Source organism: Cyanobium sp. BA5m-21 (assembly GCF_024346235.1).
GTDB classification, from domain to species: Bacteria; Cyanobacteriota; Cyanobacteriia; order PCC-6307; family Cyanobiaceae; genus Cyanobium_A; species Cyanobium_A usitatum.
The window spans coordinates 1-41,404 of sequence record NZ_JAGQCO010000022.1; the positions used below are offsets into that span (position 1 = coordinate 1).

The 41,404-nt window shown below is 64.2% G+C and carries 44 protein-coding genes and 1 other RNA gene; 23 read left to right on the forward strand and 22 right to left on the reverse strand.

Annotated elements, in window-relative coordinates; translation table 11 throughout:
* A partial coding sequence (gene dxs / locus KBY72_RS08185; RefSeq protein ID WP_254993361.1) for a 1-deoxy-D-xylulose-5-phosphate synthase occupies positions 1 to 1,633 on the reverse strand: 1,633 nt, incomplete at its 3' end.
* Between the two features lie 73 nt (positions 1,634 to 1,706).
* On the opposite strand from dxs, the gene ilvA reads away from it, so the two are divergent.
* The 3 genes from ilvA to KBY72_RS08200 are packed head-to-tail and all read left to right on the forward strand — an operon-like array spanning position 1,707 to position 4,127.
* Positions 1,707 to 3,278, forward strand: a complete 1,572-nt coding sequence (gene ilvA, locus KBY72_RS08190; protein ID WP_254961308.1) for a threonine ammonia-lyase, biosynthetic — start codon at positions 1,707 to 1,709, stop codon at positions 3,276 to 3,278.
* A 28-nt stretch (positions 3,279 to 3,306) separates the two neighbouring features.
* On the forward strand, positions 3,307 to 3,816 hold the full coding sequence (gene scpB / locus KBY72_RS08195) for an SMC-Scp complex subunit ScpB (protein ID WP_254961306.1): 510 nt from the start codon (positions 3,307 to 3,309) through the stop codon (positions 3,814 to 3,816).
* Positions 3,817 to 3,839: 23 nt separating this feature from the next.
* Positions 3,840 to 4,127 carry a YggT family protein gene (locus KBY72_RS08200; RefSeq protein ID WP_106501631.1) on the forward strand — a complete coding sequence of 96 codons (288 nt, stop codon included), beginning with the start codon at positions 3,840 to 3,842 and terminating at the stop codon, positions 4,125 to 4,127.
* Here KBY72_RS08200 and KBY72_RS08205 read toward each other — a convergent pair.
* Together KBY72_RS08205 and KBY72_RS08210 are read right to left on the reverse strand one after the other, a co-directional pair.
* Positions 4,121 to 4,573 carry a hypothetical protein gene (locus KBY72_RS08205; protein WP_254961304.1) on the reverse strand — a complete coding sequence of 151 codons (453 nt, stop codon included), beginning with the start codon at positions 4,571 to 4,573 and terminating at the stop codon, positions 4,121 to 4,123. The two genes, KBY72_RS08200 and KBY72_RS08205, sit on opposite strands and share 7 nt — an antisense overlap.
* Before the next feature lie 56 nt (positions 4,574 to 4,629).
* A complete protein-coding gene (locus KBY72_RS08210) occupies positions 4,630 to 4,959 on the reverse strand; it encodes a nucleoside triphosphate pyrophosphohydrolase family protein (RefSeq protein WP_254961303.1) in 330 nt (109 codons plus the stop codon).
* A gap of 56 nt (positions 4,960 to 5,015) precedes the next feature.
* On the opposite strand from KBY72_RS08210, the gene pyk reads away from it, so the two are divergent.
* From pyk to ftsH, 4 genes are all read left to right on the forward strand, one after another.
* A complete protein-coding gene (gene pyk, locus KBY72_RS08215; protein WP_254961302.1) occupies positions 5,016 to 6,800 on the forward strand; it encodes a pyruvate kinase in 1,785 nt (594 codons plus the stop codon).
* 23 nt (positions 6,801 to 6,823) lie between these two features.
* Positions 6,824 to 8,053, forward strand: a complete 1,230-nt coding sequence (locus tag KBY72_RS08220; RefSeq protein WP_254961301.1) for an ABC transporter permease — start codon at positions 6,824 to 6,826, stop codon at positions 8,051 to 8,053.
* Positions 8,054 to 8,183: 130 nt separating this feature from the next.
* Positions 8,184 to 8,462 (forward strand): DUF1830 domain-containing protein, encoded by a 279-nt coding sequence (locus KBY72_RS08225; RefSeq protein ID WP_254961300.1) that lies wholly within the window; start codon positions 8,184 to 8,186, stop codon positions 8,460 to 8,462.
* 58 nt (positions 8,463 to 8,520) lie between these two features.
* On the forward strand, positions 8,521 to 10,437 hold the full coding sequence (gene ftsH, locus KBY72_RS08230) for an ATP-dependent zinc metalloprotease FtsH (RefSeq protein ID WP_254961299.1): 1,917 nt from the start codon (positions 8,521 to 8,523) through the stop codon (positions 10,435 to 10,437).
* On the opposite strand, the gene KBY72_RS08235 is transcribed toward ftsH, so the two are convergent.
* Positions 10,438 to 10,743, reverse strand: coding sequence for a hypothetical protein (locus KBY72_RS08235; protein ID WP_254993363.1), 306 nt, complete (start codon positions 10,741 to 10,743; stop codon positions 10,438 to 10,440).
* A 162-nt stretch (positions 10,744 to 10,905) separates the two neighbouring features.
* On the opposite strand from KBY72_RS08235, the gene KBY72_RS08240 reads away from it, so the two are divergent.
* Positions 10,906 to 11,985 carry an ecdysteroid 22-kinase family protein gene (locus KBY72_RS08240; protein WP_254993364.1) on the forward strand — a complete coding sequence of 360 codons (1,080 nt, stop codon included), beginning with the start codon at positions 10,906 to 10,908 and terminating at the stop codon, positions 11,983 to 11,985.
* Positions 11,978 to 12,724, forward strand: a complete 747-nt coding sequence (locus KBY72_RS08245; protein WP_254961296.1) for an outer membrane protein — start codon at positions 11,978 to 11,980, stop codon at positions 12,722 to 12,724. The genes KBY72_RS08240 and KBY72_RS08245 overlap by 8 nt, the downstream gene beginning before the upstream one ends.
* A gap of 45 nt (positions 12,725 to 12,769) precedes the next feature.
* Here the strand turns inward: KBY72_RS08245 and clpP are convergent, their stop codons facing one another.
* Complete coding sequence (gene clpP / locus KBY72_RS08250) at positions 12,770 to 13,360, reverse strand: ATP-dependent Clp endopeptidase proteolytic subunit ClpP (RefSeq protein WP_254961295.1); 591 nt, start codon at positions 13,358 to 13,360, stop codon at positions 12,770 to 12,772.
* Between the two features lie 76 nt (positions 13,361 to 13,436).
* Here clpP and psb29 point away from each other — a divergent pair, with 76 nt between their 5' ends.
* Positions 13,437 to 14,153, forward strand: coding sequence for a photosystem II biogenesis protein Psp29 (gene psb29 / locus KBY72_RS08255; protein ID WP_254961294.1), 717 nt, complete (start codon positions 13,437 to 13,439; stop codon positions 14,151 to 14,153).
* Here psb29 and KBY72_RS08260 read toward each other — a convergent pair.
* The 4 genes from KBY72_RS08260 to petN are packed head-to-tail and all read right to left on the reverse strand — an operon-like array spanning position 14,113 to position 16,983.
* Entirely contained in the window at positions 14,113 to 15,408 is a 1,296-nt protein-coding gene (locus KBY72_RS08260) for a hypothetical protein (RefSeq protein WP_254961293.1), read from the reverse strand. The two genes, psb29 and KBY72_RS08260, sit on opposite strands and share 41 nt — an antisense overlap.
* Positions 15,405 to 16,712, reverse strand: a complete 1,308-nt coding sequence (locus KBY72_RS08265) for a CofH family radical SAM protein (protein WP_254993365.1) — start codon at positions 16,710 to 16,712, stop codon at positions 15,405 to 15,407. Before KBY72_RS08265 ends, KBY72_RS08260 begins: the two co-directional genes overlap by 4 nt.
* Positions 16,709 to 16,861 (reverse strand): hypothetical protein, encoded by a 153-nt coding sequence (locus KBY72_RS08270; protein WP_254961291.1) that lies wholly within the window; start codon positions 16,859 to 16,861, stop codon positions 16,709 to 16,711. The genes KBY72_RS08265 and KBY72_RS08270 overlap by 4 nt, the downstream gene beginning before the upstream one ends.
* Before the next feature lie 20 nt (positions 16,862 to 16,881).
* The gene (gene petN / locus KBY72_RS08275) at positions 16,882 to 16,983 is read right to left on the reverse strand and encodes a cytochrome b6-f complex subunit PetN (RefSeq protein WP_254961290.1); all 102 of its coding nucleotides are present in this window, start codon (positions 16,981 to 16,983) and stop codon (positions 16,882 to 16,884) included.
* Positions 16,984 to 17,053: 70 nt separating this feature from the next.
* Here petN and clpS point away from each other — a divergent pair, with 70 nt between their 5' ends.
* Together clpS and KBY72_RS08285 are read left to right on the forward strand one after the other, a co-directional pair.
* Complete coding sequence (gene clpS, locus KBY72_RS08280) at positions 17,054 to 17,350, forward strand: ATP-dependent Clp protease adapter ClpS (RefSeq protein WP_254993370.1); 297 nt, start codon at positions 17,054 to 17,056, stop codon at positions 17,348 to 17,350.
* Positions 17,350 to 17,667 carry a DUF2103 domain-containing protein gene (locus tag KBY72_RS08285; protein ID WP_106501619.1) on the forward strand — a complete coding sequence of 106 codons (318 nt, stop codon included), beginning with the start codon at positions 17,350 to 17,352 and terminating at the stop codon, positions 17,665 to 17,667. Before clpS ends, KBY72_RS08285 begins: the two co-directional genes overlap by 1 nt.
* Here KBY72_RS08285 and KBY72_RS08290 read toward each other — a convergent pair.
* Entirely contained in the window at positions 17,622 to 18,020 is a 399-nt protein-coding gene (locus KBY72_RS08290; protein WP_254961288.1) for a hypothetical protein, read from the reverse strand. The two genes, KBY72_RS08285 and KBY72_RS08290, sit on opposite strands and share 46 nt — an antisense overlap.
* 81 nt (positions 18,021 to 18,101) lie before the next feature.
* Here KBY72_RS08290 and KBY72_RS08295 point away from each other — a divergent pair, with 81 nt between their 5' ends.
* Positions 18,102 to 18,749 carry an NAD(P)H-dependent oxidoreductase gene (locus KBY72_RS08295; RefSeq protein WP_254961287.1) on the forward strand — a complete coding sequence of 216 codons (648 nt, stop codon included), beginning with the start codon at positions 18,102 to 18,104 and terminating at the stop codon, positions 18,747 to 18,749.
* 8 nt (positions 18,750 to 18,757) lie between these two features.
* Here the strand turns inward: KBY72_RS08295 and ssrS are convergent.
* The 4 genes from ssrS to KBY72_RS08315 form a co-directional block, all read right to left on the reverse strand.
* A non-coding RNA gene (ssrS, locus tag KBY72_RS08300) (6S RNA) lies at positions 18,758 to 18,939 on the reverse strand.
* A gap of 15 nt (positions 18,940 to 18,954) precedes the next feature.
* Complete coding sequence (locus KBY72_RS08305) at positions 18,955 to 20,127, reverse strand: 5-(carboxyamino)imidazole ribonucleotide synthase (protein ID WP_254961286.1); 1,173 nt, start codon at positions 20,125 to 20,127, stop codon at positions 18,955 to 18,957.
* A 51-nt stretch (positions 20,128 to 20,178) separates the two neighbouring features.
* Entirely contained in the window at positions 20,179 to 21,174 is a 996-nt protein-coding gene (locus tag KBY72_RS08310) for a hypothetical protein (RefSeq protein ID WP_254961285.1), read from the reverse strand.
* A 63-nt stretch (positions 21,175 to 21,237) separates the two neighbouring features.
* Entirely contained in the window at positions 21,238 to 22,128 is an 891-nt protein-coding gene (locus KBY72_RS08315; RefSeq protein ID WP_254961284.1) for a carbohydrate ABC transporter permease, read from the reverse strand.
* A 37-nt stretch (positions 22,129 to 22,165) separates the two neighbouring features.
* Between KBY72_RS08315 and aroB the strand changes: the two genes are divergently transcribed.
* Positions 22,166 to 23,269 carry a 3-dehydroquinate synthase gene (gene aroB, locus KBY72_RS08320; RefSeq protein WP_254961283.1) on the forward strand — a complete coding sequence of 368 codons (1,104 nt, stop codon included), beginning with the start codon at positions 22,166 to 22,168 and terminating at the stop codon, positions 23,267 to 23,269.
* Here aroB and KBY72_RS08325 read toward each other — a convergent pair.
* The 4 genes from KBY72_RS08325 to KBY72_RS08340 all read right to left on the reverse strand — a co-directional run bounded on the left by KBY72_RS08325 (position 23,266) and on the right by KBY72_RS08340 (position 27,227).
* Complete coding sequence (locus KBY72_RS08325) at positions 23,266 to 24,576, reverse strand: Rieske 2Fe-2S domain-containing protein (RefSeq protein ID WP_254993366.1); 1,311 nt, start codon at positions 24,574 to 24,576, stop codon at positions 23,266 to 23,268. The genes aroB and KBY72_RS08325 overlap by 4 nt on opposite strands.
* A 64-nt stretch (positions 24,577 to 24,640) precedes the next feature.
* A complete protein-coding gene (locus tag KBY72_RS08330) occupies positions 24,641 to 25,453 on the reverse strand; it encodes an ABC transporter permease (RefSeq protein ID WP_254930771.1) in 813 nt (270 codons plus the stop codon).
* The gene (locus KBY72_RS08335) at positions 25,450 to 26,184 is read right to left on the reverse strand and encodes an ABC transporter permease (RefSeq protein WP_254930774.1); all 735 of its coding nucleotides are present in this window, start codon (positions 26,182 to 26,184) and stop codon (positions 25,450 to 25,452) included. The genes KBY72_RS08330 and KBY72_RS08335 overlap by 4 nt, the downstream gene beginning before the upstream one ends.
* 50 nt (positions 26,185 to 26,234) lie before the next feature.
* The gene (locus KBY72_RS08340; RefSeq protein ID WP_254993371.1) at positions 26,235 to 27,227 is read right to left on the reverse strand and encodes an ATP-binding cassette domain-containing protein; all 993 of its coding nucleotides are present in this window, start codon (positions 27,225 to 27,227) and stop codon (positions 26,235 to 26,237) included.
* Positions 27,228 to 27,322: 95 nt separating this feature from the next.
* Between KBY72_RS08340 and KBY72_RS08345 the strand changes: the two genes are divergently transcribed.
* From KBY72_RS08345 to KBY72_RS08355, 3 genes are read left to right on the forward strand one after another with little or no spacing between them, the layout of a single operon-like run.
* Entirely contained in the window at positions 27,323 to 28,018 is a 696-nt protein-coding gene (locus tag KBY72_RS08345) for a DUF4079 domain-containing protein (protein WP_254930770.1), read from the forward strand.
* Positions 28,018 to 29,973, forward strand: a complete 1,956-nt coding sequence (locus tag KBY72_RS08350; protein WP_254961279.1) for a glycosyltransferase — start codon at positions 28,018 to 28,020, stop codon at positions 29,971 to 29,973. The genes KBY72_RS08345 and KBY72_RS08350 overlap by 1 nt, the downstream gene beginning before the upstream one ends.
* Positions 29,970 to 30,668 (forward strand): SDR family oxidoreductase, encoded by a 699-nt coding sequence (locus KBY72_RS08355; protein WP_254930768.1) that lies wholly within the window; start codon positions 29,970 to 29,972, stop codon positions 30,666 to 30,668. Before KBY72_RS08350 ends, KBY72_RS08355 begins: the two co-directional genes overlap by 4 nt.
* On the opposite strand, the gene KBY72_RS08360 is transcribed toward KBY72_RS08355, so the two are convergent.
* Complete coding sequence (locus KBY72_RS08360) at positions 30,628 to 31,806, reverse strand: class I SAM-dependent methyltransferase (RefSeq protein ID WP_254993367.1); 1,179 nt, start codon at positions 31,804 to 31,806, stop codon at positions 30,628 to 30,630. The genes KBY72_RS08355 and KBY72_RS08360 overlap by 41 nt on opposite strands.
* A 47-nt stretch (positions 31,807 to 31,853) precedes the next feature.
* Here KBY72_RS08360 and KBY72_RS08365 point away from each other — a divergent pair, with 47 nt between their 5' ends.
* A complete protein-coding gene (locus tag KBY72_RS08365) occupies positions 31,854 to 32,675 on the forward strand; it encodes a TPM domain-containing protein (RefSeq protein WP_254930766.1) in 822 nt (273 codons plus the stop codon).
* Between the two features lie 5 nt (positions 32,676 to 32,680).
* Here KBY72_RS08365 and KBY72_RS08370 read toward each other — a convergent pair whose 3' ends face one another.
* From KBY72_RS08370 to KBY72_RS08380, 3 genes are all read right to left on the reverse strand, one after another.
* Positions 32,681 to 33,466: a glycoside hydrolase family 104 protein gene (locus tag KBY72_RS08370; protein ID WP_254961276.1), complete on the reverse strand. Its 786-nt coding sequence runs from the start codon at positions 33,464 to 33,466 to the stop codon at positions 32,681 to 32,683.
* Between the two features lie 202 nt (positions 33,467 to 33,668).
* A complete protein-coding gene (locus KBY72_RS08375) occupies positions 33,669 to 34,742 on the reverse strand; it encodes a hypothetical protein (RefSeq protein ID WP_254930764.1) in 1,074 nt (357 codons plus the stop codon).
* Entirely contained in the window at positions 34,736 to 35,650 is a 915-nt protein-coding gene (locus KBY72_RS08380; protein ID WP_254930763.1) for a TIGR04168 family protein, read from the reverse strand. Before KBY72_RS08380 ends, KBY72_RS08375 begins: the two co-directional genes overlap by 7 nt.
* A gap of 47 nt (positions 35,651 to 35,697) precedes the next feature.
* Here KBY72_RS08380 and nadA point away from each other — a divergent pair, with 47 nt between their 5' ends.
* The 5 genes from nadA to KBY72_RS08405 form a co-directional block, all read left to right on the forward strand.
* Positions 35,698 to 36,651 (forward strand): quinolinate synthase NadA, encoded by a 954-nt coding sequence (gene nadA / locus KBY72_RS08385; RefSeq protein WP_254961274.1) that lies wholly within the window; start codon positions 35,698 to 35,700, stop codon positions 36,649 to 36,651.
* Positions 36,652 to 36,716: 65 nt separating this feature from the next.
* A complete protein-coding gene (locus KBY72_RS08390) occupies positions 36,717 to 37,673 on the forward strand; it encodes an aldo/keto reductase (protein ID WP_254930761.1) in 957 nt (318 codons plus the stop codon).
* 12 nt (positions 37,674 to 37,685) lie between these two features.
* Complete coding sequence (locus KBY72_RS08395; protein WP_254993368.1) at positions 37,686 to 38,672, forward strand: ligase-associated DNA damage response exonuclease; 987 nt, start codon at positions 37,686 to 37,688, stop codon at positions 38,670 to 38,672.
* A 7-nt stretch (positions 38,673 to 38,679) separates the two neighbouring features.
* The gene (locus KBY72_RS08400) at positions 38,680 to 40,305 is read left to right on the forward strand and encodes an ATP-dependent DNA ligase (RefSeq protein WP_254962209.1); all 1,626 of its coding nucleotides are present in this window, start codon (positions 38,680 to 38,682) and stop codon (positions 40,303 to 40,305) included.
* A gap of 250 nt (positions 40,306 to 40,555) precedes the next feature.
* Positions 40,556 to 41,404 (forward strand): hypothetical protein (locus KBY72_RS08405; RefSeq protein WP_254993369.1); only part of this gene is annotated, 849 nt, incomplete at its 3' end.

The following is a 41,404-nucleotide window of genomic DNA, read 5'->3' on the forward strand; positions in this document are numbered from 1 at the left end:
CTAGGGGCCGCAGGTAGCGGGCATTGATCACGGCCGCCCGCAGACCCTTTTCCTGCAGCAGTCCGGCCGTAGCCATCGCCGGGGCCACCATGGCGCCGTAGGCCACGATCAGCAGGTCGTCGCCGTCGGTGAGCAGCTCGCCCCTGCCGATCTCTAAGGGCTCAAAACCTTCTTCGGCCAAAGGAACCCCCTCGCCTTCGCCGCGGGGAATGCGCAGGGCGCAGGGGCCGCTGTGATGAATTGAGGTCACCAGCATGCGCTGCAGCTCAGCCTCATCCTTCGGGGCCATCACCGTGAAATTGGGGACAGAGCGGAAGTAGCTGATGTCGTATTGACCCTGGTGGGTAGGGCCGTCGGCGCCAACGATGCCGGCCCGATCCAGCACAAAAGTGACCGGCAGGTTCTGGATGCCGACGTCGTGAATCAACTGGTCGTAGGCGCGCTGCAGGAAGGTGCTGTAAATCGCCAGCACTGGCTTGAGCCCTTCGCAGGCCATGCCAGCCGCCATGGTCACAGCGTGCTGCTCGGCGATGCCCACATCAAAATATTGATTGGGTAGGGCCTTCTCCAGCAGATCAAGGCCGGTGCCGGTGGCCATGGCAGCGGTAATACCCACCACGGTGGGGTCCTGTTCGCAGAGCTTCACCAGTGTCTGGCCAAACACCTTGCTGTAGCTGGGCGGCTTCGGCTTGCTGGAGGGATAGGCCTTGCCAGTGGCCAGATCAAAGGCGCTCTGGGCGTGATAGCCCACCTGATCGGCCTCGGCGTAGGCGTAGCCCTTGCCCTTGGTGGTGGCCACATGCACCAGCACAGGCCCCTCGGTGCGGTGGGCCTGTTCAAAGGTGCGCACCATGCCGGCGATGTCGTGGCCATCGATGGGGCCGATGTAGGTGAAGCCCAGCTCCTCAAACACCGCACCCACCTTGGGCACCGCCAAACGCTTCATGCTCTCTTTGAGCGTCTTGAGCTCGTTGGGCAGCTCACCGTGCAGGAAGGGCAGTTGCTTGATCGCCTCCTCGGCATTGCCCTGTAGAAATTGCAGGGGTGGGCTCAGCCGCATGCGGTTGAGGTAGGTGGAAAGGGCCCCCACCGGAGGGCTGATAGACATGTCGTTGTCGTTCAGCACTACCAGCAGCTTGGTTTTCGGCAGGTGGCCGGCGTGGTTAATCGCCTCTAGAGCCATGCCACCAGTGAGGGCGCCATCGCCGATCACCGCCACACATTTGAAGTCTTCCACGCGGCGATCGCGGGCCAAGGCCATGCCTAGGGCCGCCGAAATCGAGGTGCTGGCGTGTCCGGCACCGAAATGGTCAAAACGGCTCTCGCTGCGCTTGAGATAGCCGGCCACCCCGTTCTTCTGGCGCAGGCTGTCGAAATCCTTGTAACGGCCAGTTATCAACTTGTGGGGATATGCCTGGTGACCCACGTCCCACACCACTTTGTCGTGGTCGAGATCGAGGGTTTGATAGAGGGCGAGGGTCAGCTCCACCACTCCCAGCCCAGGGCCTAGGTGCCCGCCGCTGGTGCTCACCACCTCCAGATGGCGCTCACGAATCTGGCGGGCAATGGCTTCAAGCTCTGCCGTGCTCAGGCCGTGCAGCTGATTCGGGTGACTCAGCTCGCTGAGATGCATGCACAACCCTGGAGGTGGGGTGCAATCTAGGCCTTGGCTTCCGCCCAGGGGTGCGGATTGCGACACTGGTGGGATGAGCGAGGCCCCTGAGAGCTATCTGCAACGGATCCTGCGGGCGCGGGTCTACGACGTGGCCATTGAGTCGCCACTCGATCCTGCGCCAAATCTCTCGGCGCGCCTGCACAACCGGGTGCTGCTGAAGCGTGAGGATCTGCAGCCCGTGTTCAGCTTCAAGCTGCGCGGCGCCTACAACAAAATGGCCGGCCTCTCGCCTGCCGAGCTGGAGAGGGGCGTGATCGCCGCCAGCGCCGGCAACCATGCCCAGGGAGTGGCGCTAGCCGCCCAGAAGTTGGGCTGCAGGGCCGTGATTGTGATGCCTGTCACCACACCGGAGATGAAGGTGAAAGCGGTGGCGGCCCGGGGCGCCGAGGTGGTGCTGCATGGCGACAACTACGACGCCGCTTGCACGGAAGCCACGCGCCTGGGCCTTGAGCGGGGGCTCAGCTTCATCCATCCCTTTGACGATCCCGATGTGATCGCCGGTCAAGGCACGATCGGGTTGGAGATCCTGCGCCAGTGCTCCTCGCCGCCTGACGTTATTTATGTGGCCGTAGGCGGTGGCGGCTTAATCGCCGGCATTGGGGCCTACGTCAAAACCCTCTGGCCCCAAGTTCAGATCGTTGGCGTTGAGCCGGTGGACGCCGATGCCATGACCCGCTCCCTAGCCGCCGGGGAGCGGGTGCAGCTTGAGCAGGTGGGCCTTTTCGCCGATGGCGTGGCGGTGCGCCGCGTCGGTGAGCTCACTTTTGAATTGGCGAAGCAAACGGTGGATCGCATGGTGACAGTCGACACCGACGCCATCTGCGCGGCCATCAAGGACGTGTTCGAAGACACGAGATCGATCCTGGAGCCAGCCGGCGCCCTCGCCGTAGCAGGCATGAAGCGCGATGTGGTGCAACAGGGCTTGCACGGCCAAACCTTGGTGGCGGTTGCCTGCGGCGCCAACATGAACTTCGACCGGCTGCGCTTCGTGGCCGAGCGCACTGAGATCGGCGAAGACCGCGAAGCGATGCTGGCGGTGGAAATCCCCGAGCAGACCGGCAGCCTGCGGCGCTTCTGTGGCGTGCTGGGCCAGCGCAGCCTCAGCGAGTTCAGCTACCGGCTTGCCGATCCCAGGGTTGCTCACATTTTTGTAGGGGTGCAAACCAGTGGCACAGCCGACGAGCAGCAACTGATCAACGACGTGCAGAACGCCGGCTTCCCCTGCCTCGACCTCTCCAACAACGAGCTGGCCAAGCTGCACCTGCGTCACATGGTGGGCGGCCGCCTGCCCGCCAGCGCCGGCCCGGCTCTCGCTCATGGCGAAGAGCTGCTCTATCGCTTCGAGTTCCCCGAAAAACCAGGCGCCCTGATGGCGTTCGTAAACGCCTTACACGCAAACTGGAACATCAGCATCTTTCACTACCGCAACCACGGCGCCGACGTGGGGCGGATCGTGGTGGGGGTGCAGGTGCCTCGCGCTGACAGACCCGCCTGGCAGGAGTTCCTCGATGGCCTGGGCTATCAGCACTGGGACGAATCGGCCAACCCTGCCTACAAACTGTTTTTAGGCCCCAGCTCAGCGCCCCTGCCAGCCCTGGCATGAGCCAAAAAAGCTGCGGTAACCTGCGGCCATGCAAAGCACGGGGCTGATTCAGGGCCTATCCCTGCCCGCCCGGATGGAGGCGATCCTCTACTTGAAAGGCCGGCCCCTCAGCCTGGCAGAGCTGGCTGAGATCGCTGCGGTTAGCCGAGAGGAAGCGGAGCTTGGCTTGATCACCTTGATCACCGACTACGCCCACCGGGATACGGCCTTGGAAGTGCGCCAGGAGGGCAACCGCTACAGCCTGCAGCTGCGCGATGGGCTGGCCGACCTGGTTCAAAACCTCCTGCCCGTGGACCTATCCACGGCCGCCCTACGCACCCTGGCCACGATTGCCTTAAAAAAGCGGATCTTGCAATCGGATCTAGTCGAGTTGCGCGGCTCCGGCGCCTACGACCACGTCAAGGAGCTACTGGCCCAAAATTTCATCGAGCGCAAGCGCCAAAGCGAGGGCCGCTCCTACTGGCTCACCCTCAGCGAGAAGTTCCACCGCACCTTCGCCATCAAAGCTGAGGCTGACCTCTGGAAGCAAGCTGCCTAGAGTTGGCCCACTAACAAAATTCCATGGACGCCCTGAGTTTCCTGCTGCAGGTTCTGGCCCAGACCCTCAGCATCTACACCCTGGTGTTGCTAGTGCGGGTGTTGCTGAGCTGGTTTCCCAATCTCGACTGGAGCAACCCCGTGCTTTCGACGGTGAGCTCGATCACCGATCCCTACCTGAATGCCTTCCGCGGCCTGATTCCGCCCCTAGGCGGCCTGGACCTTTCGGCGATCGTGGCCTTCATTGCCCTGCAACTGGTGCAGAGCCTGCTCGAAGGCGCCAGCGTTTCGGTGCTCGGAGCTGGTTACTGATCAGCTAATGCCTGTTCAAGGGGCAGCAGCTCGTCATCCACACCAGCACGGCTGCGCACAGGAGCGCTGAAACCCCTTGCCTTGACATTGCGGAAGCTGAGTGGTCCAGGGGTGCCAGCCGGCACCGATAGGCGCAGGGCAAAGGCAGAGGTGCCAGGTGGCACATCACCGATCGAACCCACCCGGGTGCGGTTTTGCAGCACCGGCTCGCCACTTGAATCAACGATCAGGGCAAATACGTCGGTGTCAACAACGGGCTTGCGGGTGGGATTCACCACGCTGCCGCGCAGGGCGTAGCAGCTGGCACCAGCCGGGCGCCGCAATTCTGGCTGGGCACCGATGTCCTCGGCGGGGCAGGGTTCGATGCTCAGCTCAGATACCTGGAGATCTGCTGCCCAGGCAGGAGCTGGCAGCACCAGCGCACCAATGACTAGGAGAGCGAGCAACCGCGCCAGCCACTTTGCGAGCTCATGCCGTGGCCCAAGCTCAAAACCTTGCTTACTCAACGCCTGTCACCACTGCCTCCAATCACGTTACGGGCGGCGCGGCTGGCCAGTTTGTCGAGGTTGGCCTGGGCAATTTGCTCTAGCTCCAGGCCAAGTTCTGTAGCGAGCTGGGCCACGTACCAGAGCACATCACCAAGCTCGAGCTGCAGGTCTGCAATCACCTCAGGCGAAAAATTGCCCTGACGGTCGCGCAGCACTTTTTTGACCTTGTCGGCCACCTCGCCAGCCTCACCGCACAGCCCCAGGGTGGGATAGATGGGGTTGGCGCCGGCATCTGGGTAGCGGGCCGTGGCGCGGCAACCCTCTTGGTAATGCTGAAAATCCACTAACGACAGCCCATTGCAGGCCTGGATGGTAGTTTCCAGTCGTCTGTTGGCGTTTCATGCCCCAGCCCGATCTCATGCGTCGCACCAAGATCGTGGCCACGATCGGGCCTGCCACGGAATCCGCCGAACGTCTGCGCGAGTTGGTTGCCGCCGGCGCCACTACTTTCCGACTCAATTTTTCTCACGGCGACCACAGCGAGCATGCGGCTCGCATCGCCACGATTCGCCAGGTGTCAAAGGAGCTGGGCATTGAGCTCGGCATCCTTCAAGACCTACAGGGTCCCAAAATTCGTTTGGGCCGCTTTGCCGATGGGCCGATCACCCTGGCCAAGGGCGATCACTTCACCCTCACATCCAGGAATGTGGCCTGCAATCAGAAGATTGCCACCGTCACCTACGCATCTCTGGCAGATGAGGTGGTGCCAGGCAGTCGCATCCTGCTGGATGACGGTCGGGTGGAGATGGTGGTCGACAGCGTCGACAAGCCCGAGCAGACCCTGTTCTGCAGCGTCACCGTTGGTGGAGTGCTCTCAAACAACAAGGGGGTGAATTTTCCCGATGTGCAGCTCTCTATCCGTGCCCTCACCGAGAAAGACCGCATTGATCTGGCCTTTGGGCTGAAGCAGGGGGTTGATTGGGTGGCCCTCAGCTTTGTGCGCAACCCCTCAGACATGCGCGAGATCCGCGAACTGATCCGCAGCCATGGCCACGAAACCCCCGTGGTGGCCAAGATCGAAAAGTTTGAGGCCATCGATCAGATCGACGACATCCTGCCCCTCTGCGACGGGGTGATGGTGGCTCGGGGCGACCTTGGCGTTGAGATGCCCGCCGAAGAAGTTCCCCTGTTGCAGAAGGAGCTGATTCGCAAGGCCAACAGTCTCGGCATCCCGGTGATCACTGCCACCCAGATGCTCGATTCAATGGTGAGCTGCCCCAGGCCAACCCGGGCCGAGGTGAGCGACGTAGCCAACGCCATCCTTGATGGCACCGATGCCGTGATGCTCTCCAATGAGAGCGCTGTGGGCGATTTCCCCGTGGAAGCGGTGGCCACCATGGCCATAATCGCCCGGCGCATCGAGCGGGATTACCCCCGCCGGGTGCTCGATAGCCACATGGCAACCACCATCCCCAATGCCATCTGCCAGGCGGTGAGCAGCATTGCTCGCCAGCTGAATGCGGCCGCAATTTTGCCGCTCACCAAGGGGGGCTCTACGGCTCGCAATGTCAGCAAGTTCCGCCCCAGTACCCCAATTTTGGCGATCACCAGCGAGGTGAATGTGGCCCGGCAGCTGCAGCTTTGCTGGGGCGTCAACCCCTTGGTAGTGGAGGAGCAGAGCTCCTCCACCAGCACCTTCAGCCTGGCCATGGGCATGGCACGCGAGCTGGGCTTTCTTCGCGATGGTGACCTAGTCGTTCAAACAGCCGGCACCCTCTCGGGAATCAGCGGCTCCACCGACTTCATCAAGGTGGGCATCGTCTCCGCGGTGCTCTCTAAGGGAACCGGCGTCGGCACTGGATCCGTGAGCGGTCGAGTTCGCCTGGTTGATAGTCCAGAGGCAGCGGCGGCAATCCAATCTGGCGAAATACTGGTGGTGCATGAAACCTGCGCCGATTACGTCGAGGCGATTCGCAAAGCCAAAGGGGTAGTTACGGAAGCCGGTGGCCTCGAGAGCCATGCCGCCTTGATCGCCGAGCGCACTGGCGTACCAACGATTGTGGGTGTCTGTAACGCGATCGCAAACCTGCGTCAGGGGGAAATTGTGACCCTGGATCTGCAGCGCGGCGAGGTGCATCGGGGCGCCCGCAGCCACGACGCTGACGACAGACCAGCCATCGTTTAAGGCCAGCCGCCCCCACCGCAGCCATGCCAACCAAGCTCCCCATGCGGGAAACCGTCGGCATGGCCCTGAGCACCCTGCGCTCCAATCGGCTGCGCAGTTTGCTGACCATGCTCGGCATCGTCATCGGCAATGCCTCCGTGATCACCTTGGTGGGGGTGGGGCGAGGCGCCCAGAACCTGGCCGAAGGGCAGCTAAGCAATCTCGGCGCCAACGTGCTGTTTGTAGTGCCTGGCAGCAACGACACCCGGCGCCAGGGCATCGACTTCCCTAAAAACCTCGTGCTTGAAGACGCAGTCGCTATCGGCGAGCAGGTACCAAGCGTCAAGCGAATAGCCCCCCAGATCACCTTGAGCGGGGTGGTTCAGGCGGGGGGCCTGAGCAGCAGCACGTCAATTTTCGGTGTTACACCGGAGTTTCTGCCGGTTCGTCAATTTGAGATTGCCCAGGGGCGCTTCTTCACCGCCAGCGATCTCAACGGCGCTCGCAATGTCACCGTGGTGGGGCCCGACTTGGGCACAAAGATGTTTCCAGGCAAGGCGCCAGTGGGGCGCCAGCTGCGTATTCGCAACCAGCTGTTCGAAGTGATAGGCGTTCTTGAACCCAAGGGCGCCGTATTTGGTCAAAACCAAGACGAGAACGCCTATGTGCCACTCAGCACCATGGTGAGCAAGCTTTCAGGACGCGACCCCACCTACGGGGTCAGTCTTAATTTCATCAGCGTCGAAGCCCGCGACGAGCAGAGCACGGGGGCCGCGAGCTTTCAGATAACCAACCTGCTGCGCCAGCGGCACCGGATCCTGCGGGAAGACGATTTTGCCGTGCGCTCCCAGAAAGATGCCCTCACGATTGTGAGCACGATCACTGGTGGCCTCACCTTGATGCTGGCTGCCATCGGCGCCGTGTCGCTGCTGGTTGGCGGCATCGGCATCATGAACATCATGTTGGTGTCGGTGAGTGAGCGCACCGAGGAGATCGGCCTGCGCAAAGCCCTCGGCGCCCGCAGCGGCGATGTGCTGCTGCAGTTTCTGGTGGAGTCGCTGGTGCTGGCCAGCCTGGGGGGCGTGATCGGCAGCGCCGTGGGCATTGGCACGGTGGCTGTGGTCGGCGTTCTGACACCCCTACCGGCATCGATTGGGGCGGCCACGGTGCTGGTCACGGTGGGGCTATCCGGTTCGATTGGCCTTTTCTTCGGCGTAGTGCCCGCCCGCCGGGCTGCGCGCCTCGACCCAATCGTTGCCTTGCGCAGCCTTTGAACCGGTCTGGTGAGCCGGCAGCGACAGGACGAAACCAGGAAAAACCATTAAAAACCGAAAACAGTGGCGTCCGTCACTAAACCCGCACTCAAGCCAGTGGCTTTATGGGTGGAGAAATCGGGATTCAGTCGTGGCCCAATTGGCATGCAGTTACCGCAATACCAGCGATCGGATGGTGATCCTGCGCTGCATCGGTCCCGAGCAGTTCTTCCTCGAACGAGTGGTGTTTCCCTTCGAGCTGCTCAGCTTCCAGTGCCCACCAAGCAGCGTGGTGAAGATCTGGACCCACGGCCGCGGTGGGCCCGAATTGGTGGAGACCGTTAACTCCGGCGATCTGATCAACGATCCACCGTCCCTACCAGCTCAAGCGGCCCAATTCGAAGTGCTGCCCTGGGCAACGGCTAGCTGAAGCTCGGCTCGGGGAGGGGGCCTGGCGCCGTTACACTTGTCAACAAAGTGTCTCAGCTATGAACCAGCGCTGGCGTCTGATTGCCCTCTGGCTGCTGCCCCTTGCAGTGGTCGCATTCCTCGGCTGGCAGCTGCTTGGTAACGGCGGCACGGCCCGTTTCAAACCCGAAGGCGCCACGGTTGCTCCCCGCAATGCGGCCGTAGCCCGCATGAGCTACGGCCGCTTCCTCGATTACGTCGACGCGGGCCGGGTAACGGCGGTCGATATCTTCGACGGCGGTCGCAGTGCAGTTATCGAGGCTGTGGATCCTGACCTCGACAATCGGGTGCAGCGTCTGCGCGTAGACCTGCCCGGTGTTGCTCCAGAGCTGGTCAACAAGCTCAAAGAGCAGGGCATCAGCTTCGATATCCATCCACCCAAAACCGCTCCACCAGCTCTTGGATTGCTCGGCAATCTGCTCTTCCCATTGCTGCTGATCGGTTCGCTGATCTTCCTTTCACGCCGCGGCAATGGCATGCCCGGGGGCCCCGGTCAGGCGATGCAATTCGGCAAAACCAAAGCCCGTTTCGCAATGGAAGCTGAAACAGGCGTCAAATTTGACGACGTGGCTGGTGTTGAAGAGGCCAAGCAGGACCTCCAAGAGGTTGTCACCTTCCTAAAAACCCCCGAGCGCTTCACTTCAGTTGGCGCCAAGATTCCCAAAGGTGTGCTGCTGGTAGGACCTCCCGGTACCGGCAAAACCCTGCTTGCTAAGGCAATTGCTGGTGAAGCAGGAGTTCCCTTCTTCTCGCTTTCAGGATCTGAATTCGTTGAAATGTTTGTTGGCGTGGGCGCCAGCCGGGTTCGCGACCTGTTCAAGCGGGCTAAGGAAAACAGCCCTTGTTTGATCTTCATCGACGAAATCGATGCGGTGGGACGCCAGCGTGGTGCTGGTGTCGGCGGCGGTAACGACGAGAGGGAGCAAACCCTCAACCAGCTGCTCACCGAGATGGACGGCTTTGAAGGCAATAGCGGCATCATCATCATTGCCGCAACAAACCGAGCCGATGTGCTCGATTCAGCCCTGCTGCGCCCAGGTCGTTTCGATCGCCAGGTTCAAGTTGATGTGCCAGACATCAAAGGGAGGCTGTCTGTGCTCAAGGTGCACAGCCGCGATAAAAAGCTGGCCGATGATGTGAGCCTGGAAATGATTGCTCGCCGTACCCCAGGATTCTCCGGCGCCGATCTCGCCAATCTGCTCAATGAAGCGGCAATCCTCACGGCCCGGCGCCGCAAGGAGGCAACTTCACTTGCCGAAATTGATGATGCCGTCGATCGGATCATTGCCGGCATGGAGGGCAAGCCGCTCACCGATGGGCGCAGCAAGCGCCTGATCGCATATCACGAGGTTGGCCATGCCCTTGTGGGCACACTGGTCCAGGCCCATGACCCCGTTCAGAAGGTCACCCTGATCCCACGGGGGCAGGCCCAAGGACTTACCTGGTTCTCCCCCGACGAGGAGCAGATGTTGGTGAGCCGGGCCCAGCTCCGAGCTCGCATCATGGGTGCCCTCGGCGGGCGGGCTGCCGAGGATGTGGTCTTCGGCCACGCAGAGGTCACAACTGGTGCAGGTGGTGACATCCAGCAGGTCGCCTCGATTGCCCGCCAAATGGTCACCCGGTTTGGCATGAGCGATCTAGGCCAGGTCTCCTTTGAAGCAGGCAACCAGGAGGTTTTCCTGGGCCGCGACCTGATGACCCGCAGCGATGGCTCCGATCGCCTTGCCAGCAAGATCGATGATGCCGTGCGCCAGATGGTGCACAGCTGCTATGCAGACACGGTCAAGTTGGTGGCAGAGCACCGCGCCTGCATGGATCGGGTAGTGGAGCTACTGATCGAGAAAGAGAGCCTCGATGGCGAAGAATTCCGCGCCATCGTGGCCGAATTCACGGCAATTCCAGAGAAGGAGCGCTTCTCGCCCCTGCTGGCCGGCTGATCAAGCAGTAGCACTAGCCATCACAGGACCGGCATCTACGCGACTCGCCGTGGGTGCACTTTGTGGGTGCTCCGCTAGCCAGCGAGCCACCCAGCCCGCCGCCACGCGATTCGACTCCTCAGCTGCCTCACTGCTCTCAAACACGCTGAGGGAGATCATCCGGTCACCGGCCTCACCCACGTCCACGAAGTAGTAAGCAATAAAACCTGGCAGTGCTTGCATTTCAGCTAGCAGCCCATCAAGCAAGGGCTGGGTGGCCTGAGCTGGATCCTTAATTCCCTCGTATTCGCGCAGGGTGGCGTACATACGGCAGTTCTGAAGTGCGCCCCAACTTGGCCGCGCTTGTCCGATCCGTCAACCAACCCGTGTTCGAAGCTGCCTGCTCCTCTGCTGCCTGGCCGGCACTTAAGGAAAACGGCGCCAACCCAACTAAAGTTCAAAACCACGCACTCAATTGGACTTCTTGGTATGGCAGCCATCGATCCCCCTGAAATGCTGGTAAAGCAGCCCGAACCGCAGTGGATCGGCGAAGCTCTCGGCACCAATGTCAAAAGCCTGGAAGCGAAGCTGCTGGGGGAGGGCAGGGGGTTTCAATCGACCACTTGGCGCCTGGAGCTGAGCTGTGATCCACCTGAAGAAGGGCCAGCAAGCGTAATTCTCAAAAGTGAAACCTCCAATAAGGACTTCAATGAGTTCAGCCGACTGAATAATGCCTTTGGTCGTGAGGTGGGTGTTTACACTCACTGCACGCCAAGATTAGAAAATCACAAACCCTCAGTCTTTGCAAGCAATTCCTCTGAGCCATATTGGTTGCTGATCGAAGATCTAACCCACCTACGTTCAGGTGATCAAGTCATCGGCCTCAGCTACCAGGAAACTTTGGCCACGATTCAACGCATGGCAGCTATCCACGCTGAATTCTGGCTTGATCCTTCCTTGAACCAACACAGCTGGTTACCAAACCATGGCTTCTGGTTTGCAGACCCCAAAGCCGAAATCGTTGATGATTTCTTTGCCACCTACGGCGTACGCTTCGGCACGGATGTTTGCCGGTTATATCGCGCGGTACTGGAGCAAAGCTCTGACATTGACAAGGCTCTCAATGACAGACCTTGGACCCTCGTCCATGGTGATCTGCGCGCCGACAATTTGCTATTCGGCAATACTGTAGAAGATCCAGAGTCAGTGATAATTGATTGGTCCTGGGCGAGCCGTAGTTTAGCCGCTATTGATATCGCCTTTTTGATTGGCGGCAGCACGCCCCAGGCTCAGCGGCTTGGACGTCATGAAGACCTGCTGCTTGCTTGGCACCAAGAACTACTCAAGCTTGGAGTTTGCGATTACTCGCTTGAAGAGGCCAGGTACGACCTGCAATTGGCAGCTCTACGGACCATCACTGCCGGCATAGCCATGCATTCATTCACGGGCCCAGACATTCCGATCCGGGCAGCCTTGTTCATGGATGACGCGATCCAGCGTCATGCGGCCTACGCCTTGGAAATTGACGCCTGGCAAGCTCTGCCCGATTCGAGTGACTGGAATGCCTGATATTGATGTAAATCTCGCCAACCCACCGCTGGCTTCCGGCCCCTATGTGCGCCTGGGGGCAGGCAGCGATTGGCCAAAGGCAAACGGTTTCAGTGACGACAACTGTTCCAGCCAGCAGCCACCTGCCCTGTTTGGGTGCGGCACTGGCAATAACGGGCAAGCCCTTGGAGCTTCAGGCAGCTTCGAGCCAGCAGCAGTGATCGATGCAGCGGCGGGATATCGCTTCAACAGCTGGTTGCGGGCCGAAGCCCTGCTCAGCTGGCGGCCAGAGCTTGAGTTCAGCGGCCAAAGCAACTTCTTGGGCCGTGCTGGGGCCAACCAGCCGGTGACTGGCTCAGCCTCCTCAGTGGCCGGTTTTGGGGTTGCCTATGTGGATCTACCCAAAGTGGGCCGGGTTCGCCCTTTCCTTGGCGCCGGCCTGGGTGTCGCCCGCAACAGACTTAGCTCCGTTAGCTATAGCTTCCCTGGCATCGCTGCCAATGCTGCAACGGTCACACCCGATGGCAGCTCCAGCGATCTGGCCTACCTACTCACCGCCGGCATCAGCATTCCCCTTAATACTCGGCTAGATCTCGACTTGGCCTATCGCTTTAGCGACCTTGGGGATGTGCGCACCAGCAGTGGTCAGGCTGGCTTGTCGCGACCGACTCTGCCAGCAGGCACCACGATCCCTATCGGAGGAACCCAGGCGGCCTTGCAAGCCCATGGGGTGCAGCTGAGTTTGCGCTACTCGTTTTAATAAAACCTATTAATCAGATATAGCCCAGGAACGCCAGCCAGTCCCTCAAACGGGACGCACTGGTCGCTTTTCAATGACCTTGTCAATTAAGCCGTACTCAACAGCCTCCGCGGGTGACATGAAAAAGTCGCGGTCGGTGTCTTCCTCGATGCGGGGCAGGGCTTGGCCCGTGCGATCGCTGAGCTCCTGGTTGAGCTTCTGCTTCAAGTAGAGGATTTCGTTTGCCTGAATGCGGATGTCGCTGGCCTGGCCGCGGGCGCCGCCCAAGGGCTGGTGGATCATGATCCGCGAGTGGGTGAGGCTGCTGCGCTTGCCCTTGGTGCCAGCGCAAAGCAGGAAGGCACCCATCGAAGCGGCCAGACCCACGCAGACGGTTTGCACATCTGGCTTGATGTGCTGCATGGTGTCAAATATTCCCAGACCGTCGTATACCGATCCGCCCGGAGAATTGATGTACATGAAAACATCCTTCTCGGGATCTTCTGCCTCTAGGAAAAGCAACTGGGCCACAACCCGGTTGGCCGACTCAGCAGTGACCGGTTCACCCAAGAAGATGATGCGCTCCCGCAGTAGCCGGGAATAGATGTCAAATGCGCGCTCACCCCGGCCCGACTCTTCAATCACGATCGGGATCATGGAGCTGCATTCGCAAGTGGTCCCGATCCTACTGAGCCTGGGCGGCTAAGGTCGACCAACCTTGGCCTAATCCAGCGTGAGTGCAGCCCTCACCGTTGCCGACAGCAAGCGGGAGTTTCATCGCGCCTTCCCCTACGTGATCGCGCCCCTCTATCGCCGCATGGTGGATGAGCTGCTTGTGGAGCTGCACCTGCTCAGCCGTCAAACCGGCTTTCGCAGTGATGCCCTGTTTGCCTGCGGCCTGATCCAGGTGTTCGACAGTTTTGCCCGGGGCTATCGCCCTGACGCCCAGCGTCTCCCCCTGCTCCAGGCCCTTTGTTCCGCTTCCGGCTTCGATGCCGACCAGTTGCGCCAGCAGCGTGACAGCGCCATGGCAGCCATGGGCAGCCACAGCGTCGAGCAGGTGAAGCAGTGGATCGAACAGGAGGGTTCGGGCGCACCCGAACCCCTTGCGGCAGCTCTTGCTGGCATCCGCCGCCCCGATTTCCACTATTCACGGTTGATGGCCGTAGGCCTGCTGAGCTTGTTGGAGCAGGCGCAGGGCGCAGACGCCTTGGATGCCTCCGTCATGCGCAGCTATGCCCACGATCTGGGCGGCGCCATGGGCTTGCTGCGCGAGCGACTCGACAAGGACCTAAGTCTCTATGCCACCAACCTCGAGAAAATGGCCCAGGCCGTTGAGCTAATGGCGGAAACCGTTGCTGCTGAACGCCGTAAACGGGAACGGCAGCAACAGGAAGCCACCGAGGCACCTACCGAGATTGCAGCTGAAGCCGCCCAGTCAGCTGGCTGAGGGCTGAGCCATGAGCAGCTGGCACTGCCGTCAGGCTGAGCTGGCTTGCTAGTTGGACGGGCTTGGGCAATTCGGGCGGCAGCAAGCCACGCTCTGCAAGCGCTGCAGGCCGCAGCCGCAACTGCATCGAAGCGCCGAGGCCGGGCTGGCTCAGCACAGGCGTGGCTGCTGCAGGAGATCCGGCAGGTGGTTCGGGGCCAAGGAACAGCAGCAGCTGGGGGCTGCCTGAACCAGCCAGCACCCAGCGCCAACCTCCCACGACTCGCCCATCCTGCTGGCGCCAAAGCGTCGCGGCTAAGGCCTTGGAGCCAGATTGAGTCGCCTCGAGTCCCTGGGTCTCCAGCGGTTCAACCAGCCCGGCAAGCATCTGGTTCCAGGGACGCCGATCCCCTGAGACCGCCAACTGCAGCTCCAGACCTGTCTGGAAGGGCCCCTGGGCCAGCGGGCGCAGTCGCAAGACAAAGGGCACACGACGCAGCATGGTTATTTGGGCATCACCGATGCCGTAGCGAGCCGACAGCGGTTCCCGGATCAGCTGGCGGCTCAACAGCCCCTGCAATAAGCCCTCAAGGCCAGGACCGCGCCACTCCAGCAGCAACTCTGAAGGCAGGGGGGGAGGGACAACAGCTCGCGCCGCACGACCTGGGGCGGCCAGCAGGCCGCTGGCGGCAGCTGCTTCTCCAGCGAGCCCCAGGTTGGCCCCCTCGAGCTCGAGACTCAAACATCCCTCCTGGAAGCGTTGCAGCAAAGGGGCTGCAGGGCCCGCCATCACGCCGAGGCCAAGGGGGGCCCAGAAAACCGCTTGCTCCTGCTGCAACCGCTGCAGACAGCGCTGCTCCAGACCGCGGCGCTGACGTTGGGCCAACTTGAGCTGGTCTTGCAGTAGCCGCTTGGCAAGGGGATCGGCTGCCACGACCACGAGGTCATCAACCCGAATTCCATGGGGAGGCAGGGGGCTTCCTGCTTGAAACTGATAGGCCAAAAAGGCGCCACCATCGCCATCGCGCCCCCAGAACTGCCACCAGAAGCGGCGCTGCTGACGCCAAATCTGACGCGCCTGAGCAGCGCCGAGGCGCTGGCTCCACAGGGCTGGCACCGGTCGCTCCGGGGCGGCGGGAAAGCTCTGCAGCAGGGCAGCCTGGCCAATCAACCGCTCCAGGCCCTCGGCCCGGGGCCGGGGGGATCGCAGCAGCAAGCCAGCGGGAAGCAGCAGCAGCAGAACAGTCAGGGTGAGGGTCCAGCGCAAGCGGGTCACGCCACAGCTCCGTAGAGGGTGGTGCGGCGCCGCACCGGACGGCCAAGCCGCTGGGCAGCCGCCTCAAGCGCCTGGGGGGACTGGCGGGTGCCGCCGCTGGCACCCGCCATCGTGGTGATGTGTTCCTCCATCAAGGTGCCGCCCAGGTCATTGCATCCCCAGCGCAGGGCCTCGGTGGCTCCAGGGAGGGTGAGCTTCACCCAGCTGGGCTGGTGGAAGCGAAACCAGGGCCCCAGTAACAGCCGGGCCTGGGCCGTGAGCCGCAACATCGCTGCAGGGTCGGGCTGGTCCCGTTGCACCCGGGAGCGCAGGGCAGCTGGCGCCGAGGCGCCCACAAAAGGCAGCAGCACAAACTCAGTGAAACCCTGGCGCTGATGCTGCAAGGCGTAGCGCTGCACCGCCACCAGGGTGAGCAGGTGAGCCACCAGGTCTGCCGGGGACTCGATGTGGCCTGCCATAAGGGTGCTGGTGGCAGGCAAGCCGTGCTGGTGCACCTGAAGCATCACCGCCACCCACTCCCTGGCCGTGAGTTTCTCCGGACAGAGCACCTGCCGCACCTGCTCACTAAGCACCTCGGCCGCCGTACCCGGCACCGATCCCAGACCAGCCGCTTGCAGCCGCGCCAGCACCTGATCGAGGGGCAGCCTGTCGTGCTGGGCGAAATAAAGCAGCTCCTGGGGCGAAAAGGCATGAAGGTGCAACCCCGGTGCTGCCTGCTGCAACAGGCCAAGCAACCGTTCGGCATAGGCCAGCTGACTGCCTGCCACCGTGGCGGCTGGGTTGAGTCCACCCTGGATGCAGAGCTCTGTGGCTCCAGCCTCAAGCGCCTCGGCGGCTTTTTGCTGCAGGTCGGCTTCGCTAAGCCAGTAGGCGCCGGGGTCGCCAGCATCGCGGCGGAAGGCGCAGAAGCTGCAGTGCTTGACGCAGTGGTTTGAAACGTTGAGGTTGCGGTTCACCACGTAGGTGACGATGTTGCCCGCTAGTTGTTGGCGCAGGCCGTCTGCAGCGCGGCGCAGCAATTCATCCTGCTCGGCATCAGCGGTGCGGCTGAGCAGGGTCAGACCGAGGGAGGCAAGCAAAGCCGGATCCCAGCTGCCCGGTTCGTGCTTATCGCTATCACCACTGAGCGGCAGCTTCGGCTGGGCCGAGTCAATGGCCTCAACAAGTGCCTCTAGGTCGGGGGCTGCCGAAGGGCTAGAGGGTCCAGCTGGGGGTGGCACCAGCAGCTCTGCGGCGCTCTGCCAGGCCCAATCCGCTAACCCAGAGGGAGTGGGGGATGGTGGCGAAGAGCCGGCTTGGCTCACTTGCGACGCTTGGTTTGAAGGGCGTTGCGACGGCGACGATCGCTCCACTCGATGATGGAGAGATAGATCACGCCTCCGCTGACAAACATCAGAAGCAACACCGCGATTGCGGAAAGCACCTGGGAGGCGGAGAGGTTCAGCTCAGGCACAGAGGATCGTCAAAGCCAGGTCAGAACTTGATGCTGTTGTCGCCGTGACGACCCCAAATCACCATGGCGATGGAAAAGCTGAAAAGAGCAGCCAATGAGGCCCAACCCGCAGAGATCAACATGGTGCAGCTTGCAGTCGTTGAAGGCACTTTACCTAGGCTGGAGCCCTAAAGGTGTTCGTCGTTGCAGTCCGTGGTTGTGGTCCTTTCCTCCGCCAGCCCCGTTCAGGAGCGACTGCGCCTGCGCCAGCCATACCCCGATTTCAAGGTGGTGGTGCTTGACGACGACTTCAACACCTTTCAGCACGTGGTGGAATCACTGGTGCGCATCATCCCGGGCATGCTCGCTGATAAGGCCTGGGAGCTGGCCCACCGCATAGACGGGGAGGGTTCGGCGGTGGTGTGGTGCGGCCCCCAGGAGCAGGCTGAGCTCTACCACCAGCAGCTGGGAGCAGCCGGCCTGACCATGGCTCCTTTGGAGCGGGCCTGATGGGCCGGGTGGTCATCACCCACAGCACCTACGTGGAGGGGCTGATTCCGCTGCTCAAGCAACTTGCGCTCTGCCCTGGCATCGACACCGTCACCCCGGCGGTTATCAGCCGCGTGCGTGGCCGCAGCAGTCAGATGCGGCTGCGGGTTTCAGCGCCCATCACCGGGGGCCACAAGCTGGTCGCCCGCCGCGGCAGCAGCGTGCAGGAGGTGTTTGTAGTCACCGGCTGGAGCCGCGAGCAACTGCAGCAGTGCCTAGATCGCTTGCTGGGTCAGACACCACCCAACAGCAACTCACCGGAAGGGGAACGCTCGTAGGACGCCGTTGCCTGAAACAGGGCAAAGGCGCCTCCCTCCCGAAACCAGGGCTCAAGCTCAAGGCTGAGCCCTTCGGGCTGCAGCTGCCAGCGCTGCTGAAGGTAGGCGGCATATTCCTGAGGGGTGCTCTGGGCTGCCTGCCAATGCACCACCGCGAAGCTCAGGGCGCTTACCCGCACGGTGCCCCCTTCTGATTCCTGAATCTCCTCTTCAAACAGGAAGGTGCGGAAGCGATCCTGGGCGTCGCGTCCCTCGAGGCAGTATTTGCGCAAGTAGAGCTCCCGAGCGCGAGGAAAAACCGGGCCAGGGGCGAGGGCCAGAAGGGCTTCAAAGGCCTGCTGAAAGGACTCCATCGAGGCTGGCGGCCGAACCCGACCACGGCAGTAACAAGGTCCAGAATGGCCCCTGATCTCCACCGTTGTCGCCACCCCACCATGCCGATCTCCCCCCAGCAGCTCAATGGGGCCATGGCCTGGCGCTACGCCACCAAGGTGTTTGACCCCAGTCGCCGCATTGACGACACCACCTGGGCCGCCCTGGAGGACGCCCTCGTGCAGAGCCCATCGAGCTATGGCCTGCAGCCCTGGAAATTTCTGGAGATAAACGACCCCGCCCTGCGCGAGCAGCTGCGCCCCGAGTCGTGGAACCAGAGCCAGATCACCGACTGCTCTCACCTGGTGGTGTTCCTGGTGCAACGCCAGATCGGCGCCGCCGAAGCCGATCGCCTAATCGAAACGATGGCAGCCGTTCGCGGCCTCGATTCAGCCGCCCTGGCCACCTACCGCCAGATGATCGATGTCGACCTGATCAATGGGCCTCGCAGCCAGCAGATCGACCGCTGGGCCAGCAACCAGGTGTACATCGCCCTGGGCACCTTCATGACAGCTGCAGCCCTGCTCGAAGTGGACACCTGTGCCATCGAAGGCTTCGATCCCCTTGCTTACGACCGCATTCTCAACTTGGCGGACTCGCCCTACCGCAGCTGTGTGGTGTGTGCGGCTGGCTATCGCGACAGCAGCGATAAGTACGCCTCACTGGCGAAGGTTCGCTACGCCCCCGCCGAACTCATCGAGAGGCGTTGATTTGAAAGGGGTGGACCGCCGTGCCGTTTTGCCCCAGTGTTCGACCTGGTGGAACCAGAAGAGGGTCAAGGACGGGGCGCCGTTTCCGGCTACGAGGCCGGTTTACGTTGCTTCCGCTGCAGACCCCCATGTCGAAAAGGGAGTCAGATCAGAAAACTGTAAAAGGCAGTCACCAACAAGGCAGTCCTCTGGAAGTGTAGGCCGATTACGGGTTTTGCGGGGGCAGGGGCCAGATGGATCTGACCCGCTCTAAAAGCTGCTCCGCCTGGCCAGCCCGTTCCCCAGCTGTGACCCCGTGCAGCAGCAGGGTGACATGACCAAGCTTGCGTCCTGGGCTGGAGCCCTCCTTGCCGTACCAGTGCACCGTGGCCTCCGGTATGCCAGCTAGATCATCCCGCTGAGCCTGGTAGTCGGCTTCCGAACTTTCAAAGCCCAACAGATTCACCATCAGTGCCCCCGGCACCTGGAACTCGACAGACCCCATCGGCAGGCCAGCAACGATCCTCACCTGCTGCTCGAACTGGCTGGTATGGGCTGCCTCGATCGTGAAATGGCCGGAATTGTGGGTGCGGGGGGCGATTTCATTAACCTGCAGACCGCTCGGCCCATAAAAAAGCTCAATGGAGATCACGCCCACGTAATTGATTGCCGTGAGCAGGGAAGCGGCGATATTGCGGGCATAGGCCTGCACCGCATGGGGCACTGAGGCCGGCGCCAGCACCCAGTCGCATACCTGCTGGTGCTGGTGGGTCTGCACCAAGGGATAACAGCGCACGTTGCCAGCCCGGTCGCGGCAGGCGAGCTGGGAGAGCTCCTGCTCAAAGTTGACAAACTCCTCAAGAATCCAGTCGCCTAGGGGCACCCTTGCCAGCAGGGCCGTGAGATCTTCAGGGCTGCGCAACACGGCTGTCCCCTTGCCGTCGTAGCCGCCGGTGGAGGCCTTGGCCATCACTGGGTAGTTGAAGCCTTCAGGCAACAGGCCACTGGTGGGCAGATCGCACCAGCACGGGCATGGCAACCCCTGATCCTGCAGCAACTGCCGCTGGCCCCGCTTACTGACTAGGGGAGCGAGGGCCTCCAGACTTGGCAGAAAGACGACTCCGTCAAAACTGAGCGGCGCCAGGGCCGGCAGGTCTACCCATTCGTTTTCAAAGGTGATCGCGCCACTGCGGCGCGCCAGCTCCCGGGTGGCCGCCACATCGTCGAGTTCAGCCAGCACCACACTGCTGGCAAGGGCAGTGGCTGGATCCTGAGCCACTGGTGTCAAAACATGCAGGGGCACATTGAGCTTGCGGGCAGCGGCGGCAAGCATCAAGGCCAATTGGCCGCCACCAACTACACCGATAGCAACTGCAGCGCTAGCAACTGGCTCAGTCACAGGGTTGGCACCAGCCACGGATCTTGGAACTCGCAGCTTGCAGCGTATGAATCAGGACGCCCCGTTGAACTCGTACCAGGCCACAAGCAGCTGATAGGCAGCATTGCGGCGGACCCAAAGACTGGAGTCACCACCCTGATCTGGATGCCAATCGACCACTTTACGGCGCCAGGTAGTGCGCACGTCCTGCCAACCACTGCCTGGTAGTACTCCCAGCTCTTCGCAAGCCTCTCGGTAGCAACTCAGGAAGGCATCGGAACCGGTAGCGGCTGTTGGGGCGGCAGCCACAAAAGCTGGGGCGCCCTGCTCCAAACGGTCCACCACTTCCTGGGCCTCCTGGTCGCCGCGAAGTCGGTCTAGAGCCGCCTGGGCTTGGCTTGCCTCGCTGCGTAGCTGGGCCAGCTGCTGCTCCTGACTGGCAATCAACCCATCGAGCTGACGCCGAACCGCTGCCAATTGATCATTGAAGCCACCGGCGAAGGCATCCAGGTTGCCCTCCACCAACTGGACGGCCGCCAAAGCACCGCTGGTGTCGGCTGTTTGGGTAACCAGATCGCGGCGCAGGTTGGCCTCTAATTGAACGTGAGCCTGCTGGGCGGCAGAGAGCTCAGCCTGCAAAGCCCTAATTTTTGCGCCCGCCTGGGCTGCGGTTCGGTCCTGTTCGCCCTGGAGCGACTCCAACGCTGCCAGTGCCGCCGCCGCCTCGGCGCGAGCCTGGGCCAGCTGCTGGCTAGCTCCCTCATCAACCCTGGATAGGGCGGCCTGGGCCGACTGGGTGGTGCGCTGCGACTGCTCCAGCGCCCGTCCCCGGGCGCCAGCCCCAGCCTTAGGGGAGCGCAACAACACCACGCCAAAAGCTGAAAACACCAGTGGCGAAACCAGCACCCTGTAGGTGTCGTTGCTGAACTCCTGGTTTCCCTCGCGGGCGGCCTGCTGGCCCCGCATCAGGATCAGTAGAAACAGCACCACGCCCATCCCTAGGCTAAACAGGCCCACCATCTGGCGCTCGCTGAGGCTGGAGCGGGGTTTGCCACCGGAGGAAGTCATGGCCTTCATCTCAGGCGGCTGAACCCTAGGCAGGCTTCCGGGACTGGTCTAGTAACAGGCTCTTCAAGTGAGGCCGCGATCACCGGCGAAGAGATAGCGCACCAAACTCAGCATCAACACGATTAAAAACAGTGCCAAACCAATCGTGCAGGCGTAGCTGATCTCCAGCTCAGCAAAAGCCTGGTCGTAGACGTAGTAAACGAGGGTGCGGGTCGAATCGGCAGGGCCACCTTGAGTCATTAAATACACCTCTTCGAACACCTTGGTGGCCGCAATTGCGGAAATAACCGCCACCAGGGTGATGTAGGGCCGCAGCAGCGGCAGGGTGATGTCTAGGTGCTTGCGCAAGCCCTCACTGCCATCGAGGGCCGCCGCCTCGTAGAGATCGGGGGAGATGCCCTGGAGCCCGGCCAGAAAGATCACCATGTAGTAGCCGAGGCCCTTCCAGAGGGTCACGAGCATCACCGACGGCAGGGCCAGCAGCGGCGAGGTGAGGAAACCGATGGGATCGAAGCGGCTGCCCAACAGGGCGGTGAGCCAGCCGTTTATCAGGCCGTTTTCGGCATAGATCCAGCGAAAGGCAATGGCCGCCACCACGATCGACACCAGCACCGGGGTGTACAGAGCACCGCGAAACCAGTGGATCCCAGGCAACTGGCGGTTGACCAGCACGGCCAGGGCCAGGGCGCCGACCACGATTGGGGGCACCACTCCCAGCAAATACAAAAGGGTGGTGCCGGTGACCCGGAAAAACATCGGGTCGGCCAGCAGGCGCCGGATATTTGCCAGGCCAACGAAGCGCAGCGGCTCGCTGACATCGAGGCCGGCCTGGCTGAAGCTCATCACCAAGGCCATCGCTGCCGGAATCAGCACCGACAGGCCGATCAGCACCAGGGCAGGCGTCAAAAAGCCCCAGGCTGTGGCGGTGCGCTTGCGGAGATTGGCCTCGCTCATGCAAGGCAAAGTACCTGGGCTGGAGGATGATCGCCCTATGGATCTGCAAACGATCAGGGTGGAGCTGCAGGCTTCCCCTTACCCGGTGATCATCGGCTCGGCAGCCTTGCTGAGTCTGGGCGACCAGATTCGGGGCCTGGGATTTAAAGCCGGCACCAAGGTGCTGCTGGTGACCAACGCTGTGGTGGAAGCCCATTACGGCGCCACTGCCCTGCAAAGCCTCAGCGCGGCTGGCCTCGATGCCAGCACCCTCGTGATCGAGGCGGGAGAAGATCAGAAAACCCCAGCCACCGTGGGCCTGATCCATGACGCAGCCTTTGCCCGCCGGCTGGAGCGGGGCTCGCTGATCGTTGCCCTTGGCGGTGGCGTAGTTGGCGACATGGCGGGATTTGCGGCAGCCACCTGGCTGCGAGGCATTGCCGTGGTTCAGGTGCCCACCACCCTGCTGGCGATGGTGGATGCGGCGATCGGCGGCAAGACCGGCGTCAATCACCCCGGCGGCAAAAACCTGATCGGCGCTTTTCACCAGCCGCGCCTGGTGCTGATCGACCCCAGCAGCCTTGGCACCCTGCCGGAGCGCGAATTTCGAGCTGGCATGGCCGAGGTGATCAAATACGGCGTGATCGGCGACTCCGAGCTGCTGGCCGAGCTAGAGGCGAGCGGCCCCCAGCTAGCCAGCTTGAACACATTGTCAGCCGAGCTGCTGCAGCGAATTCTGGTGCGCTCCGCCGCCGCCAAGGCGAAGGTGGTGGCCGCCGACGAACACGAAGGGGGCCTGCGGGCGATCCTCAACTACGGCCACACCCTGGGCCACGTGGTGGAGACCCTCTGCGGCTATGGCACCTACCTCCATGGCGAAGCCGTTGGCTTGGGCATGCTGGCGGCTGGCGAAATCTCCCTGGCCATGGGCCTGTGGAGCGCTAGCGACCAGGCCCGCCAGCGAACCGTGATCGCCGCCGCAGGTCTGCCGCTGGCCTGGCCAGCCCTCGACCCCGACGCCGTGCTGGCCTGCCTGCAGGGCGACAAGAAGGTGAGGGAGGGTCAGGTGCGCTTCGTGCTGCCCACAGGCATCGGCAGGGTTGAGATCCGCAGCGACGTCAGCGAAGCAACCATCCGCAGCGCGCTCGCCAGCTGCGCCTAAAGGGCGTTGCGGGGTGGGTGGCCGTCGCCGCGCAATAGCTGGCGCTCCCAGCGGTTTAGCTGCCGCAGTAGCAGGGCGCTGCCGCCAAGCAGCACCAGCAGGGTCAACCGCGCCGGCAGCCCGGGCAGCCAGGCCGCCACTAGCAGCTCCACCCCCAGGGCCACCAGCACTAGCGGCCGCCAGCGGCGTATCTGCCGCAGAGCACCGGAGCAGGCACGGCAGTGCCGGGTGTGGCTGTCGTAGCGATCCATCAGGGCTACCCGACCCAGCCGGGGCGGCAGGGCGGAGCCTGGGCATGGCTGGCCAGCAACATCTTTGACCCATCTATGCAACGCCCGCACGTAGATGTCGGCGCTGGTGGGCAGAAAGCTCGCCTGGCTTTGAACCCGTTCCTGCCAGTGCAGAAACACCTGGTCGTCTTCGAGCACCGTGTGGTTACCGATGTGCTGCAACCACACCGGCCGAGCCCGCAGCAGGAGCCTGGGCAACAGCGAGCGGAACTGAAACGGAAAGCGGGCAAACAAGCGGCATTCCCCAGCCCGGATCGGCGTGGCATACACAACCGTGAGAAAGCGGGCAAATCCCTTCGCCGTGAGGTCGTGCCACATCAGGCCCGGCGCCTGAAAGGTGGTGAACTGGCTGCCCAGGCGCCCCCGGCGCGGGCCCTCGGGCCAAGTGGCGGTGAACCCCTCCGGCCCGAAGCTTGTGAGCTCGGCCACCACCGGAGCAGCGTTCTGGCGCTTACCCACCGTGCGGTGGTGGGTGAAGGGCACATGGCTCACATCGAGCACGTTCTCCAGCAGGGTGAGGGCATCCATCGGCAGGTCGCGGAAGGTGTCCTGCACCAGCCAGCCGGGTTCCTCGAGCACGGGCACCAGCGGCAGGGGCACCGCCGCAGCCGCGGCATGGTCGCCGGCGAACACAAACAGCAGCCCCTGGGCGCTGGCTGTGGCGTAGCGGCGGCAGGAGCTGCGGGGGTTGGCGTCGATTGCGACTTCGGCCTGGGGGATCGCGGTGCAGCTGCCTTGGGCGTTGAAACTCCAACCGTGATATGGGCACTCCAGCTCACCCCTTTCGTTGAGGCGGCCTTCGCTCAAGGGCACGAGCCGGTGGGGGCAGACGTCGGCAAAGGCGCACCACTGCTGGCCAGCAGCGTCCCACCACAGCACCAGATCCATCTCCAGCAGGGTGAAGGCCGTGGGGCGGCGAGGGTCGAGGTCCTGCAGATAGGCCACCGGATACCAACGCTGCAACCAGTGCTCCTCCCTGATGCTGGAGGTGGGATTGGCAGGAGCGGGGATCACCATGGGGTGCGGCAGCAACTGGGGAGAGCCGGTGGATCGATGATGGCGCGCTGACCCGCAGCTCCGCTCAACTAGAAGCAGAGGTGTAGAAGCGCTGGGCGTAGCGCCACAGCAGGCGACTGCCAGCCAGGCAAAGCCCGGCGGCCAGCAAAGAACCGAAAGCCCAGATGGCCGAACCCCGCCCCAGCAGCGCCTCGGCGGGCACGGTGGTGAGGAAGGCCACCGGCAGCACAAAGGTGAACAGCAACCGCAGCGCCGGCGGATAGGCACTCACTGGGTAGCGACCCGCCACCAGGGTGTAGCGCAACACCTCGGTGGCATTCCACACCTTCACAAACCAGATGCTGAGGGCAGCCAACACAAACCAGAGGCTGTAAAGAATCACCAGGGCTGCAAGCAGCAGCGCCAGGGAGAGCAGCACGGGCCCTGCCGCCGGCAGGCCGGATGGAGCCCCAGGACCCTTGTTCAGCAGGGCCCAGGCGATCAAGCCAAGGCCAGCCAATATTCCTGGCAACCCCCAGGGCGACACGGTGCGGGCCGACAGCCAGAACTGGCTATCAATCGGCTTGAGCAGCACGTAGTCGAGGGTGCCGGTCTGCACGTGGTTAACGATGCGGCTGAGATTGGGCTGCAACACGCAGGTGGTGAACCCATCCAGCACGGTGTAGAGGCCCAGCACCACCAAAGCGCCGCTCCAACTCCAGCCCCCCAGCTGGGGCCCGCCACCAAACAGCAGTTGCAGCACAAAGACGCTGCCTGCCAGGTTGCCCAGCACCGACAGCAACTCGATCCAGGCATTGAGCGGGTATTCGAGTTCGGCCGCCAGGGAGGTGCCCCAGAAGCGGCGCAGGCTGCGCCAGTAGCGCGCAAACTCCCTCACGCGCCCATCGCCGAGTAGCGGCGCAGGCCCGCCCGCCACAGCCAGTGGCCGATCGGCAGCAGCAGCAGGCACCAGGCGGCGATCGCCCCAAAACCCAAAGCCACATTCACCGGTTCGCCGGCCAGCAGCCGGGCGGGGAAGTCGACCATCCAGGGGAAGGGCGTGGCCAGGGCCAGCCGCCGCACCGCTGGAGGAAAGGTGTCAAGGGGTGCAACTATGCCCGATAAAAACAGATAGGGAATCATCAACAGCCGGTCGAGGGCCGCTGCCCGCTCACTCCAAAAACAGAGGGTGGTAACGAGCACCTGCAGCAGAAAGCGCAGCAGAAAGGCCGCCACAATCGCCAGGATTCCCAGCAGCAAAGCCCCCGCTGACGGCAGCCACAGCAAGCCGGGCGCCGCCAGCCCCACCACCAGCACCATCACGGCCACAAACGGGATTCGCGACGCCTGTTCACTAAAATGGGCCGCCAGGTATCGCCAGAGCGGCGAAAGCGGCTGCAGCAGGAAGGGCGACAGGCGGCCCTGCAGGGCGTCGTCTTCGAACACCTGAATCAGCCAAACCACCGTGAACTGGCGCACCACAAAGGCAGCCAGGAAGTAGTGGCTGAGCTGCTGGGGTGAGAGGCCAGCCGCCGCCGCCGCGCCCGAGCCGCTCCAAACGCCGAGCATGATCAAGGGCAACACCCCAGATAGGGCCCAGAGGGCGATCTCGGCCCGGTATTCGAGCATCAGCGCGTACTGACTGCCCAGCAGCGCCCGCGCCACCCGCCAGGCCCAGCTCACTGGGAAGCCTCGGAGTTTGAATCACGCTGGCGGAACAAACCGCCGATCAGCTCCTCCACCGGCGGATCACTCACCTCCAGATCCACCACCGCAAAGCGCTCCAGCAGCGCCGCCACCTGCTGGGCGAGCTGGGCCCGCGGCACCAGCAGCCGCACCAGGTGGCCCTGATGGGCCTCGAGCTGGCCGAAACCGGCAAAGGCCTCCGGTGGATGGAGGTCGGCAAGCTCCAGCCGCACCTGGCGGCAGGGGGCCAACCGCTGGGTGAGATCGGCCAGGGAGCCATCGTGGAAGAGCTGGCCCTGGTGGATCAGCAGCACCCGCGGGCAGAGGGCAGTGATGTCACCCATGTAGTGGCTGGTGAGCAGCACGGTGGCGCCGGTGCGGCGGTTGTAGTCGGCGAGGAAATCCCGCACCCGCGCCTGGGCATTCACATCCAGACCCAGGGTGGGCTCATCGAGAAACAACACCGCCGGCTCGTGCAGCAGGGCCGCCAGCAGTTCGGCCTTCATCCGCTGGCCCAGGGAAAGCTTGCGCATCGGTCGCCGCAGCTCCTGGCCCAGCTCCAGCATCTCGGCGAGTTGGCCAATACGCCGCTGGGCCTCCGCCTCCGCAATGCCATAGACAGCGGCATTAACCCGCAGCGAATCGAGGGCGGGCAGGTCCCAGATCAGCTGCTGGCGGTTGCCCATCACCAGGGTGATCTGGCGCAAGAAGCGGGCCTGACGCCGAAATGGCTGGTGACCTGCCACCTCCAGCTCGCCGCCGCTGGGGTGGATCAGGCCGGTGAGCATCTTCAAGGTTGTGGTCTTACCGGCGCCATTGGGGCCCAGGAAGCCAACGATCTCCCCCGGCTCGATCGTGAAGCTGATTCCATTCACCGCCAGCACATCGCGATGGCGTCGCCGCAGCAGATGTTGGATTGTGCCGGCCAGGCCAGGCTGCTTCTCGCTGATTCGGTAGGTCTTGCTCAACCCGCTGGCGCGAATGATTGGCCCTGCCACAACGTTTTGCAATCCAGCGCACCGTAGGCAGCCAGCTGGGCTAATTAGGGTTTAGGCACCGCACACCTACAGCCTCCAAGACGATGAGCAGCGTTGACTGGCTCTGGCTGCTCCATCCCGCCCTGGCGGTAGCCCTGGTTTTTCCGCTGCTGGGCGCTGTCTTGCAGCTGGCCCTCCAGACCCGCCGGCGCCGCCTCAGCCTGGGCAAGGCGCCGGCAAGCTCCGGCAGCGAACACACCGCCCTGGGGCGCTGGCTCACCAGCTCGGTGGTGGCCATCCAGTTGATTGCCTACGCGGTGGTGATCCTCACCCAGAAGCCCAGCCAGCTCGACGCCATGCGCAGCTCCCTGCTGCTGCTCGTGCTGGCTGGCAGCGTGCTGGCCCTGGTAGCTCTGTGGCGGGTGCGGCAAGCCAGCTACCGGGCCAGCTTTGCCCTGCTCTGCTGGATAGGGGTGATCGGCCTGGGCATGCAACCTGAAATCTGGCGGCTCAGCGACAACCCCCTCGATCCAGCCTTCTGGCAATCCCATTTCTGGGGCGGTATGGGGCTCACCGGCTTGCTGCTCTTCTCCCTAGCGGCCCGTCCGGAGATCCAGCGCCAACTGCGCTGGCGGCGCCTGCACCTAAGTGCCAACGCCCTGGCGGCCCTGATCTTTCTGGCCCAGGGGATCACGGGACCTAGGGACCTGCTGGAAATTCCCTTGAGCTGGCAAAAGGCCACCATCTGGAGCTGTGACTTCAGCTTGCGCGTCTGCCCACCCCCGGCTCCACCCGGCTGATGGCCCTGCCCTGGGCCGTACTGCTGTTGGCCCTGCTGGCTGGTCGCTACGTCTTTTGGCGCTGCACAGCCACCCTCAACCTCGATAGCCCCCTGGCTGCAGCGCTGAGCCTGCTGCTGCTGGCAGCCGAGCTCTGGCTGCTGGCCCACGGCTTCCTGCAGCTGCTGTTCACCCTGGCACCGGCCCAAAGACAAGCCCCGGCTAGCGCAGACCCCAAGCAGGCCGCCAGCTTGCCCTGGGTGGATGTGCTGGTGCCGAGCTACGGCGAGCCGATCGAGGTGGTGGAGCGCTGCCTGCGCGGCTGCCGCGCCCTCAACTACGGCCGCTTCCGCCTCTGGCTACTCGACGATTCCGGCAGGCCGGAGCTGGCGGAGCTGTGCAAGGGCTTGGGCTGTCACTACCGCAGCCGCGAGCGGCGGGAGCATGCCAAGGCCGGCAACCTCAACCATGTACTGCCGGAGCTGCAGGGCGAGCTGATCGCCGTATTCGACGCGGACGTTGTGCCGGTGCGGGGCTTCCTGGAGCGAACGGTTGGGCTATTTGATAGCCCCGAGGTGGGCCTGGTGCAGACACCCCAGACCTATATGAATGCCGATCCGGTGATCCGCAACCTGGCTCTGGAGCGTTGGTTGTTACCGGATGAGGAGAGCTTCTACCGCTGGATTGAGCCGGTGCGCCAACGGCTCCGGGCGGTGGTGTGTGCGGGGACGTCGTTTGTGGTGCGCCGCTCCGCCCTGCTGGCGGTGGGTGGCTTCGAGACGGGCACCCCCTCGGAAGACCTAGCCACCGGCATTCGGCTCACAGCCGCCGGCTGGCGTTTGCTATTCGTGCCGGAGAAGCTCAGCGCTGGCCTGGCGCCCCTCACCGCCGCCGCCTTTGCCCGCCAACGCTGCCGCTGGGCCAGCGGCACCCTGCAGACCCTGCGCACCGGTGCCAACCCCCTGCTGATCAAGGGCCTTAATCCGATCCAGCGGCTTGCCTTTCTCGAGGGAATCCTGCACTGGCTCAACGCGCTGCCCCAGCTGCTGCTGCTGCTGATGCCCCTTAGCCTGGGGGTGCTGGGCATCGCGCCGCTGCGCGTCAGCGGTGCCGGACTGCTGCAGATGGCCCTGCCCCTCTACGGCGCCCAGCTTGTGCTGGCTCGCTGGCTTACGGCCCACAGCCGCACCGCACTCACCAGCGAGCTCTACCGCCTGGTGGTGCTGCTGCCGCTGGTGGGAGCGGTGCTGGGCACCCTGCTGGGCAGGCCCCTACCCTTCCGGGTCACACCCAAGGCCCTGGCCAGCGGCCGCCAAACCAACCCCGAACCGCGTCTGCTGTTGCCCCTGCTGGCCCTGCTCAGCCTGCAGCTGGTGGCCTTGCTGAATCTGCTGCCCATCGCCAGCGGTATCCGGCTAGACCTATTGCCCGAGAGCAAGGCCACCCTGGCCCTCGGGGTGGGCTGGGCCCTAGTGAATGTGCTGCTGCTGCTGGCCGCCCTGCGCTGCTGCTGGGATCGGCCCCGCAGCGATGCCGTGCCCTGGCTGGCCTGGCGAGAGTCGGTGCAGCTAGCTGGCCAGCCCGCCCAACTGGTGGCCTTAAGCGAAGCGGGCCTCGAGCTTGAATTGGAGCAGGCATCGCCGCAGCCGGGGCAAGCACTCGAACTCACCACCAGCGACGGCCGTCGCTGGCTCCTGAGAATCGAGGCCTGCCGCGGCAGGCGCCTGGGCTGCAGCTGGGCACCGATTTCAAACGAGCTTGCGGAGGAGCGCCAAGAGTGGCTGCAACAACGGCTATACCGCCGCGATGGCCAGTGGCCGACGCGGCGGGCGCCAGCCGAACCGCTTGCCCTGGCTGTGATCCTGAGCCGGCTGCTGCGGCCGCTAGCAGCTGAAACCTGGCTGATGCGCAGCCTGCTGCCAGCTAATCCCCCAAACGAGCAACATGGAGCTGTGGTGGCGGAGATGCAGCGATGAGCCTGGTGGCAGTGACGGGAGCATCCGGAAAAACCGGCTGGCGTGTGGTGGATGAAGCCTTGAAGCGGGGCCTGGCGGTGCGGGCGATCGTGCGGCCCGGCTCGGTGCTGCCAGCGGCCCTGGCTGAAGCAGAGCAGCAAGGGCGGCTCGATGTGCGGCGCCTGGATCTCAGTGCCACCGAGGCCTTGCATGCCGCCCTGAGCGGCTGTGACTCCCTGGTGATCGCCACTGGCGCCCGGCCATCAGTGGATCTGGCCGGCCCCCTCAAGGTGGATGCCTTCGGGGTGCGCGATCAGATCCGCGCCTGTCAGGCGGTGGGCATGAAGCGGGTGGTGCTGGTGAGTTCGCTCTGCGCCGGTCGCTGGCAGCACCCCCTAAACCTGTTTGGCTTGATCCTGGTGTGGAAACGCCTAGGCGAGCGCTGGCTTGAAGAAAGCGGACTCGACTGGACCGTGGTGCGCCCCGGCGGCCTCAGCGAGGACGACAGCCGCAGCGAAAGGGAGGGGGTGGTTTATTCCGGCCCCAACCAGCAGGAGAGCAGCAGCCTGCCCCGCCGCCTGGTGGCCCGGGTGTGCCTAGAGGCCCTGGAAACCCCGGCCGCCAGCGGGCGGATCATCGAAATCACCAGCAGTCCCACCCAGCAGCCCCAAGCCCTCAACCAATGGCTGGAGGCAGCGATCCCGGCTCCCGGCTGAAGCGGGGCAGCACTGGGGCCACACCCCGGCCGTAGGCCAGCCAGCGGAAATCTCCCAGAGCCACGGGGTCTACCAGCCGCAGCAGGGCCTCGCGCCGGGCCAGCACGGTGGCCAGGGCAGCCGGGGCCTCCTGCTGCAGCCCGTGCAGCCGCTCGGCCAAGCCCAGAGCGAGCAGGGCCTGGCCCTGGCGGCACTGGCCCAGGGGCAGCCAGCCGCTGGAGGCGGCGGCGGCATCGACGCTCTCAACACACAAATGGGCTGTGAGATCCCAGGCGCCTGGCTCCAGCAGCGGATCGCCGCTGGCCTGCTGGCCCCGGTATGCCATCAAGGTGCCGCCAGAGCGCTGGGGGGCGTAGTAGCGCCAGGCCTCTAAGGCGTAGTCGATCACCAGCAGCTGGCCCTCGGCCACGGCTGCGGCGCATTCAGCCAGCCAGGGGGCCAGGCCCGGGTGCAGCTCGCTGCACCAGCCGGAAGGGCGCTGGGGCGCTGGGGGCAGGAGTCCGAGGGGCTCGAGTTGGGCGGCCGCTGCCGGCTCCAGGGGCTCGCCGGGCTCCAGCCGCAGCGAGAGCTCCGCCCCAGGGCCCTCGTGCAGCGCCACCACTTGCTGGCGCCAGAGAGCCCCGTCCCACTCGATCCGCTCCACCGCCAGGGCATCGAGCACCTCATGGGCGAGCACCACGCCGCGCAGCGGTGATGCCGCCAGCTCGGCGAAGCTGGCCCAGCGACAGGGCAAGGGGCAGTCCTGCAGCAGGGCTCGCTGACGGGCCGCCATGCCCTCGTTGGGCTCCACCAGCACGAGCTCCAGGCGCTGGGCCAGCTGGGGCCAACCAGCCACCAGGGCCTGGGCCAATTGCAGGGCCAAGCTGCCCTCCCCTGGCCCTGCCTCGACCAGGGCCAGGGGCCCGGGACCGGCCGCCAGGGCAGTGAGCCACTCGGCCAGCTGGGGTGCCAGCAGGGCCGCGAAATCAGGGCCGAGGGAGGGGGCGGTGGCGAAATCCCCCGCCGGGCCGATGCGCAGCCGGCCAGCCCCATAGGCGCCGTGCAACGGATCGTGCAACACCCATTCCATGTAGGTGCGGAAAGGGACCGCTGCGCCGACGGCCTCGAGGCGCTGCAGCAGCCAGGGGGGCAAGCTCACGTTCAGACGCCTGCTCAGGGAGAATGCATCTTCGCTGAGGCTGGTGAATGGGTCGCGCTTGGAACGCCGTGCTGCCTGCGCTGGTGTCGCTGTTGCTGGTGTTGGCCTGCTGGCTGGGTGTGGGTATCGCTCCGGCCCAGGCCTACGACAACCCCGACCTCCTACCGGACCACCCCACCCCGGTGATCGACCTGGCCAAGGCCCTCACCGATGGTCAGCGCATCAGCCTGGAAGAAAATCTCACCCGCTTCGAGGCCGATACCGGCTGGAAACTGCGGGTGCTCACCCAGTACGACCGCACCCCAGGCCAGGCGGTGAAGGACTTCTGGAACCTGGACGAACGCAGCCTGCTGCTGGTGGCCGATGAGCGCGGCGGCAACCTGCTCAACTTCAACGTCGGCGATGCCTTATTCGCCCTGATGCCCCGCACCTACTGGGTGGAGCTGCAGACCCGCTTCGGCAACCAGTACTACGTGCGCGACAACGGCCAGGACGCCGCCATTGTCGATGCCCTAGCAGCGGTGGAAATGTGTTTGGAGCGGGGTGGTTGCCAGGTGGTGCCGGGCCTGCCACGCGAGCAGTGGCTGCTCACCCTCTCCACTTCCATGCTCGGCGGCCTGGTGGCGGGCTTCGCTTCCTACCCGCGCAAAGAGGGTCGCAAGGTGGAGTGGGCCTGGGTGCTGCTGCTCTCACCTTTGTGGCTGATCCTGTTTGGCGCACTAGGCCTGGGCCCGATCCTGACCCGCACCAACGACCTGCTGCCGGTTGCCCGCAACACCCTGGCCTTCCTCGGCGCAGCTCTTGGCGCTTACCTAATCGCCGGAGCCACCGTAGGTAAGGCCAGGCTCAAGGATGCCGATCAGGGTTAGAAGCTTCAGCCGGGGTTTTGGCTGCGGCTGCGCGGTCCCAGCTTTTCAAGCCCCTCGAGCTGACAGCGCAAGGAGCCCGCAGGCGCACAGGCGGGCTTGATTTCAGCCCTGGCTATGGACTGGGGCTGCTGATCGCGCAGACGGCTGAGGTTGTCGTCGTAGAAGCGCTTGAGGTCGTGGAAGCGCTTCACCGGCTGGCCGTAGAAGCTGCGGCCAGCGAGGGTGGGAAAGCTGGCCCACTCGGGGGCCAATTTGGCAGCCAGCAAGGGCGAGAACACGCCTTGATCAGCCAGGGCCAGGGCACCACGACGCTGAATTAGGTAGACGGCGCCCTGGTCTTGGACCTGGGGGCCAAAGGCCTCGATTCCCAAGGAGCGCGTAACCATGGTCCAGGTGAAGGGCATGAACTGGTAAGCACCCGCCGCGGCACTGGCATAGCGGGCAGTGCGAACCACCCGGTCGGGATGGCGCTCCAGGGAGGGCATCAGGCCGCCACCAAACATGATCCGGTAGCCGATGTCGTCGCCATCGGCCCAGGTGCCTTCGGCGTAGCGAATGGTGTTGAGCAGGGCGCGGCGCTCAGCCGTGATCGCGAAGATCCGCACCGGTGGTGGGGGCAGGGGCAGGGCCAGAGCCGTGGGGAAGCTGGGCTGAGTGGGCCCGGATGCTTGGAGCAGCTCGGATGCTTGGAGCAGCTCAGATGCCTGGGCTACCGGAGCAGTCAGGGAAAGGGTGCCCAGGCCTACGGCCAAGGCAAGGGCGGATCGAAAACAGGTGCTGGGCAAGGTCATACCGGAGCGGATCAAACGGCAGACCGCCTGCAGGCGGCCAAATCTGAAATGCGAAGAAAAGATTTGTTTGTGCCAATTTGCCTATCAATCCACCCAGACAGGATGGAGTTAGTGCCAATCACATAAGTGTCTACCGGTGTCAACAACTACAGCAAACAGTTCAGATCACTGTGACCCAGGTAAATTGCGCCTGAATTTTTGACTAAAACGAACGGCCCGCTACAAAAGCTGCCAGCGCCTCGGCCGCCTGGACCGCGCCATCGCTAGCCAGTGGCTCACCATTGGGGGGCTGCAAGGGCTGGTCGAGCTGCCAATCCCCCTGGCGGGCCTGCTCCTGGCTGAGCAGCCGGTGCCAGCCGTGGCGCAGCAAAGCCGCCTCCAGCACGGGCGCTTCGGCAAAACCCTCGCGATGCACCAAATGCACCCCCACGCCGGCGCTCAAGGCCTCGCAAAAGGAGCTATACCCGGGCTTGGTGATTAGGCGGGCGCAGTACCCCAAAACCTCCAGCGGTCTCACCCCAGCAGGCAGCAGGCGGCAGTTGGCAGCTGAGGCCAGGCGGGGATCCGGGCTAATAAACACGTGATCGGGCCAGAGCTGCAGCAACTCCGGATCCAGGTCGTAGCCCAGCCCCCCAAAACTCACCAGCACGCAACGATCACGCTCTTCCGGCAACTGCAGCTGGCGGGCCAGGCTGCCTGGCTCAAGCCGGGGGCTGCCGGCGGTGAGCCCAATCGCCAGCTCGGGGATGCCCCAGTCGATCGGCATCGCCAGGGGACAGCGCAGCAACAGGTCGCCCTGGCGGTAGGCCGCCAGGCAAAGGTCGGCCCAGGGGCTGAAAGCGGCACCCATCGCCCCGTAGATAGCCTCCCAGCCAAAGCTGGCCAGCCAGATCAGAGGCGCCCCGAGGCCTCGAGCCAAGGCCGCCGCCGCTGGGGGCACGTCTGCAAGCACAAGCAGCGGCATCGCTTGGGCCGCCAGCCAGGCCTGCTCAGCCGCCAGCTGGGCGGGCAGCTCAGCTTCCAGGGCCGATAGGGCGGCCAGGGTTGCCCCAGCGTCCGCTCCAAGGGCATCGGCCTGCACCACGCCCACGTCCCAACGACAGGGGCGGTGTTCAAAGGGCACGGGCCCCAGGGCAGAGCGCAGAAAGGCCTCAGGTAGGGCCGTGGACAACACCAAGCGCCAGTGGGGCCGCAGCCCATGCAGGGCTGTTAAAACGGAAGCGGTGCGGGAGCCATGGCCAAAACCATGGGCACTGACGCAGGCATAAATCAGCACGGCGCCAGTTCGGGAGCTGGGTTGGGGGCCGGGTTAGGGGCCGGGTTGGGAGCAGTCCAGAGGCGCTCTTCGTAGAGCAGCTCACCACCCAGGCCAAACCAGCGATGGCTGGCACTCACGACCTCCTGGCCCACCAGCTCCACCCAGCTGAAGTGCCGCAGGGCCTGGCCGGCGCCATCGGTGCCATGGCGGGGAACGCAGGCGGTGTTGAGGTAGGAGGTACCGGCCCGGTCGCGGCAGAAGCTTTGGCGATCCCCCTGGCCGCGCCTAAGGGCGTGGTGCATATGCCCAAACACCACCAACGGCACCGGGCGATTGAGGCGGATCTGGCGGATGGCCAGGGCTAGGTCGAGATCACCCCAGTCGCAGGCGGGTGGCTTCCAGTCGCGGCCGCAGGGGGAGGTGGCATCGCTGCCGAGTCCGGAGGGTCCGCTATGGCTCAGCAACACCAGGGGCCAGTCGGTGGGTGCGGTGGCGGCGGCGGCCGTGATCCGATCGGCCGACTCCTGCAAGCTCACCGGACCGAAGGCAGCCAGCGCCGCCCGAGAAAGCTTGAAGCCACCGCCGGCGGTTGCCGGCCGCCCCCCCACCACCGCCAGATCCGGCGGGCTCAGGGCTCGCATTTTCCAGCCGCAGTGAACCTCTCCCAGCAGGTCGATCTGGTGCTGCAGCGTGCGCCCAGAAGCGTCCTTGCCGGTGTCGTGGTTGCCAAGGATGCAGGCCACTGGCATGGGCAGTTGGCGCAGCAGGGCCGGAATTCGCTGCTGACCATCGCTTAGGTCGCCCACGACGAGCAGTGCATCGGGGGCCAGGCAGTCCAGCAGCGCATGGTCGCTGTGGTCCCATTCACCATGCAGATCTCCGGCGATGGCAATGCGGAGCGTTTTACCCCCGCCGGATACCGCCATCACTGCTGCCTAGGCTCATGCCATCCTGCATCAGCTGAGGCCCCCGGTTGGTTTTCACCGCCACCAATAACCACGCACCGCAAGATCTGCCCGCCGCTATCAGCGCCCTGAAGCAGGAGCGCAAGGCCGTGATCCTGGCGCACTATTACCAAGACGAAGCCGTTCAGGACATCGCCGACTTCATCGGCGACTCGCTAGAGCTCTCGCGCAAGGCCGCCGCCACCGACGCCGAGGTGATCGTGTTCTGCGGCGTTCACTTCATGGCGGAGACCGCCAAGATCCTCAGCCCGGACAAAACCGTGCTGCTGCCAGATCTGGAGGCCGGCTGCTCGTTGGCGGATGCCTGCCCGGCAGAGGAGTTTGCCGCCTTCCGCGCCGAGCATCCAGACCACATCGCCGTGAGCTACATCAACTGCTCGGCGGCAGTGAAAGCCCTCAGCGACCTGATCTGCACCAGCAGTAACGCGGTGGATCTGGTGAAGCAGCTGCCAGCCGACCGGCCGATCCTGTTTGCCCCCGACCAAAACCTGGGCCGCTGGGTACAGCGCCAGAGCGGCCGCCAGCTCACCCTCTGGCCAGGCAGCTGCATCGTGCATGAGACCTTCAGCGAACAAGCCCTGCTGCAGCTGAAGCTCGAGCACCCAGCGGCTGAGGTGCTGGCCCATCCCGAGTGCCAGCAACACCTGCTGGACCTGGCCGACTTCATCGGCTCCACCAGCGCCCTTTTGCGTCAAGCAGAGCAGAGCCCCGCCACCAGCTTCATCGTGCTCACCGAGCCGGGGATCTTGCACCAGATGCGGCTGAAGCTGCCCCAAAAGACCTTTTTCGAGGTGCCCGGCGCCGACGGCTGCAGCTGCAACGCCTGCCCCTACATGCGGCTCAACACCCTGGAAAAGGTGTGGCAGTGCCTCGATCGAATGGAACCAGAAATCTTGATGGATGAGGCGCTGCGGCTAAGGGCCCTGGCACCGATCGAAAAAATGTTGGACATGAGCCGCTGAGCCGCCGCCAGGGCAGATACCTAAACAGAGAGTTCGCCTTAGGCAAGGCTCCCTAAGGTGCCCCCATGCGCACTGTCACCTTCGCCAATAGCGACTCCATGCCCCTGCTGGGGCTTGGCACCTGGAAATCGGCTCCGGGTGAAGTGGGGGCCGCGGTGCGAGAGGCCATCCGGCTGGGCTACCGCCACATCGACTGTGCCAGCGTTTACGGCAACGAGCCAGAGGTGGGCGAGGCGATCCGCGGCGCCATCGATGCCGGCGAGGTGAAGCGGGAGGAGCTATGGATCACCTCCAAGCTCTGGTGCAATGCCCATGGACGGGACAACGTCGCAGCGGCGCTGCGCCACACCCTCACTGATCTCGGCCTGGCGTGGCTGGATCTCTATTTGATCCACTGGCCTGTGCCGATCAAGCAAGGCGTGGCCTTTCCCACCAGCGGCGATGACCTGCTGCCACCGGCGCAGGTGCCGCTCGAATCCACCTGGGAGGGAATGGAAGCGGCCCTGGAGGCGGGCCTCACGCGCCATATCGGCGTGAGCAATTTCTCCAGCCGCAAGCTCCACGATCTACTCGCCCACTGCCGGATCCGGCCGGAGGTGAATCAGGTGGAACGGCACCCCCTACTGCAACAGCCAGCCCTGGTGGCTGACTGCGCAGCCGAGGGCGTTCACCTCACCGCCTACTCGCCGCTCGGCTCCCAGGACCGGCCCGCCGCCCTCAAGGGCGCCGATGAACCGGTGCTGCTGGAAAACCCATTGATCGGCGCGATCGCCGCGGAACATGGCTGCAGCCCCGCCCAGGTGCTGATCGCCTGGCAGCTGCAGAGCGGCATCTCCACCATTCCCAAATCGGTGCGCCCGGCGCGGCTGCTGGAAAACCTGGCGGCAGCGGAGATCACACTCACACCGGCCGATCTCGAGCGGATCGCCTCGCTGGATCAGCACCTCCGCCTGGTGGATGGATCGTTCTGGCTGCTGGAGGGCGGCCCCTGGTCGCTGCAGACCCTTTGGGACGAAACCTGAGAACCTCTTCCCATGCCCCTCCCCACCGGCAGCCTGCTGGAGCACACCCCCCAGGGGCTCTATTGCCGGGCGGCGGCGGCCTGGATAGACCCCGTGGGGCCGGTGCCCCGGGCCCTGATCACCCACGCCCACGCCGACCACGCCCGGCCCGGCTGCGGCGAATATTGGGCGGTGGGCGCCAGCGAAGCGATCCTGCGGCAACGCCTGGGGGCCACGATCAACCTGATCCCGGTCGACTACGGCGCCGCCCATCGCATTGGGGAGGCCCGGGTGTCGTTTCACAGCGCCGGGCATGTGCTGGGCAGCGCCCAGATCCGACTCGAGGCGGGCGGTGAGAGCTGGCTGGTGAGCGGCGATTACAAGCGCTGCGCCGACCCCAGCTGCTCCCCGTTTGAGCCGGTGCAGGCAAACGTATTTATTACTGAAGCCACCTTCGGCCTGCCGATTTACCGCTGGCAGAGCGGCGCCGAGGTGGCAGGCGAGATCCTGAGCTGGTGGCAGGCGGCGCCGGAGCGCCCTTCGATCCTGTTTGCCTATGCGTTCGGCAAGGCCCAGAGGCTGCTGGCGGAGCTAGCCGCCATCGGCGTCAAAGACGAGATCCTGCTGCACGGCGCCGTGGAAGCGCTGATGCCGGCCTACCGGGAGGCGGGGGTGCGGCTGCCGCCCACCCTGGCGGTGAGCGCAATCGCTAAGGGGGAATCGCTGGCGGGCCGCCTTGTGATCGCGCCGCCGTCGGCCCACCGCTCGGTGTGGATGAAGCGCTTCAAGTTGCCGCAAACGGCGTTCGTGAGCGGCTGGATGGCGGTGCGTGGCGCTCGCCGCCGCCGCGGCTATGAGCGCGGCTTCGTGATGAGCGACCACGCCGACTGGCCCGGCCTGATCCAGAGCGTGCAGCAGAGCGGCGCCCGGCAGGTGTACGTGACCCACGGCAACAGCGACGGCCTGGCCCGCTACCTGAGCGAGGTGGAAGGGATCAGCGCCGAACCGCTGGCGGGCTGAAACCGGCATGCGTCGCTTCGCCGATCTCTACAGCGCCCTCGATGCCAGTAGCGGCACCCAGGCCCGGGTGGATGCCCTCGTCGCCTATTTCAGTGGTGTTGATGCCGCCGATGGCGCCTGGGCCCTGCACGTGCTGCTGGGCAAGCAGGGCAAGCGCCTGATCACCGGCCGCCGTCTGCGCCAGATCTGCCTGGAGGAATCCCCCCTGCCGGAGTGGTTGTTCGACGACTGCTACGCCCACGTTGGTGATTCGGCCGAAACGATCACCCTGCTCTGGGCCCAGGTGGGCGCTGGGGCGAGCGAACCACTGCAGCACTCCCTACACACCTGGATGGAGCAGCTGCTGCCGGCCGCCGCCGCCCTGGAGGGCAGCGAGCAGGCAGAAGCGGTGCGGCAGCTTTGGCGGGGCCTCAGCAGATCCGAACTGCTGGTAGCCAACAAATTGCTCACCGGTGGCCTGCGGGTGGGCGTGGCCCAGGGGCTGGTGGTGCGCGCCCTGGCACGCCTCAGTGGGCTGGAGGAAGCGCAGCTGCAGCACCGGCTGATGGGCGGCTTCAAGCCCAGTGCTGCCGCCCTCACCGCCCTGCTGGCCCCAGCCGATGGAGCCGAAGCGGTGCCCAGCCGCCCCTACCCCTTCTACCTGGCATCGCCCTTGGAGCAGCAGCCGGCCGGCCCCGCCAGCGATTGGCAAGCGGAGTGGAAGTTCGACGGCATCCGCGGCCAGCTGATCCGCCGCGCCAACGAGGTTTTTTTATGGAGCCGCGGCGAAGAATTAATCGGTGCCGCCTTCCCCGAATTGCTCGCAGCGGCAAGGTGCCTGGCCAACGGCACCGTGCTCGACGGCGAGATCCTGGTGTGGCCCGCCGGCTCCGACCAGCCCGCCCCCTTCGCCCAGCTGCAGCGCCGCCTGGGCCGCAAGGGGCCAGGGCGCAAGCTGCTGGCCGAGTGTCCGGCGGCCTTCGTGGCCTACGACCTGCTGGAGCTGGGGGGCGACGACCTGCGCCAGCGCCCCCTGAGCCAGCGCCGTTCAGCCCTGGAGGAGCTGCTCCAAGACCTGCCTGAAACGACACCCACCCCGGCAGCCGGGCTCCTGCGCCTATCCCCCCGCCTACCCCTAACGGCCTGGGAGCAGCTGGAGCCGCTGCGCTTGCAGGCCGCCAGCGCCGCCGCCGAAGGCCTGATGCTCAAGAGCATGGCCTCGCCCTACCTGGCCGGCCGCAAGCGGGGCCAGTGGTGGAAGCACAAGCGCGATCCCTACACGCTCGATGCGGTGCTGCTCTACGCCCAGGCCGGCAGTGGCCGCCGCGCCAACCTGTTCACCGATTACACCTTTGGGCTCTGGAACGCCGAGGGGGAGTTGGTGAGTTTCGCCAAGGCCTACTCCGGCCTCAACGATGACGAGATCACGGCGCTGGATCGCTGGATCCGCAGCCACACCAGCGAGCGCTTCGGGCCAGTGCGGGCGGTGCAGCCGGTGCAGGTTTTCGAGCTGGCCTTTGAGGGGCTGCAGCGCTCCAGCCGCCACAAGAGCGGCATCGCCGTGCGCTTTCCCCGCATAGCCCGCTGGCGCCACGACAAACCGGCCAGCGAAGCCGACACCCTGGCTATCGCCCTGGGGTTGCTAGACCAGTGAAAGGGGTTTAGGCCGGCAAAGCCATATCCAGCCAAGCCATATCCAGCCAAAATGATGACTCGGGGGACAGCCGCCCACGATCTCTGGCCATGTCGGCCTATCACAAAGCCATTTTTACGCCCTCGAAGCGAGGGGGGCTTGTGAGGTTGTGCAGATAGCGCAGTTTCTGCTGGTTGAACCACGCCTTGGACGTCCATGAGTCAAAAATGAGGGGGGGTTACAAAGCTTCATAAATACCGCGGGTTGTTTGATGAACTACCAGATCCTCCCACTCCTAACCGTCATAGACGAGGGCCAAAGCCTGACGACGATGGTTCACACCACCGGTGTAGCCGCGGGAACGTTGCTCTACTGGTCGCTCGGCGGCGCCAACATCACCGACAATGATTTCGCTACTGGCGGCCTCACGGGAGAGGGAACGGTCATTACCGATGCCAGCGGCAAAGGCATGCTTTCCCTCTCGCACCGGATCGCCAACGATGTGCTCACCGAAGGCATCGAGACCCTGGAGATTCGCCTGTTCAGTGACTCAGCGCGGACCAAACAACTCGGCACCACCACCAAGGTGAGCATCAGGGACACCTCCCTAACCCAAAAGCCCGTCGCCCTCACACCGACTTACGCCGTCGTGGCGGAGGCGGCTGTTCTCAGTGAAGGACAGGCTCTCAAGGCAACTGTCACAACGAAGAATGTACAGAAAGGGACAAAACTATACTGGTCTCTCGCCGGAACCGGCATCACTGCCGCGGACTTAAGCAACGGTGCCGTCACCGGTGTAGGCAGCGTTGACAGCCAGGGCACGTTCAGCATTAGCAGCACAATCAGCAACGACCTCAAAACCGAGGGCGCTGAAAAGCTGGAAATCAAGCTCTTCACTAATGCAGCCCGCACCAAGCAGGTTGGCAAGAGTGCCGTGGTGCAGATCATTGACACCTCGCTGACGCCGCAGCCAGCACCAAAAACGCCCAACTATCAGATCAAGGCCTCAGCCACGCGTCTGAATGAGGGGCAGATTCTCACCACCGCCGTACAGACCACCAACGTGGCTGCAGGCACAAGTCTCTACTGGAGTGCCTCCGGCAACAAAATTGACAGCAAG

Bases quoted from the DNA above. Each gene is read 5' to 3' on its own strand.
- ilvA (WP_254961308.1), top strand. From the start codon at position 1,707: ATGAGCGAGGCCCCTGAGAGCTATCTGCAACGGATCCTGCGGGCGCGG.
- scpB (WP_254961306.1), top strand. From the start codon at position 3,307: ATGCAAAGCACGGGGCTGATTCAGGGCCTATCCCTGCCCGCCCGGATG.
- KBY72_RS08200 (WP_106501631.1), top strand. From the start codon at position 3,840: ATGGACGCCCTGAGTTTCCTGCTGCAGGTTCTGGCCCAGACCCTCAGC.
- pyk (WP_254961302.1), top strand. From the start codon at position 5,016: ATGCCCCAGCCCGATCTCATGCGTCGCACCAAGATCGTGGCCACGATC.
- KBY72_RS08220 (WP_254961301.1), top strand. From the start codon at position 6,824: ATGCCAACCAAGCTCCCCATGCGGGAAACCGTCGGCATGGCCCTGAGC.
- ftsH (WP_254961299.1), top strand. From the start codon at position 8,521: ATGAACCAGCGCTGGCGTCTGATTGCCCTCTGGCTGCTGCCCCTTGCA.
- KBY72_RS08235 (WP_254993363.1), bottom strand. From the start codon at position 10,743: ATGTACGCCACCCTGCGCGAATACGAGGGAATTAAGGATCCAGCTCAG.
- KBY72_RS08240 (WP_254993364.1), top strand. From the start codon at position 10,906: ATGGCAGCCATCGATCCCCCTGAAATGCTGGTAAAGCAGCCCGAACCG.
- KBY72_RS08245 (WP_254961296.1), top strand. From the start codon at position 11,978: ATGCCTGATATTGATGTAAATCTCGCCAACCCACCGCTGGCTTCCGGC.
- clpP (WP_254961295.1), bottom strand. From the start codon at position 13,360: ATGATCCCGATCGTGATTGAAGAGTCGGGCCGGGGTGAGCGCGCATTT.
- petN (WP_254961290.1), bottom strand. From the start codon at position 16,983: ATGTTGATCTCTGCGGGTTGGGCCTCATTGGCTGCTCTTTTCAGCTTT.
- KBY72_RS08285 (WP_106501619.1), top strand. From the start codon at position 17,350: ATGGGCCGGGTGGTCATCACCCACAGCACCTACGTGGAGGGGCTGATT.
- KBY72_RS08290 (WP_254961288.1), bottom strand. From the start codon at position 18,020: ATGGAGTCCTTTCAGCAGGCCTTTGAAGCCCTTCTGGCCCTCGCCCCT.
- KBY72_RS08295 (WP_254961287.1), top strand. From the start codon at position 18,102: ATGCCGATCTCCCCCCAGCAGCTCAATGGGGCCATGGCCTGGCGCTAC.
- KBY72_RS08310 (WP_254961285.1), bottom strand. From the start codon at position 21,174: ATGACTTCCTCCGGTGGCAAACCCCGCTCCAGCCTCAGCGAGCGCCAG.
- KBY72_RS08315 (WP_254961284.1), bottom strand. From the start codon at position 22,128: ATGAGCGAGGCCAATCTCCGCAAGCGCACCGCCACAGCCTGGGGCTTT.
- aroB (WP_254961283.1), top strand. From the start codon at position 22,166: ATGGATCTGCAAACGATCAGGGTGGAGCTGCAGGCTTCCCCTTACCCG.
- KBY72_RS08325 (WP_254993366.1), bottom strand. From the start codon at position 24,576: ATGGTGATCCCCGCTCCTGCCAATCCCACCTCCAGCATCAGGGAGGAG.
- KBY72_RS08335 (WP_254930774.1), bottom strand. From the start codon at position 26,184: ATGCTCGAATACCGGGCCGAGATCGCCCTCTGGGCCCTATCTGGGGTG.
- KBY72_RS08345 (WP_254930770.1), top strand. From the start codon at position 27,323: ATGAGCAGCGTTGACTGGCTCTGGCTGCTCCATCCCGCCCTGGCGGTA.
- KBY72_RS08350 (WP_254961279.1), top strand. From the start codon at position 28,018: ATGGCCCTGCCCTGGGCCGTACTGCTGTTGGCCCTGCTGGCTGGTCGC.
- KBY72_RS08355 (WP_254930768.1), top strand. From the start codon at position 29,970: ATGAGCCTGGTGGCAGTGACGGGAGCATCCGGAAAAACCGGCTGGCGT.
- KBY72_RS08365 (WP_254930766.1), top strand. From the start codon at position 31,854: ATGGGTCGCGCTTGGAACGCCGTGCTGCCTGCGCTGGTGTCGCTGTTG.
- KBY72_RS08370 (WP_254961276.1), bottom strand. From the start codon at position 33,466: ATGACCTTGCCCAGCACCTGTTTTCGATCCGCCCTTGCCTTGGCCGTA.
- KBY72_RS08380 (WP_254930763.1), bottom strand. From the start codon at position 35,650: ATGGCGGTATCCGGCGGGGGTAAAACGCTCCGCATTGCCATCGCCGGA.
- KBY72_RS08390 (WP_254930761.1), top strand. From the start codon at position 36,717: ATGCGCACTGTCACCTTCGCCAATAGCGACTCCATGCCCCTGCTGGGG.
- KBY72_RS08395 (WP_254993368.1), top strand. From the start codon at position 37,686: ATGCCCCTCCCCACCGGCAGCCTGCTGGAGCACACCCCCCAGGGGCTC.
- KBY72_RS08400 (WP_254962209.1), top strand. From the start codon at position 38,680: ATGCGTCGCTTCGCCGATCTCTACAGCGCCCTCGATGCCAGTAGCGGC.